Origin of the sequence: Tabrizicola aquatica (assembly GCF_002900975.1) — a bacterium.
GTDB classification, from domain to species: domain Bacteria; phylum Pseudomonadota; class Alphaproteobacteria; order Rhodobacterales; family Rhodobacteraceae; genus Tabrizicola; species Tabrizicola aquatica.
On record NZ_PJON01000006.1, the window covers coordinates 1 to 53750 of the forward strand.

A 53750-nucleotide genomic window follows, 5' to 3' on the forward strand; every position below is an offset into this window, starting at 1 on the left:
TCGACTGGCCCCAGCCGCGGTGGGTGCATTCCAGCGCGTCGCGCATCACCTTGACGTTGCCGGTGCAGTCGAACGAATAATCCGCCCCGCCGATCCTGTCGAAGGGGGTCTTGGTCATCTCGACGATGGCCTGCACGACCGAGGTGCCCTGGGGCAGGTCCTTGGGGTTGAGGAAGTGGGTCATCCCGAACTTCTCGCCCCATTCCTTCTTGTCGGTGTTCAGGTCGACGCCGATGATCATGTCGGCCCCGGCCATCTTCAGGCCCTGGATCACGTTCAGCCCGATCCCGCCCAGGCCAAAGACCACGGCCTTGGCCCCGATCTCGACCTGAGCCGTGTTCAGGACCGCGCCGATGCCGGTGGTGACCCCGCAGCCGATGTAGCAGATCTTGTCGAAAGGCGCATCGTCGCGGACCTTGGCCAGCGCGATCTCCGGCATCACGGTATGCTGCGCGAAGGTCGAGCAGCCCATGTAGTGATAGATCGGCGTGCCATCCAGCATGCTGAACCGGGTGGTCCCGTCCGGCATCAGCCCCTGCCCCTGGGTGGCACGGATCGCGGTGCAAAGGTTGGTCTTGCGGCTAAGGCAGGACGGGCACTCCCGGCACTCCGGCGTGTAAAGCGGGATGACGTGGTCGCCCGGTTTCAGGCTTTTCACCCCCGGCCCGCATCTCACCACGACGCCCGCGCCCTCATGGCCCAGGATCGAGGGGAAGATGCCTTCAGGGTCCGCGCCCGACAGGGTGAATTCGTCGGTGTGGCAGATGCCGGTGGCCTTGATCTCGACCAGGACCTCGCCTTCCCTGGGGTCGTCAAGATTGACCTCCATGACCTGAAGCGGTTGGCCTGCGGCAACGGCAACGGCGGCACGGGTGCGCATAAGGTATTCCTCCCTGAAGATTTTCCGGAACCTGTGCCAATCTCGGGCGTAAAGCAATCAGGGATTCGCCCATGCAACATCCATTCAGGACATCCGTCATGAAACCCCTATCCGCCTTTCTTCTGTCGGCCCCGCTGCTGCTTGCGGCCTGTGTCGAGCCCTTGCCCACGCCGACGCCGACCAGCGATGCCTGTGGCGCCAGCGAGTTGCAGTACCTGGTTGGCCAGCCCGGCGTGGTGCTGGACGGGATGCGCTTCAGCCAGGACGTCCGGGTGATCCAGTACGGCATGGCGGTGACGATGGACTATCGCGCCGACCGGCTGAACTTCTGGCTGGACCGCCGCGACGTGATCGAGCGGGTTGTCTGCGGGTGATCCGTCCGGCCCTGTCACTGGCGGTGGCTTCGCTGCTTGCCGGTTGTACCACCTCGGGCCCGCCGCTTGGCTGCGGCGCGGACGAGTTGCAGGGGCTGGTAGGCCAACCGCTTTCTGCGCTGAAGGCCGCGGTGCCGGAAGGCGGCTACAAGGTGGATTACCCCCTGCCTGACGGCACCGTGACGCTGGAGGATGTTTCGGACCGGTTGCGGGTCAGCGTTGACCGCGCGGAAATCATTCGCAGCGTAGGCTGCGGATAGCAGAAGGCCCCGGTCTGATGACCGGGGCCTATTCCATTTCGCCTGTGGCTTACTTCTGTACGCGATAGGTGGTGTGGCAGTCCTTGCACGACCCGCCGATGGCCCCCATGCCAGCGCCGATCGTCTCGGCCGAGGCGACATCGATGGCCCCCGCCGCATCGCCAAGCGCCTTGGCCTTGACCAGGAAATCGTCCCAGTTGGTCCAGATCTCGGGCTTGGCTTCCGACACCGGGTCGGCCGCGCCCTGTTCGGCAAACGTCGCCTCGACCTTGCCGGCGGCCTCGATCAGGGCGGCCTTGGCACCTTCGGCCTTGGCGGCGTCGAAGGGTTCTTTTCCGCTGGCCATGTTGCCAAGGATGCCGGTGTTCTGGCCGACCAGCTTCATCAGCTCGGACCGGGCGATGGCGTTGGGGTCGGTCGGTTCCGCGTCTTGGGCATAGGCGGCCCCGGCGACAAGAATCGCGCCGACGGCAAGGACTTTGACAAACTGCATTCCACTGGCTCCCGTGCTGGATGGACGCGGTCACTATAGGCGCGACATTCCGTCGCGTAAGCCCGCGTCATCTGCCATCACGCAGTTGTCATCGCAACCTTGGGGAAGACTCGACTCGCCTTGCGGTTCGTGGCAATCAATGGAACGAAAGGAGAACAAATTGCCCGGTCGCCGCATCCTGTCGCTATGGTTCCCCCGGCTGGCCGCCGAACGGGTCGAGCGGTTGCGTCAGGACGTGCTGCCCGTTCCCCTGGCCGTGGTGGAAGAGGTGAGCGGCGCCCAGGTCCTCGCCTCGCTTTCTGCCGGGGCCGAAGGGGCGGGCCTGCGCCTGGGCCAGCCCCTGCGCGATGCGACCGCGATCTGCCCGGCCCTGCTGACCGTGCCTGCTGATCCCCTAGCCGAGGCGCGGTTCCTGGGCGTGTTGCGGCGCTGGGCGGGGCGCTTTTCGCCCTGGATCGCGGATGAACCGCCCGCCAGCCTGCTGATCGACCTGACCGGCACCGCGCATCTTTTCGGCGGGGAAGCGGCGGTGCTGGCCCGCGTGGCCGAGGATTGCGCCGAACTGGGCCTGACCGTGCGCGCCGGCATTGCCGATACCGCCGGGGCGGCCTGGGCGCTGGCGCGCTATGGGCGCAGCACGGTGGCCCCCCTACGCTCGGGCGATGCCATCGACCAGGAGGCGCGGGCCACCCGCTCGCGCGCGGCAAAGCGGCGGGGCTGGGAACGCGGCGGCAGCCTGCCCCGGCCGGTGGCGGCGCGGGGGGCCGATACGGCGATGATCGCGCCCCCCGGTCACCTGATCGAGGCGCTGCGCCCCCTGCCGCTGGCCGCCCTGCGGCTGGAAGCGGACGTTGTCGACCGCCTGATGCGGCTGGGGTTGCGCCAGGTGGGCGACCTGATTGTCCTGCCCCGCGCGGCGCTGGCCCGCCGCTTCGGGATGGAGACGCTGCGCCGCCTGGACCAGGCCCTGGGGATGGAGCCCGAGCCGGTGAACCCCGTCCGCCCGCCGCTGCACTTTGCCGTGCGGCTGACGCTGCCCGACCCGATCGGCCTGCGCGCGGATGTCGAGGCGGCGCTGGACCGGCTGCTGCCACCCTTCTGCGCCAAGCTGCAGGCCAAGGGGCGCGGGGTGCGGCGGCTGGTGTTCCAGGCGCTCCGGGCGGATGGCGGGGTCTCCTCGGTCGAGGTGGGGCTGGCCCGCGCGGCGAACACGCCCGACCGGATCCGGCCGCTTCTGCACCTGAAGCTGGACCGGATCGACGCGGGCTTCGGGATTGACTGCCTGCGGCTTGAGGCGCTGACGACCGAGGCGCAGGCCCCGCTGCAACACCGCAGCCCGCTTGAACATGCCGCGCAGCCCGGCCGGTCAAACCCCCATGCGCTGGACGATCTGGTCGGCCGGCTGGGCGCGCGGCTGGGCGACGGGGCGGTGACGCGGCTGCATCCGGCCGAAAGCCATGTGCCCGCGAAAGGCGCCCAGGTGCTGATGGCAGCCTGGAGCCAGCCGCATGACGGCCCTTGGCCCGCCCCGCGCGCGCCGCGGCCGCTGGTGATGTTCCGCCCCGAACCCGTGGAGGCCCAGGACGGTCCCGACCTGCCCGCCCGCTTTCGCTGGCGCCGGCGCGAGTTTGCGGTGCGGATGGCGGCGGGGCCGGAACGGCTGCAGGCCGAATGGTGGCTGGAGGACCCCGACTGGCGCGAAGGCACCCGCGACTACTGGCGGGTCGAGGCCGAGGGGGGCGACCGGTTGTGGCTGTTCTACGGGCGCGGCGGGGCGGTGACCGAAGGCTGGTACTGCGAGGGCGTCTTTGCCTGACGCCGCGGCCGGGACGCCGGAATTCTGCCGAAGAATTCCGGTCCGGAAATCGTTTCGATTTCCGCTGCGCGGCTTGCCAGCCCATGCCACGCGTGAAACCATCGCCCGATGAAGTCCAGAAGCCGCATTTCGGTGCAGCAGACGCAGCGGCTGTCGCTGACGACGACGCTTGCCGCGTCGATTCGCATCCTGCGCGCCGATGCCGCCGGCCTGTCGCGATACCTGGAAGAACAGGCGGCCGAGAATCCGCAACTGTTGCTCACCCGGCCGCCCCCCGCGGACTGGACACCGCGCTGGCGCTCGGTCCTGACCCCCGGCGCCGAGATGCCCGAGCCTGCGTCGGCCGCGCCCAGCCTGGTCTCGCATGCCCTGGCCCTGGTCGAAGCGCTGCGCCTGTCCCCCCGTGACCTCCGCCTTGCCGAAGCCCTGGTCGAGGCATTGGAGCCATCGGGCTGGCTGGGCACGTCCCTGCCCGCCATTGCCCACCGTGCCGGCGCTTCGCAGCGCGAGGTCGAGGTTGTCCTGCAACGATTGCAGGCCCGGGCCGAGCCGACCGGGCTTTTTGCGCGTGACCTGACCGAATGTCTGCGCCTGCAAGCGCAAGAAGCGGGCGAATTGGATGCCGTCATGGCCACCCTGCTGGACCGGCTGGACCTAGTCGCCAGCGGGGATATCGACCGGCTGGCACGCGAGGCAGGCGTAGACCCGGACAGCATCCGCCAGCATATCGCGCGCCTGCGCCGCTATGATCCGAAGCCCGGCGCCGGGTTCGAGCCGATGGCCGCCCCCCTGCGTGAGCCCGACCTGATCGCGGAAAAGCGGGAAGGCGTCTGGGTCGTGCAGCTGAATCGTTCGGCCCTGCCCACGCTTGCGGTGGCCGAAGGCCGGGCCAAGGGTCGGGCCGAAGCGCGCGCCCTGGTCCGTCTGGTCGAGGGGCGGAACGCCACCCTTCTGACAGTGGCGCAAGAGATCCTTGCCCGGCAACAGGCCGCGCTGGAGAATGGCCCCTCGGCCCTTGTGCCGATGCGGATGGCCGATGTGGCCGAGGCGCTTGACCTGCACGAAAGCACCGTCAGCCGCGTCGTCGCCGGCACCGCTGTCGACACGCCGCGCGGCACCTGGTGGCTGCGGGCGATGTTCACCCAGGCCCCGCGGGAAGGCGGCCCCTCGGCCGGCGCACTCCGCGACCGGCTGGCCCGGCTGGTCGCCGCAGAGGACGCCACCGCCCCCCTGTCGGACGAGGCGCTGGCCCTGGCTCTGGCAGAAGGCGGCGCGCCCATCGCCCGCCGCACGGTCGCCAAGTACCGCACGCTTCTTGGCCTGCCCCCGGCCCATCGTCGTCGCTCCCGCGCCGCGCGGCCGACCCGGCGTGTCGCTTCCGGGGATGACAGGGGCAGCAAGCTGCCGTAGCTGGCAGAGGACGGCGGCGGGGCAAGCGCAACGGGGCAAGGGGCGGAAATGGCGATCTTTCTGGGTGTCGATACCGGAGGCACCTACACCGATGCGGTGATCCTGGACGAGGCTGCGAACCGCGTCCTGGGCAAGGCCAAGGCGCTGACCAGCCGGCATGACCTGGCCATCGGCATCGGCCAGGCCGTCGATGCCGCCATTGCCGCCGCTGGGGTCAAGGCTGCCGACGTGGCGCTGGTCTCGCTGTCGACCACCCTTGCCACCAACGCGCTGGTCGAAGGCCAGGGCGCCCGCGTGGCGCTGGTGTTCATCGGCTTTGACGACAGCGATCTTGCACGCGGCGGGCTGACCGAGGCGCTGAAGGGTGATCCCGTCATCCGCCTGCCCGGCGGTCACACCCATGCCGGGACCGAGGTCACGGCCCTGGACCTGTCGCTCCTGGAGCTTCTGGTCCGTGAACAGGCCGACGAGGTCTCGGGCTTTGCCGTCGCCGCGCAATTCGCTACCCGCAACCCGGCGCATGAGATTGCCGCCCGCGACCTGATCCGCCGCGTCACCGGCCGCCCGGTGACCTGCAGCCACGAACTGTCCGCCAACCTGAACGGCCCCAAGCGCGCGCTGACCGCCGTCCTGAATGCCCGGCTGATCGGCATGATCGACCGCCTGGTCGCCGCCTGCGAGCGGCACCTGACGGCGACGGGCATCGACGCCCCCCTGATGGTCGTGCGCGGCGATGGCGCCCTGATCAGCGCCGCCATGGTGCGCGAGCGCCCGATCGAAACCATCCTCTCCGGCCCCGCCGCCAGCATCGTCGGTGCGCGCTGGCTGACCGGAGAGCCGGACGCTCTGGTCAGCGATATCGGCGGCACGACGACCGACGTCGCCCTTCTGCGCGACGGCCTGCCCGAGATCGACCCCCAGGGTGCCCGCGTCGGCGGCTTCCGCACCATGGTCGAGGCGGTGGCGATGCGCACCTCGGGTCTGGGCGGCGACAGCGAGGTGCATCTGGTCACCGAGGGGCTGAAGGGCGGCCTGCGCCTTGGACCGCGCCGGTTGTTGCCGGTTTCGCTGCTGGCGGTCGATCACGGGCCCATGGTCCATGCCGCGCTGGACCGCTGGCTCTCGTCCGAAGCGGTGGGCGAGATGGATGGTCGCTTTGTCGTGCCGATGACCGGCCAGCGCGGGGGCCTCAACGCCCGCGACCTTGCCGTGCTGGACCGGATCACCGCGCCGATGCCGATGGCCCATGCCCTGACCTCGCGGCTGGAGGTTGCGGCGCTGGAGCGGCTGGTGGCCCGGGGGCTGGTGATGCTGTCGGGCGTCACACCTTCGGACGCCAGCCATGTGCTGGGGCGGCTGGACAGCTGGGACGGCGCGGCCGCCGAAAAGGCGCTGCGCCTGATGGCGCGCCGGCGCACCGGCGCGGGCGAACGCTTTGCGCCCGGGCCGGACCCCCTGGCCCAGGCCATCGTCGATCAGTTGACCCAGCAGACCGTGGATTGCCTTCTGGAAGCCGCCTTCGCCGAGGACCCGGCCTTTACCGCCGACCAGCCCGAGGCCTTGGCCCGCCAGCCCCTGACCAAAGCGGGGCTGAACCAGCATCGCGGCGTGGTCGAGGTCAGCCTGCGCCTTGGCGTGCCGGTGATCGGTCTGGGTGCCTCGGCCCCGTCCTATTACGGTGCGGTGGGCGAACGGCTGGGCTGCAAGATGATCCTGCCCGAACATGCCGGTGTGGCGAACGCCATCGGCGCGGTCGCGGGCCAGGTCAGCCAGCGCGCGACCGGCACCGTCTCCTCTCCCGCCGAAGGGCGCTTCGTGGCGCACCTGGCCGAGGGGGTCGAGGTCTTTACCTCGGCCGACGCCGCGCTTGCGGCGCTGGAGGTGGCGCTGGTGGCCGATGCGTCGGACCGCGCGCGTCAGGCCGGCGCCGTGGACCTGCGCGTCACCGTGGACCGCGATGTCAAAGAGGTCGATATCGAGGGCCGCCGGATGTTCATCGAGGCCCGCCTGACCGCCACCGCCTCGGGCCGCCCGCGCGTCGCCCGTTAGGCCGGGCCGGTCCAGGGCAGGGTGAAGGCCGGGGGCAACTTCGGCGACCACTGTCGGTTGGTCTCGTAAAGATGGCGGAACCCGGCCAGCAGCACCTCGCGCGTGTCCGGGTGCAGACGCGAGATTTCGGCGAACTGGGCCTCCAGCCGCCGCGCCGCCGTCCCACGGGCATCACCGATCCGCAGCGCGTGCAGCAGGGTGAGTGCCAGACAGGGCACATGCCCCGGCTGGCCAGGCGCATTCGCCACCAGGTCCACAACCCGCGACGGAACGCCCGACAGATCGGGATAGGCCAACCGGTCGTCCAGCAGCAGCGCCGCCAGTGCGGTCCGGTGCTGGTCTGCATCCGCTCCGAAATCCGCCCGCGCCACATGGTCCAGTTCGGCCGGCGTCATGCTTCGGACCAGGCCGGTCAGCGCCACCTCCAGATCGCCTGGCGTCGCTGTTACCAGGTCGTCCGCCGTCGGACGGCAGGTCCCGGAAATCTGTCCCAGGACGCGCAGTTCCTCGATCGCGTTCATCAGCGCCGCCCGAACCGCGTTCGGCCGCTGCCGGAACCCGCGCCCCTGCCGGGCCAGATCCCAATCCGCGTCGCTGACCGAGCCGCCAGTGATGACCCCGGTCAAAAGCCGTGCTGCCGCGCCGGCCGGATCGTCCGGCACGACCCGCGTCGCAACCCTGTCTAGATCGGCCAGCACCTGTCTGGTGCGAAACCCGGTAGAGCCTGAAATATGCATACTGATGCATATAGGGCCAAATGGCCGGACCGCACCCCCATAGGCGGCGATTCGCCCTTGACCTCGTCCACTGGCGCCCTTAATCCGCGCCGCAGTGGCTAGGTAGCTCAGTTGGTTAGAGCATGCGACTCATAATCGCAGGGTCGGGGGTTCGAGTCCCCCCCTCGCCACCATTTCCCAAATCTCACGCCAGCGCGTCGCGCAGATGGGCCGCAGTCAGCACCGATTGCTGACGCATGAAATCGGCCAATTCCAGATACATCGACCGATTGCGCAGGGCAAAGACGATGGCCGGCTCCAGCTCGTCCTGCCGCAGAACGATCGGGATCGGCAGGCCGGTCCACTCCACGAAAGACTCGATCTTGTGGCTGTTTGACGGGCTGGTGACGAAAGGGCAACCGGCCAAAGCGGCGGCATAGACGCCGTGGTGTTGCGCGGTCAGATAGATTTCGGCCTGCCGCAGGGTGGCGACGATATCCTCGAACGCATGGCGGCGCAGGGTCAGCTTCTCTCCAGGTTCGTCGTCGAAAAGGTCGGGGATCAGCCCGTGCCGATGCGTACCGCCGACCACCCGGCCAGTCTCCAGCCGCCGCGCCTTGCCCTTGGTCAGAAAGGCCGGATCGGCGGCCGAGTCGAGCAGGGTCAGCGGCTGCCCCCCGAAGCGGCGGGCAAAGGCGGCACTCCGCGGCTCGCGCACGGTCAGCAGGGACAGGTCGGACAGGATGTCGTTGGCGGGCGCGTCGTATTGCTGGAACAGGGCGTTCACCATCAGCACCCGCTTGCCCTGCGCCTTGGCGCGCTGGATCAACTGCAGCAGGAACAGGGCGCGCGGACCTGAATGGTGGATGGTCCCCTCGCCGTTGACCAGCACAGCTTCAGCAGCCGCGAAGGCAACCTTGTCCACGTCACGCGTGCCGGTGATGTGGCGCCCGGTGATTTGCAATCCCGCCCCGGCGATCGCCGCACTCAGCGACCGCATCACCGCCTTGCAGCCGGCGTGGGGGACGTCGCTGGTGTCATTGGCAAGAAACAGGGTCACGCTGGGTCCGGGTCAATCGACAGGGTCGGGGCAGGCTAGACGGCCCTGCCGGGGCGGCGCAAGGCCGATCCCGGGTGCGGCGGTTGCGTTTGCATCGCCCTTTGGCCATATAGTCAGCGCCGGAAGATGGAGCGCGCGCGATGAACTACCTCGAATTCGAGAAGCCCCTGGCCGAGATCGAGGGCAAGGCCGAGGAGTTGCGGGCGCTGGCCAAGACCGGCGGCGGCATGGACCTGACCAAAGAGGCCGAGGCGCTGGACCGCAAGGCCGAGACCGCGCTGCGTGACCTCTACAAGACGCTGACCGCCTGGCAAAAGTGCCAGGTCGCCCGGCATCCCGACAGGCCACATTGCAAGGACTATATCGACGGGTTGTTCACAGAATTCACCTCGCTGGCCGGGGACCGGGCCTTTGCCGATGACCAGGCGGTCATGGGGGGGATCGCGCGCTTCCAGGACCAGCCGGTGGTGATCATCGGCCACGAGAAGGGCAACGATACCAAGTCGCGGATCGAGCGTAACTTCGGCATGGCGCGGCCCGAGGGCTATCGCAAGGCGATCCGGCTGATGGACCTCGCGGACCGCTTCCGCCTGCCCGTGATCACGCTGGTCGATACCCCCGGCGCCTATCCGGGCAAGGGGGCCGAGGAACGCGGGCAGGCCGAGGCGATTGCCCGGTCGACCGAGAAATGCCTGGCCATCGGTGTGCCACTGATCAGCGTCGTGATCGGCGAAGGTGGGTCGGGCGGGGCGGTGGCCTTTGCGACGGCGAACCGGGTGGCGATGCTGGAGCATTCGGTCTACTCGGTCATCTCGCCGGAAGGCTGCGCCTCGATCCTGTGGAAGGACGCCGAGAAGATGCGCGAGGCCGCCGAGGCCCTGCGGCTGACGGCGCAGGATCTGCAAAAGCTGGGGATCATCGACCGGATCGTGAAGGAACCGATGGGCGGCGCGCAGCGGGCCCCCAAGGAAGCGATCGACGCGGTCGGCAAGGCCATCGAAGCGATGCTGAAAGACCTGTCCGGCAAGAAGCCCGAGGCGCTGGTCAAGGATCGGCGGCAGAAGTTCCTGGAGATGGGGTCCAAGGGGCTGGCGGCGTGAATCCCTGGATCATCGTCCTGATCGCCGGCCTGATGGAGACCGGCTGGGCGCTGGGTCTGAAATACTCGGAAGGGTTCACGCGGCTCTGGCCCTCGGTCGTGACGGTGGTGCTGGCCCTGGGGTCGTTCTGGCTGCTGTCGCTGGCGATGAAAACCCTGCCGGTCGGGACGGCCTATGCGGTCTGGGTCGGCATCGGCGCGGTGGGGACGGCGGTGGCGGCGGTGTTCCTGTTCCAGGAGCCTGTGAACCTGATGCGGGTCACCGGGGTGCTGCTGATCCTGGCCGGGATCGTGGCGCTGAAGTTCGCGTGATCCGGGCCGCGGTCCTGCTGGCGTTGCTGGCGGCCCCGGCCGCGGGCGGCACGCTGGAGGGGCGGCTGGTGACTTTCACGGTGGAAACCTGGGACGACCCCGCCGCGCCCTATCTGGCGGCGCGGGGGCGGACGGTGACGGTGGGCCAGGGCGTCGAGTTTGGGCTGGAGCCGGAGGGTCTGACCGGCGGGCTGGATGTGGTGCCGGTGACGGTCGAGATCGGGCCGACCCGGATTGAGCTGAGCTATCCGCGCGGGGCGGGGCGGTTCTATGAGGCCACCTTCAATGGCTATGTCCTGCGGTTCGAAACGGACTGCGCGCTGTTTCAGGGGGTGGCCATCGACCGGGCGGCGACGACGATGCAGGTGACCGAGGTGCGGGCCGAGGCGGGGGCGCTGTTCATCAACGTCTCGGGGCTGGACTATGGGCCGGAGGCGCGGCTGGCGCTGGACCTTGAGGTCGCGGACTGCCCGATGAGCTGATCTGTCCACGGTGGACAAAAGCTGGATCTGTTTTTAAATCAATCACTTGATCGCGGGCGTTAGGGATCTGGAAAGGTTTGGCCGAGGCCCTTTCAGGATGCCTCCTCGTGCGCCTTCGGCTTCTCGTCGGGGGGCTGCCGCAGGGCGTGGTGAGGTCCGGGACAGGCTTTGCCACGGTCTCTGCCAGACCGCCTGTCACCGCGGCCCCGGTGATCGCGCAGGATCTTGACGACTGTGGGTAGGCTTCTGCGACGGGTCGCCCGGCGTGCCATGGGATCAGTCGGCAGGGGCGATGCCAGTCGATCCTGGCAAGGCGGATCAGGACTTTCCAGGGTTTCTTGCCGACCCGGTCGAACCGACTTCGGGGGTATTTGTCCGCTGCGCGTCAGGCAATGCCGGTCGGCTGCAGGGATGTGACCGCGTTGTCGCTCGGCGAGCGGCCCGCTCCTTTCCGTTCCGCCGTCGTCAGGATGCAGGAGCGGGTGCGGTCAAGCCAGGCGCGATGATGTGGTGAGATACGATCGCGGCCCCTGCCGGGTGGCTGTCGTGGTTGTGGCGGTCGTCGGCGGTGCTGATCCAGTCCGAAGGTTGCACCCTTTGCTGGCCCCGGAGGGTTTCACACCCTCCGGACCTCCCGTGGGATATTTGTGCAAATGTGAAAGGGCTGCCGGGTCAAGACCTGGGCCGCTTCGGCCTGGGCGCGGGCAGGTCAGTGGCGATTGCCTTGAGGGCCAGGACGACCCGAGCGGGATCATCCAGCGCCTCGGCCACCAGTAGGTGCGGCTTGGCGCCGGGATAGGGCTGGCCGGTGGGGCAGCCGGGAAGGGCCGCCTGCGCGCCGGGCGTGGGTTTCAAGAACAACTGGTCGTCGCAGACCAGCGCCACGACCTTGCCGTCGAGATAAAGCGCGTATTCGCCGAACATCTTGCGGGCTGAAAGCGGCAGCGGGGCCAAGGCATCAAGCAGGTGCGCGATGCTTTCGGCCCGGGTTGCCATCAGCCGTTGAACCCGGCCTCGGCCATCAGGCGGTTGGAGTGGGTTTCGACCTCTTCCTCAAGCCGGGCCATGAAATGCGGCACTTTCAGGCCGGGGGCGATGGGGTCCAGAAACTCGACCACCGCGAGCCCCGGCTTTCGCAGGACGCCGCGCTTGGGCCAGAACACGCCCACGTTGGTTGCCACTGGCACGCAGGGCTGGGCGAGTTGCTCATAAAGAAGGCCGGTCCCGACCTTGTAGGGCCTGGACGCGCCGGGGGCGACGCGGGTGCCTTGCGGATAGATGATAAGCTGGCCGGGTTCGGCGGTGCCCTTGGCCACGTCTGCCTTCATCTTGGCAATCGCCGCGCCGCGTTTGCCGCGATTGACCGGGACGCAGCCGATCTTCAGCGCGTATTGGCCAAGGAAGGGGGTATAGATCAGCTCTCGCTTCATGATGAACTTGCCGGCGGGGACCGCGTTGAAGATCAGGATGATGTCGAGAAAGCTTTGATGCTTGGCGGCGATCACCGCCTCGCCCGTGGGGGCAAGCCCGCGCACCTCGCAGCGGGTGCCGCAGAGGAGGCGCAGGGTGAAGATCACCCAGCGGCAATAGGTCTTGCAGGCGGTGCGGGCGCCCTGGCGGGAGAAGAGCGCCCAGGGGGCGAAGGCCACCGCGATCACCGCCATCGCGAGATACATCTGGATGATGAACACCAGGCTGAGAAGCCAGCGGATCGGGGTCATGTCAGCTCTCGCAGTTTCTGGAAGGCGGCGCGGCGGGTGGCAAGGAAGGCGACGAGGGCGGCGAGGGGCGGCAGGGCCAAGGGCCAAAGCCAGGCGGTGCCGGTGAAGCCAAGGCCGGTCAGGAACCCGCCGGCGGCATCGGCGGCAGGCAGGGCGGCGACCCCGGCCATGCCGGCGGCGGCGCCGACCAGCGCGCCGCCAAGGGTGCGCAGGGTGAAGCGGCGGACGAAGGCGCGGGCGATGTAGCTGTCCTTGGCGCCAACGAGCCGCAGGACGCGGATTTCCTGGGAATTGGTTGCCAGCGCCGCGCGGGCGGCCAGCGTGATCATCGCCGCCATGGCAGCGCCGATCAGCGCGATGGAGAGGACGCCCAAGAGGCGGATGCGGCCCGCAGCCTCGGCCAGGGGGCGGCGCCAGCGGGTGTGATCGTCGAGGACGGCGCCGGGGGCCTCGGCCGCAAGGCGCTGGCGCAGGCCCTGGGAATCGTAGCCCGGCTCGGCCTCGACCACCTCGATCAGGCGGGGGATCGGCAGGGCCTCGACCGGCAGGCCGGGGCCGAACCAGGGTTCCAGAAGCGCGCGGGTCTCGGCGTCGTCGATCAGGCGGAAGCTGGCGATGCCGGGGGTGGTGGCCAAGGTGGCGAGGATCGCGTCGGTCTGAAGCTGCACCTGCTCGACCGGGGCGGAGAGGCGGATGGTGGCGGTCTTGGCGAGCGCGTCGGACCAGCGGTCGGCCAGGCGGCCGGAGGCAAGCGAGAGCGCCAGGGCAAAGACGCAGAGGAAGGTCATCGCGCCGGCGGTGAAGGTCGTGAGCCAGGCGGTCGGACCAGAGGGCGGGACGACCTGCAGCGCGCGGGTGGCGGGGCTGGCGGGCTTGGCCTTGGGGAACCTCACAGATCGGCCCCCGCAAGCTGGACGCGATGCTTGGCGATGCGCAGGACGCGGGCCTGGATCTGCGCCTTGGCCTGGCGGATCAGGTTCAGGTCGTGGGTGGCGACAAGGATGGTCTTGCCCATCTTGTTCAACTCGACCAGCAGGGTGAGGATGCGCAAGGACATCTCCCAGTCGACGTTGCCGGTGGGTTCGTCCGCCAGGATCACGTCGGGGTCGACGATGACGGCACGGGCCAGGGCGGCGCGCTGGCGTTCGCCGCCGGACAGTTGCAGCGGGTAGGCGTCGGCCAAGTGGTCAAGGCCGACCCAGCCGAGGAGGTCGTCCATGTCCTGCGGGTCGCTTTCGCGGTCGGAGACGGTGAAGGGCAGCGCCATGTTGGCGGCAAGTGTGAGATGGTCCAGGAACTTGCAGTCCTGATGCACGATGCCGATTCGGCGCCGGGTTCGGGCCACGTCATCGCGCGACAGGCTGGTGACGTCGCGGTCGAACAGGGTGACGCGGCCGTTGGTGGGCTGAAGCTCGGCATAGGCGAGTTTCAGGAAGGTGGATTTGCCCGCGCCCGAGGGACCGGTCAGAAAGTGGAAAGACCCGGGCGCAAGCCGCAGCGAGACGTCGGACAGAAGGTCTCCGCCGCCATAGCTGTAGGCCACGTTTTCGAAGGCAATCACGTCGGGTTCCCTTGCTGTGTCGGGCGGCGGACAAAGCGCCCGGTGCGGCTGGACTGCGCTTTCCATCGCACAGGCCGGAAGGATTGTAAAAGGGCGCGCGACAAAGCCTTGGAACAACAGGAATTAACGGTTACAAATCCGTGAGCGGAAGCCGGAAACAAGGCTTGAGGGAACGAAAATGCGGCTGGTTTGTCCGAACTGCGAAGCGAAATACGAGGTTCCGGACGATGCGATCCCGGACAGCGGCCGCGATGTTCAGTGTGCGAATTGCGGCCATGCCTGGTTCCAGATGCGCGCGCGTCCGGCGGCGGCGGTGGCCGAGCCTGCGGCCGCGCCGGCCCCTGTTGCGGCAGAGCCCGAGCCCGTTGTCGAGCCCGAGCCCGTCGTAGAACCAGTCGCGCAGACGGCCCCGGAACCCGAAGTGACCGCCGCAGCCGAGCCGGAACCCGAGTTGCCGCCGCTGGAGGAGACGCCAGCGCCAGAGCCGGTCGAAGTTCCCGACCAGGCGCCCGAGGAAATCCCCACCGCGCCTGCGGTCGAAGAGCCGGACCCGGTTGAAGAGCCCGCGCCGGTCGAAGAGTCTGCCTCGGCCTCCGAGCCTGAGCCCGAGGCGGGGACAAGCTACAAGGTGGACGAATCCGTCCTGGCGATCCTGCGCGAGGAGGCCGAGCGCGAGGCCCGCGTGCGTCGGGCCGAGGCGGGGTTCCCCGAAACCCAGCCCGACCTGGGTGTCGATACGGTGGCGCGGGTCGCGGCCGTGCCTGCGGCGGCGGCTGTGGCGGTCGTTGCTGAGGAAGCAGCGGTCGACGACTCGCGACCCTCGGCCCGGCGGGATCTTTTGCCGGATGTCGAAGAGATCAATTCCTCGCTCCGGCCCTCGGATCACCCGCAGGACGGCGACGAGCCCGACACCGGGATGCCACCGCCGGCAGCAGAAGGCCGGGGCGGTTTCCGCAGCGGCTTCCTTGTGGTGATGACCATCGCGATGATCGGGTCGGGGCTTTACATCGCCTCGCCGACGCTGGCGCGGCTGGTCCCGGCACTGGAAGGGCCGCTGGACAGCTATGTCGCGCTGATCAACGGCCTGCGGCTGCAACTGGACGGCGTGATGCAGCAGGCCACGGTGGCCCTGAACGGCGGCTGAGCCACGGCAATTCGGCTTGCCCCGGACGGGGCGGGCCTTTATCCCTTGCGGCCAAGCCTAGCCCCGTGAGGAACCGCCATGACCAATGCCCGTTTCGACAAGTCGAAGCTTCCCAGCCGCCATGTGACCGAGGGCCCCGCCCGCGCGCCGCATCGCAGCTATTTCTACGCGATGGGCATCACGGAAGAGGAAATTCACCAACCCTGGGTGGGCGTGGCGACCTGCTGGAACGAAGCGGCCCCCTGCAACATCGCGCTGAACCGTCAGGCGCAGGTCGTGAAGCAGGGTGTCAAGAAAGGCGGCGGCACCCCGCGCGAGTTCACGACGATCACTGTCACGGACGGGATCGCCATGGGGCATGAGGGGATGCGCTCCTCGCTTGCCAGCCGCGATGCGATTGCCGACACGGTGGAACTGACGATGCGCGGGCATTGCTACGATGCCATCGTCGGCCTTGCGGGCTGCGACAAGTCGCTGCCGGGGATGATGATGTCGATGGTGCGGCTGAACGTGCCGTCGGTCTTCATCTATGGCGGATCGATCCTGCCGGGCCGCTACAAGGGGCAGGACATCACCGTGCAGGACATGTTCGAGGCTGTGGGCAAGCACCAGGCCGGGAACCTGTCGGATGCCGAGCTTGAGATCATGGAGCGGGTGGCCTGCCCGTCGTCGGGTGCCTGCGGCGCGCAGTACACGGCGAACACGATGGCTTGCGTGTCCGAGGCGATTGGCCTGGCGCTGCTGAACTCGTCCAGCGCCCCGGCACCGTATGAGAGCCGCGACCAGTTCTGCGAGGCTTCGGGTGTGGCCGTGATGAACCTGATCGAGAAGAACATCCGCGCGCGGGACATCGTCACGCGGAAGTCGCTGGAAAACGCCGCCCGCGTCGTGGGCTGCACCGGGGGCAGCACCAATGCGGCGCTGCACCTGCCGGCCATCGCGCATGAGGCGGGGATCGACTTCGACCTGTTCGACGTGGCGGCCTGCATGAAGGACACGCCCTATTTCGTCGACCTGCGTCCGGGCGGGAAGTACGTCGCCAAGGACCTGCACGAGGTGGGCGGCGTTGCCGTGGTGATGAAGGAACTGGCCAAGGCCGGCCTGTTGCACCTGGACTGCATCACTGCGTCCGGCAAGACTCTGGGCGAAAGCCTGGACGAGATCCGGGGCGAGGCGGACGGCCGGGTGATCTATCACATCAACAGCCCCATCACCAAGACCGGGGGCGTGGTGTCGCTGCGCGGCAACCTTGCGCCCGATGGTGCCATCGTGAAGGTCGCCGGCATGACCGAGGCCGAGCAGGTTTTCACCGGCCCGGCCCGCGTCTTCGAATGCGAGGAAGAGGCGTTCGAGGCGGTGAAGAAGCGCGAATACAAGGAAGGCGAGGTCATCGTCATCCGCAACGAAGGCCCGGCCGGTGGCCCCGGGATGCGCGAAATGCTGTCGACCACGGCGGCCTTGTCCGGTCAGGGCATGGGCAAAAAGGTGGCGCTGATCACCGATGGCCGTTTCTCGGGCGCGACGCGGGGCTTCTGCGTCGGTCACGTCGGGCCGGAAGCGGCGCATGGCGGGCCGATTGCGCTTTTGCAGAACGGCGACGTGATCACTCTGAACGCGGTGACGGGCGAGCTGTCGGTGGCGCTGTCGGACGAAGAATTGGCCAAGCGCAAGGCCGAGTGGAAAGGGCCGCGCAAGACGGCCTATACCAGCGGCGCGGTCCACAAGTTCGCCAAGCTGTGCGGTGGGGCGCGTTGGGGGGCCGTGACCCATCCGGGGGCCAAGGGCGAAAGCCACGTCTACATGGACCAGTAAGGCATCATGGCCGGGCGGCTGGCGCAGGCAATCGACCGCTGGTGCCTGCGCCGGGTGCAAGGGCGCTGGACGCAGGCCAGCGCCGATGCCCCGGACCTTGACCCGTTCGAGTTGCGCGCCCTGCGCGGCGAGGCGCGCCTGATGCGGCGGCAGATCGACCGGGTGATCCACGCCGCGGATGCGCGCCTGTCCCTGCCGCTGTTGCAGGGCGAGCCGCCCCGGATGGCGCTGGGCACCGACTGGGTCTGGCGTCCGGATGCCTGGCATGGCTCGCTGCCGCAACCGGGCCTGGTGGCTGCGGATCGGGCGACGCAGATCAGCGATGACTTGGCGCTGTATCACGACTGCCCGCTGTCCGAAATCGCGCTGCGCCAGGTGCAGGGCGGGGCCGACGCGCTGCGCGCGCCCTACGCCCTGGCGGTTGAGGTGTTCGGTTTTCGCGGCAGTTTCCTGTCGCTGTCGGCCAGTTTCCCGGAAGCTGCGGTCGGTGATCTGGGGCTGCGCCATCTGGTGCGGCTGGACGCGGTGATCGAGGCCGACCGGCCGCTGAAGGCCTATGCCCGGCTGAACATCAAGCATGGCGACGCGGTGGCGCAGATGATCAGCGACCTGCCGGACGGGCCTGAGAAATGGGCGGAGTTCGACCTGGCTTACGGCCAGATCGGTGCGGGGCGGATCGAGCGGGTCTGGCTGGACCTGATCTTCAACGATGCGGCCCAGACCCGCATCCTTCTGCGCGACGTGGTGGTCAGCCGCCGCCCGCGCGCCGAGTTGTGAGGACGCGATGGCCAGACCGATGCTAAGCCAGACCCGGATAGCCCGTGGCGTTTGGGAGGGCGTGCTGACCGGTGGCGGCGCGGCCCCGGCGGTCGAGGCGCTGCATGACGGCCAGCCCCTGCCGGGGGTCGAGGTCGCGGCGCTGCCGGGCGAGCAGGGCCATGCGGTGCGGGTGCCGCTGCCGGGCCATATCCTGTCGGAAGGGGTGCAAGTGGTGCTGCTGCGGCTGGGGGATGAGGTGCTGACGCAGATCACCCTGGTCGCGGGCCTGCCCCCGGATGAGGACCTGCGCGCCGAGGTCAGCCTGCTGCGGGCCGAGCTGGAGCTGTTGAAGCGGGCGTTCCGGCGCCACTGTGCCGAGACGGCGGGCTAGGGACGCAAAAGTTTTCGAAAACTTTTGCAAATTCCTTCGAAGGAATTTGGGTCCATCAACCCCAGGTCGGGTGGAACTTGCCGGCGGGGGAAAGGGTGAAGATCTCGCATCCCGTGGCGGTGACGCCGACCGAATGTTCGAACTGAGCGGACAGCGACCGGTCGCGGGTCACGGCGGTCCAGTCGTCGGCCAGGACCTTGGTCTCGGGCCGGCCCAGGTTCACCATCGGCTCGATGGTGAAGAACATGCCTTCCTCCAGCACCGGACCGGACCCCGGGCGGCCATAGTGCAGCACGTTCGGCGGGGCGTGGAACACGCGGCCCAACCCGTGGCCGCAAAAGTCGCGGACGACCGACATGCGCTGCGCCTCGACATAGGACTGGATCGCGTGGCCGATGTCGCCGAAGGTGTTGCCCGGCTTGACTGCAGCGATGCCGCGCATCAGGCCCTCATGCGTGACCTCGATCAGCCGTTCGGCCTTGCGCGGCAGTTGGCCGGCCACATACATCCGGCTGGTGTCGCCGAACCAGCCGTCCACGATCACCGTCACGTCCACGTTCAGGATATCACCGTCCAAGAGCACCTTGGACCCCGGAATCCCGTGGCAGACGACATGGTTCACGCTGATGCAGGATGCGTGCTTGTAGCCCTTGTAGCCGATGGTGGCCGAGATGACGCCGCGACGCTTGATCTCTTCGGTGATGAAGTCGTCGATCGCCGCCGTGGTCGTGCCGGGCACCACCAGGGGGGCGACGGCGTCCAGGATTTCGGCGGCGACGCGGCCAGCGGCGCGCATGCCGGCAAAATCCGCATCCTCATAGATGCGGATGCCGTCTTTGGTGATGCGGGCGCGGTGTTCGTCCAAGGCAGGTCTCCTTGGCCCTTACATAAGAGCCTTGCGTGGAATTGGCCAGAGGTGGGGTTTGAAAGCAAGGTCGCGGGGACTATACCCGAGGGCAACAAGGGAGACTGCGATGACCAACCCAACTGCGGCCATGCTGGTGATCGGCGACGAGATCCTGTCCGGCCGCACCCGTGATTCGAACATGCACTACCTGGCGGGCGAGTTGACCCGTATCGGCATTACCCTGCGCGAGGTGCGGGTGGTGGCCGATATCCACGCCGAGATCGTCGCGGCCGTGCGTGCGTTGTCGGGGCGCTATACCCATGTCTTTACCAGCGGCGGGATCGGGCCGACGCATGACGACATCACGGCGGATGCAGTGGCCGAGGCGATGGGGGCCAGCATCGGGCATCGCGCGGATGCGATGGCGCTGTTGCAGGCCCATTATGACCGGGCCGGACTGCCCTTCAACGAGGCGCGGCAGCGGATGGCGCGCATCCCCGAGGGGGCGGCTCTGATCGACAACCCGGTCTCGACCGCGCCCGGCTTTACCATTGGCAATGTGCATGTGATGGCCGGCGTGCCGAACATCTTTCAGGCGATGGTCGCCAGCGTCCTGCCCAAGCTGACCGGGGGCGCTCCGCTTCTGTCGCAAACGCTGCGGGTCAACCGGGGCGAGGGCGAGATCGCCGGTCCGTTCGGCGCGCTGGCGGCCGAGTTTCCCGACCTGTCGATGGGGTCTTACCCCTTTATCCAGAACGGGGCGCATGGCACCAATCTGGTGATCCGGGGCACCGATCCGGGGCTTCTGGATCAGGCGATGGTCAAGTTGACCAGGCTGTTCGCATGACGCCCGAGGTGTTGGCCCGTGTGATGGAGGCGACCTGGCCCCCGGCGCGGGTCTGGCGGCAGGGGGCATTCCTGTGCCGTGACGGGGCCGGGGGCGGCAAGCGCGTCTCGGCCGCCAGTTGCGCGGGCGACTGGGCCGAGGCCGACCTGGAGGCGCTAGACCATGACCTGGTGGTGATCCGGCCGGGCGAGGCGGCGCTGGATCAGGCGCTGGAGGCGCGGGGCTGGCGGCTGGTCGATCCCGTGGTGGCCTATGCCGCGCCGGTGGCCGCGCTGACGGGCGATCTGCCGCCGTTGTCGGCCTTTGCCCATTGGCCGCCGCTGGAGATTGCCCGTGCGATCTGGGCCGAGGGCGGGATCGGCCCGGCGCGCGTCAACGTGATGGCGCGCACGGCAGGGCCGCGGGCCGCGATCCTGGCCCGGCATGAGGACCGGCCGGCGGGTGCGGCCTTTGTTGCCCTGGATGGCGACCATGCGATGGTCCATGCGGTCGAGGTCCGGGAAAGCGTTCGCCGCTTGGGAATCGGTGCCACATTGCTGCGCGCGGCGGCGAATTGGGCGGCGTCCGAAGGGGCCAGCCACCTGTCGCTGGTGGTGACAGAGCGAAACACCGCCGCCCGTGCGCTCTACTCTCGCCTTGGGATGCAGGTTGTGGGACAGTATCACTACCGGATGAAGTGATCGCGGAAAGCGGCGCGGGCAGTGCAGAACGTCTTGAAGGCTGTTGTTCCCCTGGTCTGGGCGGTCCTGCCGTCGCTGGCCCATGGTCTGACGCTTGACCTTCCGGCCCCGGTGCTGGGCGAGGAAAGCCGCAGCGAAACCCCAGGAAGCTATGCCCTGCCGCTGGAGGGCTTCGATGGTGCGACGGTGCCGGCCAAGACGGTCGAGGGCGCGCTGGAGCAGCGCGTGTTCCAGCTGGAGGCGCCGGACCTGACGACGCTGGCGGTAATGGACCCGCTGCGCAGCCAGATCGCCGCGGCCGGATTTCAAGTGCTGCTGGACTGCGAGACGGAAGGGTGCGGCGGCTTTGACTTTCGCTTTGGCACCGATGTGATGCCCGAACCGGACATGCATGTCGATCTGGGCGATTTCCGCTTTCTGTCGGCCGAGAAGGGCGAGGAGGCGATTTCCGTCCTGGTCAGCCGCTCGGCCACGACGGGATATGTGCAGATCACCCGGGTCAGCCCCGCTGCGCTGCCGGCGGCCCCGGTTGGCGAGACTGTCGATCTGGAGGTTGAGGTCGTGCGCGGCCTGCCGGCCCCGGTTGCCGGTGGCATCGGCGCGGCGCTGGACGACGGCGGGTCGGTGGTGCTGGAGGATCTGGTCTTTGCCAGCGGATCGGCTGCACTGGCCGAGGGCGATTATGCCTCGCTTGCTGCGCTGGCGGCTTGGCTGGAGGCGAACCCGGACGGGACATTGGCGCTGGTCGGGCATACCGATGCGTCGGGCAGTCTGGCGGCGAATATCGCACTGTCGGAGCGCCGGGCCGAAGCGGTGGCCCAGGCGTTGGTCGAGGTGCATGGCGTCGAAGCCGGGCGCATCGCGGCGGAAGGCGTGGGATTCCTCGCGCCCCGGGCGACGAACCAGACCGACGAGGGACGGCAGAAAAACAGACGGGTCGAGGCAGTGGTGACCTCGACCCGTTAAGGACCGCGCGGATCGGTGAGGGGACCCCCCGCCACGGTCACCAGTTGTCGGGACCCTTTTCCAGATAGCGCTTGGCCAGGAAGTCGATGAAGGCGCGGACCTTGGGCTGGGTAAAGCGGCCCGGCGGGTAGACGGCGTAGATGCCCAGGGTTTCCACCGGCAGACCGGGGATCGCCTCTTCGACCTGGCCCTGGCGCATGGCGTCGGCGTAAAGGAAGCTGGGCAGGTAGGCGATGCCCAGGCCCGAAATCGCCGCGTTGAGCAGGCTTTGTCCGTCATTCACCGTCAGCCAGCCGACCGAGCGGACCTGCCGCTTTTCGCCCGAGGGCGCGGTGATCTTCCAGACGTTGCCGTTGGCCTGGTTGGAATAGTGCAGCAGCTTGTGGTCGTTCAGATCGTCGATCTTCTGCGGCCGGCCGTATTTCTGGAAATAGGACGGCGCGCCGATCATGCGTTTGGTGGTTTCGGTCAGCTTGCGGGCGCGGAGACTGGAATCCTCAAGGTCGCCGACGCGGATCGCCATGTCGAAGCCTTCGCTGATCAACTCGACATAGCGGTTGTTCAGGACCATGTTCACGGTGATGTCGGGATATTCCAGCAGGAAATCCCCCAGGATCGGCGACAAGAGGTTGACGCCGAAATCCGTGGCCACGCTGACCCGCAACAGGCCCGAGGGCGCGGATTGCATGGAGGTCACAAGGGCATCCGCCTCGCCCGCATCGTTCAGGACGCGGCGGGCGCGGTCATAGTAGGCCAGGCCGATTTCCGTGGGGCTGACGCGGCGGGTGGTGCGGTTCAGGAGACGCGCGCCCAGCCGGGCCTCAAGCGCGGAGACATGCTTCGAGACGGCAGATTTCGAGATGCCCATCTTCTTGGCTGCATCAGTGAATCCGCCCTGGTCCACCACGGTGGCAAAGGCCTCCATCTCGGTCAGTCGATCCATTTCGTCCTCTTCGGGAACCGCACGCCTTTTCATCACTGTGTCGGGGGGAAATCGGGCAGGATGGCGGCAATGACGCGACCTATCCGGGGTATTGTGGGGGATCGTTCATGGCAACGAAACGGCCAGGCTGGGCGAAGGCTTGCCTGTAGCCGTCTGGGGGATCGGCGGCGGAAGGATCAGAGGGATCAGCTCGGCGGGAAAATGTTCTGCATGACGGCCGCATGACGCGGATCGGCGCCGCGATTTCGGCGCTGCACCCAAGAGGGGTGGAGTATCGTTCTGACTTCCCCCAGCTTCCGGTCGTGGGCGGCGTGACCGCCTGCTGCTTTCATGGACCAAAAAAGGAGACCCCCATGACCCGTTTCGCCCTGTTCCTTGCGTCGCTTGCCTTGGCCACGGCCGCCGTCGCCCAAACGGCAACGCTGCCCGATGTCCCTGACACCGACGAGAACGGCACCTGGTCCCTGGTCGAACTGCAGGCGGTCTGGCCGGAACTGACCGAGGAAGGCTTTGCCGGCATCGACCTGAACGTGGACGGTCAGGTTGATGCGACCGAGTTGCAGACGGCGGTCGACAATGGCGTGATCACGCTGCCGGCGGCCGAGACCGAAGCCTCGGGCGGCTAACTACAGTGTTGCAGCCAGGCGCGCGGCCTGATCGATCGCGCGCTTGGCGTCCAGCTCGGCCGCGACGTCCGCCCCGCCGATGCGGTGGTGGCGGATCCCCAGCCGGTCGAGCTGGTCCGACAACCCGCGCTCGGGCAGTTGCCCGGCGCATAGGACGACGGCATCGACTGGCAGAAGTTGCGGTGCTTCGTCCGCGCGGCTGAGCCAAAGCCCTTCGGCCGTGATGCGGTCATAGGTGACGCCACCCTGCATCCGCACCCCTTTCATCGCCAGGCTGGCCCGGTGAATCCAGCCGGTGGTCTTGCCCAGATGGCGGCCGGGCTTTTCCGCCTTGCGCTGCAACAGATGCACCTCCCGCGCGGGGGGATGCGGCTGGGGGCCTTGCGGCGCAAGGCCGCCCCGGTCGGCCCAGGGCGTCGTGACCCCCCATTCCTGCCGCCACAGAGCCGTGTCCAGCGTCGGGCTGGTGCCCTGGTGGACCAGCGTTTCGGCCACGTCAAAGCCGATGCCGCCCGCCCCCACCACAGCAACCCGCTGGCCGGTTTCGGCGCCTTGCAACACGTCGATATAGGACAGCACCCGCGCCCCCGGTTCGACCGGGATGCCCGGATCGCGCGGGGTGACGCCGGTGGCGATGACCACCTCGTCAAAGCCTTGGAGGTCTTGGGGGCTCGCCTCATGTCCAAGGCGCAGGGTGATGCCGGGGGCGGCAAGCATGCTGGTGAACCATGTGACAAGCCCGTGGAATTCTTCCTTGCCCGGCACCTGTTTCGCCAGGTTCAGCTGGCCGCCGACCTGCGGGGCCTTGTCGAAGAGAGTGACCTGATGGCCACGCCCTGCGGCGACGATGGCGGTCATCATGCCGGCCGGTCCCGCGCCCACGACGGCGATGCGTTTCGCGGTGGCAGCTTGGGGGTAGGTCAGCTCCGTCTCATGGCAGGCACGCGGGTTCACGAGGCAGGACGTCAGCTTGCCCGAGAAAGTATGGTCCAGGCAGGCCTGATTGCAGGCGATGCAGGGCGCGATTTCCGCCGCGCGGCCGGCGGCGGCCTTGGCGATGAAGGCTTCATCCGCCAGCCAGGGCCGGGCCATGGACACCATGTCGGCCACGCCTTGGGCCAGCAGCCCCTCGGCCACCTCGGGCGTGTTGATCCGGTTCGAGGTGATGACCGGGATCGTCACCTCGGGCCGCAGGCGCGCGGTAAGGTCGGCAAAGGCGGCGCGGGGGACCGAAGTGGCGATGGTGGGCACGCGGGCCTCGTGCCAGCCGATGCCGGTGTTCAGGACCGAGGCCCCGGCGGTTTCGATGGCTTTCGCCAGGGTCACGACCTCGTCCCAGGTGGAGCCGTTGGGGATCAGGTCGATCAGCGAGATGCGGTAGACCAGGATCGCGGCGGGCCCCATCGCGGCACGGGTGCGGGCGACGACATCTACCGGCAGGCGCATCCGTTTGGCGTAAGCGCCGCCCCAGCCGTCGGTGCGGCGGTTCGTGTGGGTGACGAGGAACTGGTTCAGGAAATAGCCCTCGGACCCCATCACCTCGACCCCGTCATAGCCGGCCTCAAGCGCGCGGGCGGCGGCGGTGGCGATGTCGGCGATCTGCTTTTCGATCCCGAACTCGTCCAGTTCCTTGGGCGGGAAGGGCGAGATCGGGGATTTGACCGGCGAGGGGGCGACGCAGTCGGGGGAATAGGCGTAGCGGCCGGCATGCAGGATCTGCATGACGATATGGCCGCCCTCGGCATGGACAGCGTCGGTGACGCGGCGGTGGTTGGCGATGTCCTTGTCACTGAAGAGGCCGGCCGCGCCGGGAAAGACCCCGCCTTCGCGGTTCGGGGCCATGCCGCCGGTGACGATCAGGCCCGCCCCGCCGCGTGCCCGCGCTGCGTAGAAGGCCGCGACGCGGGACCAGTCGCCGGTCTCCTCCAGCCCGGTGTGCATGGAGCCCATGAGGCTGCGATTGCGCAAGGTGCGGCTGCCCAGCGTGATCGGGGCGAGGAGATGGGGATAGCTGGTCATGTGGCCCTCATTTGCCGTGTAGAATGGCGAGTGGCGCCCGGCCTGTCACCCGCAACGCGGCGTCACCGGCGGTTTTCGAATGGAGCGGCTGGCGCCGCGAGGCTTTTCTCTTTGCTTCGCGCGAAGAGCGCGAAGCAAAGGCTGATGGGGGCGCTGCCCCCAAACCCCCGGGATATTTGGGGACAGAAAATGTCAGAGGTCGAGGAGGTTGGGCAGCTCGGCCATGCTGCGGAACAGCGGGAGGCCGAGGGCGGCAAGCTGGCGGGCCGGGGGCGTGTCGGGGCCGTGGCCGATGTAGCCAAGGCAGGGGATGCCGGCGGCCAGCGCGGCCTGGGCGCCCGAGGCGCTGTCCTCGATCACCACGCAGGCGGAAGGGTTGGCCCCGCAGGCGGCTGCGGCGGCGAGATAGACATCGGGGGCGGGTTTCGGGCGGCCCAGCGTCTGGCCGGACAGGATGGTGCGGAACCGGGGGATCAGCCCGTGCTGGCCCAGGCTGATGCGCATCTTCTGCAGCGGCCCGTTCGAGCCGACGGCATAGGGGATGCCTGCCTGGTCCAGCCGGTCGAAGACCGTCAGGATGCCGGGGATCAGCGGGGTGCCTTGGTCGAGGGTCGCGTAGAGGCGGGCGTAGAAATCGGCGACCCAGCCTTCGGGGAGGCTGGCCCCGGCGGCGCGGGCGCGGGTGGCGACGGTCTCGATCGTGCCGCCGACGAAATCGGTCTCAAGCTGGGTCGGGGTGAGGATGAGACCATGGGCGGCGAAATCGGCGCGCAGCATGTCCAGCGTGACGGCCTCGCTGTCGACGATCACCCCGTCGCAGTCGAAGAGGACGGCCTTGGGCCGGGTCATGCGGGGCTTTCCAGAAGGGTCACGGTGGTGTCGCCATAGCGGCGTTGGTCGATCTGGGTGAAGCCCGCGGGCGGCGTGGGGGCGGTGCCTTCCTCCCAGACGATCATTGCGCCGGGGGCGAGCCAGCCCTGGGTCAGGGCCGAGGTCAGGGCGGCTTCGCCCAGGGCCTTGCCATAGGGCGGGTCGAGGAAAACCAGGGTGAAGGGCGCGCCATGGTTCGGCGGCAGGCGGGTGGCGTTCTGGCGCAGGATGCGGGTCTGGCCTTCCGCCCCGAGCTTGGCGATGTTCGCTTTCAGGAGGGCAAAGGCCTTGGTGCCGTCATCGACGAAGGCGGCCTCGACCGCGCCACGGCTGAGGGCCTCCAGCCCCAGGGCGCCGGTCCCGGCGAAAAGGTCCAGGACGCGGGCGCCGGTCACCGGGTTGCCGTGGGCGTTGATGAGAAGGTTGAAGATCGCCTCGCGCACCCGGTCCGAGGTCGGGCGCAGATGGGCGGCGGCGTCGCCTTCGCCAAGCTCGGCCAGTTTCAACCCGCGACGGCTGCCGCCGATGATCCTCACTTGAGGAGCGCCTTCAGGTCTGGCGCCTCGGTCACCACCTGGGGCGCGGGGGATTTGCCGGATTCGATCAGGCGCTTGCCGACCATATAGGCGCGGCTATCGTTCATCGCGTCCACGGCCAGAAGCGTGTCGCCCCGGTAGTACCAGAAGCTGGTGCCGCCTTGCGTCCGCGTGATGATGCGGTCGTAGCCGGTGTTCAGGCCGGCGATCTGGAGTTTCAGGTCGAACTGGTCGGACCAGAACCAGGGCTTGGCGTGATAGGGTTCGTTCGCCCCCAGCATGTTCGCGGCCACGGTCTCGGCCATGTCGATGGCGTTGCCGACCGATTCCAGCCGCAGCCGGCCTTCCCCCTGCGGGAAGGATGCGCAATCCCCTGCGGCCCAGATCGACGGGTCGGAGGTGCGGCCAAGCGCATCGGTGGCGATGCCGTTGTCGATGGCAAGGCCCGCCTGTTCGGCGAGATGGGTGTTCGGCGTGATGCCCACGCCCACAATCACGAAATCGGCTGGCAGCACGCGGCCATCTTTCAGGATCGCGCCGGTCACGCGGTCGTCGCCCTCCAGCCGGTCGAGACCGGTTGCTTCCAGGACGGTGACGCCATGCGACTGGTGCAGGGCGCGGACATGGGCCGAGGTTTCGGGCGCGGCGACCCGTTGCAGGATGCGGGGGGCCATTTCCAGGACGGTGACGTGCAGGCCCAGCTTTGCGGCGACGGCGGCCGCCTCCAGCCCGATATAGCCGCCGCCGACGATAATGACGCGGCGGCCGGGCTGGAACTCGGCCCGCATCGCATCGACATCGGCCAGCGTGCGCACGGTGTAGACGCCTTCCAGCGACCCGCCGAGGGCCGGGGGCAGGCGTCGGGGGCTGGAGCCGGTGGTCAGCGCAAGCTGGTCATACTCCACCACCTCGCCACCCACGGTCACGGTCTTGGTGGTGGGGTCAAGGTCGGTCACCGCCTGGCCCAGGCGCAGGTCGACGCCATTTTCGGCCCAGAATTCGGGTGCGCGCAGCCAGAGGCGGTCCTCGTCCATCTCGCCCAGAAGATAGGCCTTGGACAGGGGCGGGCGCTGATAGGGCGGCGCGGGCTCGTCCCCCAGCATCACGATCTGGCCCTGGTGTCCCAATGCCCGCAGCCTGGCGGCCAGCGCCGCCCCTGCCTGTCCCGCCCCGACGATCACCACCCGCATCGCGCATCCCTCTGGCAAGTCCCGTGCGCGACCCTATAACCCATCGGGTAACCGGCGCAACGCAAGCGCCTGACGAGGAATGAGGGAAAATGACGATCGAGATCGGGGCGAAACTGCCGGAGGCGACGCTGCTGCACATGGGCGACGCGGGGGCCGAAACGGTGAACCTGTCGGACAAGCTGAAGGGCCGCAAGGTCGTGATCTTCGGGCTGCCAGGGGCCTATACCGGCACCTGCTCGACCGCGCATGTGCCCAGCTTCATCCGCACCGCCGGCAAGTTCGCCGACAAGGGCGTGGACGAGATCATCTGCGTCAGCGTCAACGATCCCTTCGTGATGAAGGCCTGGGGCGAGGCGACCGGCGCCACCGCCGCCGGGATCACCATGCTGGCCGATGCGGATGCCAGCTTTTCCAAGGCCGTGGGCCAGACCTTCGACGTGCCGCACCTGGGCTTTTTCGCGCGGTCCAAGCGGTATTCGCTGCTGGCCGAGGACGGGGTGGTGACCCAGTTCAACCCAGAGGTCGGGCCGGGCTGCGAGATCTCGGCCGGCGAGCATCTTCTGTCGCAGCTCTGACTCACCCCCTCGTCGTTCGACTTCGTCTCCTCCTCGGCTGGGCGCCAGCGAGGAGTGACGAAGTCACCGACGAGCGGTGCGTCAGGCCTTGCGCGCCCGGATCTCGCACAGCGACATGACCGGCTCGCCGTGGTTGCGTTGCACCTCGGCGCTGCCGGCCAGCTTGTCCATCGCCTGTGCCAGGTCCACGTCCAGGCGGCTGAGGCCGTGGCAGTCATGCGTGGTCAGCGTCACGTCGACCACGTTGTAGACGTTCTTCCATTCCGGGTGGTGGTTCAGCTTTTCGGCCACCAGGGCCGCCCGGGACATGAACCCCCAGGCTTCCGAGAAGTTGCGGAACTTCAGCACCTTTCGGATGGCGTCACGGTCAGGCACTGCGGTCCAGCCGGTTTCGCCCAAGGGGGGCAAAAGCGTCTTGCGGTCCTCGGGGGGCAGTAGGGGGGTCATGCGGGCCTCGCTGGGATAAGGGCGTTGTCCTTGGCATCTGCGGCCAGCCGGGCCGGGCGGTCCTTCAGGCGCGCCCAGTAGGCCGCCAGCACGTCATTGGCCGGGATCGTGCCGAACTGCATCCCCCAGCCGACCTGGCTGCCGACATAGACATCGGCCGCCGAGAAGCGCCCGTCGGCAATATAGTCGTTGGCCGCCAGATGCGCGGTCAGCGCCTGCACCACGTCGCCCAGATCGCCATACCCCGCCCGGCGCTTGTCTTGCGGTCCCTGCGTCAGCCAGCCGAACGAGGCGTTGACCACCGCCTGTTCCAACGGTCCCGCCGCAAAGAACATCCAGCGGAAATAGGCCGCATGGTCCTCGGCCATCAGGCCGGCCTTTGGGAAGGTCAGCGCCAGATAGGTGCAGATCGCCGCATTCTCGGTCACCACCTTGCCGTCATGCACCAGGGCCGGAACCTTGCCCATCGGGTTGATCGCCAGATACTCGGGCGCTTTCATGCCAGTGCCATAGTCCAGGACCACGGTGTCATAGGGCTGGCCGGTTTCCTCCAGCATCCAGCGCGCGATCCTGCCGCGTGACTGCGGGTTGGTGTAAAGCCTGAGCATCCGAGACTCACCTTTGCCTTTCATACTGGCCGAAGTATCCCACGGGGGGTCCGGGGGTGTGAAACCCCCGGTCTACGGTTCGGCCAAGGTGCGCCGGAACGGGCCATAGGCGGTCAGCACCTCGATCTCCTCGCCCACGGCGCGGCGTTCCGCTTGCAGGTAACGGTCAACTGCCGTGCGGAAACCGGGTTCCGCCAGCCAGTGGATCGAGTGTGTCTCGACCGGCAGGTATCCGCGCGCCAGCTTGTGCTCGCCCTGCGCCCCGGCCTCCACCCGCTGCAACCCGTTCGCAATGGCCCAGTCGATGGCCTGATAATAGCACAGTTCGAAGTGCAGGCAGGGGTGATCCTCGATACAGCCCCAGTATCGGCCGTACAGCGTTTCCCGGCCGATGAAGTTCAGCGCCCCGGCGACCGGCCGGTCGCCGTTGAAGGCCAGGACCAGCAGCATGTCGTCGCGCATCGTCTCGTGGAACCGGGTAAAGGCCTTGCGGGTCAGATAGGGCGTGCCCCATTTGCGGCTGCCGGTGTCCTGGTAGAAGGCCCAGAACGCATCCCAATGCTTCGGTTCGATCTGGTCCCCGGTCAGCGCCCGGATCGTTAGGCCCGAGGCGTGGGCGGTCTCGCGTTCCTTGCGGATCATCTTGCGCTTGCGGCTGGCCAGATCCGCCAGGAAGTCGTCAAACCCGGCATAGCCTCGATTTTCCCAATGGAATTGCTGGGTGACGCGGTGCAGCGTGCCCTGCACGCCGGCCAGGGCCTCGGCTTCTTCGGCCGTGCAGAAAGTTGCGTGCAGCGAGGACAGCTTGTTCTGCGCGGTGACGCCGATGGCCGCCTGCCACAGCGTTTCCCGATGCTCCTCTGCCCCCAGGAAGCGCCGTCCGGTGGCCGGGGTGAAGGGGACCGCGATCTGAAGTTTCGGATAGTAGCGGCCCCCCGCCCGCTCCAACGCGTCGGCCCAGCTATGGTCAAAGATGTACTCGCCCTGGCTGTGGCCCTTCACATATAGCGGCGTGGCGGCCAGAAGCCGGCCCTCGTCGCGCAAGGTCAGCGGGCGCGCCTGCCAGCCGGTGCCCGCGCCGGTCGAGCCAGAGCTTTCCAGCGCCGCCAGAAAGCGGTGCGTGGTGAATGGATCTAGGGGCCGCCCGGCAGCCTGTTCAGGCGCGGCCACGGCGTCCCAGTCGGCCGCGTCGATTTCGGACAGGCTGTCGTGCAGGGTCAGGTCGGCCATTCGCGCCCCTTTGCAATCGGGAAGGAAGGTGGCGGGCGCGGCGGGAAGGTCAAGCCGGAAGCGCGGCCGGATAGCCCTCGAACGTCACATTGTCGGCGATCTGGCGGGCGGTGGCCTCGGCCTCGGGCGAGCGGATGGTCCAGCACAGGATGCGCGCGCCCTGGGCTTTCAACTCGGCCACGCGGGGGCGCGGCAGGTCGCGGCCTTCGTGGCTGATGAAGCTGGCGCCGGTGGAGTCGAAATCCGGGATCGTGCGCAGGCGGTCGCAAGTGGCTGCCGGAAGCGGCGCCCAGTCGTCCGGGGCGTAGGCCGAGGTGGTGATCCCCCGCGGCAGGTGCGGCGCAAGGCGGGCCATGTGCGCGACCGAGTCCGGATTGAAGGACATGACCGCGACGTCGCCGGTGTAGCCCTGCAGGGCCTCGGCCGTCGCCGCCTCAAGCCGGCCATCGGTCGGACCCATGCTCAGGGTCTGGTCCTTGATCTCAATCAGCAGGGGCACGCGGCCGCTGATCAGGTCCAGCACCTGCGGCAAGGTCGGGATCGTATCGGTGGAGTCTTTCAGACGGATGCCCCCCAGCTCCGCCGCCGCGCGGGCGTTCACCGGGCCGGTCGCGTCGGTCAGGCGGTCCAGGTCCTCATCATGAAAGACCATCGCCACACCGTCGGCGGACAGCTGGAGGTCGATCTCGATCGCATAGCCGGCCGCCACTGCCGCCTTGATCGCCGCGGGGGAGTTTTCGATCCGGCCTTGCGCCCGGTCATGCAGGGCGCGGTGGGCGATGGGCAGGCGCAGGAAGCTGGCGGGCAGGGGGACGCGGGTCATTTCAGGGCGAAGATCGCTTCGATTTCCACCGCCACCCCCAGGGGCAGCGAGGCGGCCGAGACGGCGGAACGGGCGTGGCGGCCGGCATCGCCCAGGACTGCGACCAGGAAGTCCGAGGCGCCGTTGATCACCTTGGGCTGGTCCACGAAATCGGGGGTGGAGTTCACGAAGCCCACCAGCTTGACCGCGCGGTCAAGCCGGTCCCAGTCGCCGCCGACAGCTTTCTTCAACTGGGCCAGCAGCGAGATCGCGCAGCGGCGCGCGGCCTCGGCGCCCTGTTCGACGGCAAGATCCTCGCCCAGGCGGCCCTTGATCAGGCCGTGTTCGTCCTGGCTGATCTGGCCCGAGATGTGGACCAGGTTGCCGACCTGCACGAAGGGGACGTAGTTCGCGGCCGGGGCGGGCGCGTCGGGGAGGGTCACGCCAAGCTGGGCGAGGCGGGTTTCGATCGGGTGCATGGGGCCTCCGGGGGATGGGTTGGGGGTGAGGGTAGCTTGGCCGGCAGTTGCGGGGGGCCTCCGGGGGATGGGTTGGGGGTGAGGGTAGCTTGGCCGGCAGTTGCGGGCAAGAGGGCGTGGCCAGCGTGGACAGATGCGCGGCGCCTGGTTTTTCAAGGGCTTGGCTGATGGCGTTTGGGAGTGGTTAACCAAGGCGGGCCGGCACAGGGTCGGGCGAGGGTGCGCGGATGGGGTTCATGGGCCGGCGGGTAAGGCAATCGCTGCGCCGCTCGCTAACGGGGCGACGGGCGCCGCGACCGGTCGCGGCATGCGTCGGCGGGTGGAAGGCGAAGGTCCGGCATTGATGCGCGCGGGTGGGGCCTGGACCACGATTTCCGACCGGAAATCGGTTCGAATTCCGTACGGAATTCGGCGGTGGTTCGGGGGGAGAGGTCGGGCCAGAAACAGCAGCGCCCCGTGATCCGAACCTTACGGCTGGGCCACGGGGCGTGCATCCTCCCATTCGCCGCGCGGGGCCTCCCTTCCCCTGGTGCGCGGCTCAGGTATTCTTTGCTATCTGCCCGGATACCGGGCTTACGCGAGGGAACGCTGACCGTTTCCCAAGCGGTTTGTCAACGATTCATGCAGCTCCGGTGATGATTTCGGACTGGCGCACGATGACTTCGGCCTGGCGCATCGAGGCGATGTCCACCAGCCGCCCCTTGTAGGTCGCAGCGCCCTGACCAGCGGCCTTCGCTGCCTCCATCGCGGCCAGGATCTCACGCGCTTCGGTCACGGCAGCGTCGGAGGGGGTGAACACCTCGTTCGCCAGGGCCACCTGCTTGGGGTGGATCGCCCATTTGCCGACCATCCCCAGCGTCGCCGAGCGGCGGGCCTGGGCGCGGAAGCCCTCATCATCCGAGAAGTCGCCGAAAGGCCCGTCCACCGGCAGCACGCCATGGGTCCGGCAGGCGGCAACGATGGCGGCCTGCGCCCAGTGCCAAGGGTCGGACCAGTATTTCTGCCCCTCGCGGTGCATGTAGTAGTTTTCCTGCGTCCCGCCGATCCCGGTGGTCTGCATCCCCATGCTTGCGGCGAAGTCGGCGGCACCCAGGCTCATCGCTTGCAGGCGGGGGCTGGAGGCGGCGATCTCCTCGACATGGGCGATGCCGGCGGCAGTCTCGATGATCACCTCCAGGCTGATGCGCTTCTGGCGGCCGGCGGCGGCTTCGCACGCGGTGACAAGGGCATCGACGGCGTAGACATCGGCCGCGCAGCCGACCTTGGGGATCATGATCTGGTCAAGGCGCGGGCCGGCCTGTTCCAAGAGGTCCACCACGTCGCGGTACCAGAAGGGGGTATCAAGGCCGTTGATGCGGACCGACAGGGTCTTGCGGCCCCAGTCGATGTCCGAGATCGCCTTGATGATGTTCGCCCGCGCCTGCGGCTTGTCGGCTGGGGCGACCGAATCTTCGAGGTCGAGGTTGATCACATCGGCTGCACTGGCCGCCATCTTGGCAAAGAGTTCCTGCCGCGAGCCGGGGCCGAAAAGCTGGCAGCGGTTCGGACGGGCGGGGGCGGGGGGTTGGAGGCGGAAGCTCATCCTGGGATTCCTGCGGGCAAGGATATTACGCTTGGTTCTATTCCACGGTTATAATGTTGCGCGCCGCAGTGCAATATCCGTTTTGCATATGCAGCAAGACTTGCGCCTTCCGCTGCACGGTCGCGCCCGCTACTGTCGTCGCATGATTACTGCCCAGGCCGAGACCTTCCCGCTTCGCAATCCCTTCACCATCTCGCGCGGAACCAAGACCGAAGCGAGGGTGGTGACCTGCACCGTGACCCGAAACGGCCATCGCGGCTGGGGCGAGGGGCTGCCCTATCCGCGCTATGGCCAGACGGTGGATGACGCCATCTCAGCGATCCTGTCGCTGCCGGATGGGATCACGCGGGCGGCGCTGCAAGGGGCGATGGCACCCGGAGCGGCGCGGAATGCGGTGGATTGCGCGCTGTGGGATCTGGAGGCGAAGGCCGCTGGTCGGCCGGTCTGGCAACTGGCGGGGCTTGCGCCGCCGAAGCCGGTGGAGATTGCGTTCACCCTGTCGCTTGACACGCCCGAGGCGATGCGGGCGGCGGCGGCACGGCAGGCGCACCGGGCGGTGCTGAAGGTCAAGCTTGGCACCCCTGCCGACATGCCGCGGATCGAGGCGGTGCGGCAGGGGGCGCCGAAGGTTCGGCTGATCGTCGATGCGAACGAGGGCTGGACGCCCGAGGTCTATACCGACCTTGCGCCGCATCTGATCCGGCTGGGCGTGGAGATGGTGGAGCAACCCCTGCCGCAGGGTGCTGACGACATGCTGGCCGAGATCGCGCGGCCCTTGCCGGTCTGCGCGGATGAAAGTGCGCATGACGCGGCATCGCTGCCGGGGCTTCTGGGCAAGTATGACGTGGTGAACCTGAAGCTGGACAAGACCGGCGGGCTGACCGAGGCGCTGCGGGCCAGAGATGAGGCGCGGCGGCTGGGGCTGAGGGTGATGGTCGGCTGCATGATCTCGACCTCGCTGTCGATGGCTCCGGCGATCCTGGTCGCGCAGGGGGCCGACTGGTCGGACCTTGACGGCCCTGCCGACATGGCGCAGGACCGCGCGCATCCGGTTGTCTACGACGACCGCCACATCCACCCGGCCACGCCGCTGCTTTGGGGATAAGCATGACCCGCACCGTCTTTGTGAATGGAGAGTATCTGCCCGAGGGCGAGGCCAAGGTCTCGATCTTCGACCGGGGGTTCCTGATGGCCGACGGGGTCTATGAGGTGACCAGCGTCCTGGATGGCAAGCTGATCGACTTTGACGGGCATATCCGCCGGTTGGAGCGGTCGCTGAAAGAGCTGGAGATGGGGTGTCCGCTGTCGGCCGAGGAGCTGCTGGCGATGCATCGCGAGCTGGTGGCCCGCAACGGGATCGACCAGGGGATGATCTATCTGCAGGTCACGCGGGGCAATCCGGGGGATCGCAGTTTCATGTTCCCGCCGGCGGACCTGCCGGGAACCGTGGTGGCCTTTACGCAGAACATCCCGAACCTGGCGGATGCGCCGGCGGCGAAAACCGGGTTCAAGGTGATCACGATCCCGGACCTGCGGTGGAGCCGGGTGGACATCAAGACGGTGCAGCTTTTGTATCCCTCGATGGGAAAGATGGCGGCGAAGAAGGCCGGGGTGGACGACAGCTGGTTCACCGATGAGGCGGGGATGGTGACCGAGGGGACGTCGAACAACGCTTACATCGTGAAGGGGAACAAGATCATCACCCGGGCGCTGGGCAACGATATCCTGCACGGGATCACCCGGGCGGCGGTGCTGCGGTTCGCGGCGGAAGCGCAGTTCGAGGTCGAGGAGCGGGCCTTCACGGCGGCCGAGGCGCAGGGGGCGGATGAGGCGTTCAGCACCGCCGCGTCGATCTTTGTCATGCCGGTGGTCGAGGTGGATGGCAAGCCGGTGGGGTCGGGCAAGCCGGGCCCGGTGGCGACGCGGCTGCGCGAGATCTATCTGGACGAGATGCGGAAGGCGGCGATCTGATGGCGCTGAAGGTCGGCTCGGCGGCACTGGTCGCGGCGGCGCGGGCGCGGATCGAGGAGATCCCGGCGGCCGAGGCGGTGGCGCTGCTGGGTCAGCCAGAGGTGGTGTTCGTCGACCTGCGCGACGTGCGCGAACGCGAGCGGTCGGGGTTCATCCCAGGCAGCTTCCACTGCCCGCGCGGGATGCTGGAGTTCTGGGTGGACCCCGACAGCCCCTATTTCAAGCCGGTCTTTGGCGAGGCGAAGCGGTTCGTGTTCCACTGTGCCTCGGGCTGGCGGTCGGCGCTGGCGGTGGCGACCTTGCAGGACATGGGCTTTGCCGCCGCGCATATCCCGGAGGGCTTTACCGGCTGGGTCGCGGCTGGCGGGGCGGTCGAGACGAAGGGTTGAGGCCCGGCCTTTCGGCCGGGTCGTGCGGCCTGCCGGGCGCGCGGCCCCGGGGATTTAGGCTGACGCCGGCCGAAAGTTTCTGCTGCCAACGGTCCGTATGGTCGTGCCGCTGCGTTCGGTCCATCGGACGATAGGCGCGTGAGGCTGAGGTCAGCCCGCCACCGCGAACATCGGGCCGCCGCGCCAGCGGGGGTAGCCGTAGCCGTGGACCTTTACCAAGTCGATGTCGGAGGGTTTGAGGGCGATGCCTTCGGCGAGGATGGCCTTGCCTTCCGCGGCCATGGCGCCGGTCAGGCGGGCGGCTATCGACTCGGCTGTCAGGACGGGGCCGGTGGTGATGTGGTCGGCGAGGAGGGCGGCCGTTGTCTCGGACGGCTGCGGTGTCCGGTCGCCGGGGGCGTAGTCGTACCAGCCGCCGGCAGTCTTCTGGCCCTTGCGCCCGGCGCGGACGAGGATGTCGCCCAGGGTTTCCGGCACGTCCTGTCCCGCCGCCCGCGCGCCTTCGCGCTGGAGGTAGGCGATATCCAGGCCGCCAAGATCCTGCGCCTCGAACGGGCCCATGGCAAAGCCATGGGCGCGCATGGCGGCGTCGATGGCTGCGATCGGGGTGCCCTGGCGGACCAGGGTTTCCGCCTCGGCCCGGTAGCGTTTCAGGATGCGGTTGCCGATGAAGCCGTCGCAGATCCCGGCCTGGACGGGAATCTTGTTCAGGGCGCGCGCGAGGGCAAAGCCGGTGGCGAGGGTTTCATTTGAGGTCGTGGGGGTCGGCACGATTTCCAGCAGTTTCATCACGTTGGCCGGGCTGAAGAAGTGCAGGCCGATGAAGCGGTCGGGGTGGGGCAGGCCCTGAGCAATCAGGCGGGGGTCGAGGTAGGAGGTGTTGGTGGCAAGGATCGCGTCGGGGCGGCAGGTCTGGCCCAGTTGGGTGAACACGGCACGCTTGACGCTCAGGTCCTCGAACACGGCTTCGATCACCAGGTCGGTATCAGCGAGAAGCGCGTAGTCGCTGCCGGCGGTGACGCCATCCATGCGGGCTTGCGCCTGCGCCTCGGTCAGCTTGCCGCGTTTGACCGCGCCGTCGAAGATGTTGCGAAGGTTGGCAAGGCCGCGCTGGACGGCTTCGTCGTCGCGTTCGATGAGGATGACGGGGAGGCCCGCGTCGCGCAGGGCGGCGGCAATGCCTGCGCCCATCGTGCCGCCGCCGATTACGGCGGCGGAGCGGATGTCCTTCGGCTTGGCGTTTAGATGCGCGGGTTTTGGCGCGGCGCGTTCGGCAAAGAAGATGTGGCGCAGGGCGGCGGCCTGGTCCGAGGCGCGCAGGTCAAGGAAGGTGGCGCGTTCATGGGCCATCGCATCGGCAAAGGGCTTTTCGGCGGCCACGCGCAGGCAGTCCAGCGCGCGGAGGGGGGCGATTTCGCCCTTGGCGCGCTTGGTGATGGCCTTCTTCTGTTCGTCCCACCAGGCCGGATCGGGCGAGGTGACGGGGCGGGTCGAGATGGGCTGCGGCAGGGGTTGGGTCAGGACGGTGCGGGCAAAGGCCACGGCTTCGGCGCGCAGGTCGCCGGTGACGAGGGCGTCGATCAGACCCAGCGACAGGGCCTTCGCGGCCTTGACCGGGCGGCCGGTGGTGACCAGATCGACGGCCGCTTCCACACCCGCAAGGCGCGGGGTGCGGACGGTGCCAGAGGCGCCCGGCACGATGCCGAGGGAGACTTCGGGCAGGCCGACGGAGGCGGTGTCCAAGGCCACGCGGAAGCGGCAGCCCATCGCGACCTCGAATCCGCCACCAAGGGCGGAGCCGTGGATGGCGGCGGTCCAGGGCTTTGCGGCCTGTTCCAGCCGGTCCACCAGGTCGGGCAGGTGCGGGGGCATCGGGGGCTTGCCGAACTCGGTCACGTCGGCCCCGGCGATGAAGGTGCGGCCGGCGCAGATCAGGACCACGGCGCGGATCGTGTCGTCTGCGTCCAGCGTGCCGACCGCGTCCCACAGGCCCTGACGCAGGGCCTGGCCAAGCGCGTTCACCGGCGGGTTGTCCACGGTGACAATGGCAATGTCGCCGTCGCGGTCGATGCTGATCATCTTATATCCCCAGATAGGCTTCGCGGATGCGCGGGTCGGCGATCAGTTCGGCGGCCGGGCCGTTCATGGTGATGCGGCCGGTTTCCATCACATAGCCCCGGTCGGCGATCTTCAGCGCGCCATAGGCGTTCTGTTCGACCAGAAGCACGGTCACGTCCAGCGCCTTCAGCCCCTTCACGACGTCGAAGATCTGCGCGACGATGATCGGCGCAAGACCCATCGAGGGTTCATCGAGCAGAAGGCAGGACGGCCGCCCCATCAGTGCCCGGGCCATCGCCAGCATCTGCTGCTGGCCGCCCGAAAGGCCGCCCGCCGCAAGGTTGCGCTTTTCCTTCAGGATCGGGAACATCTGGAACGCGTCCTGCATGTCCTTTTCGACCCGGTCGTCGGCGAAGAGATAGGCCCCGAGGCGCAGGTTTTCCTCGACCGTCAGGTTGGTGAAGATCTGCCGGCCTTCGGGCGACTGCGACAGGCCGCGGCCGACACGGCGCCAGGCGGGGACGCCCGAGAGGTTGTCGCCGCGGAAGGTGATCGTCCCGCCCGCCGCCGGATGGACGCCGGAAAGGCAGCGCAGCAGCGTGGTTTTGCCTGCCCCGTTCGCGCCGATCACGGTCACGATCTCGCCCGAGTTCACCGCAAGGTCGATGCCGTGCAGCACTTCGATCCGCCCGTAGCGGGCGCGCAGACCTTCAACCAGCAGCATTTTCGGCCCCCAGATAGGCAGCGATGACGGCAGGGTTCTGGCTGACCGAGGCGGGGTCGCCCTCGGCGATCTTCTCGCCGTGGTCCAGAACGACGATGTGGTTGGAGATCCGCATCACCATCTTCATGTCATGCTCCACCAGCAGGATGGCGACGCCCGAGCCGGCGATTTCCGCGATCAGGTGGTCGATCTCTTCGGTTTCCACCGCGTTGCATCCTGCGGCGGGTTCGTCGAGGAGCAGGACCTTGGGCTTCAGGGCCATCGCGCGGGCAATCTCCAGCCGCTTGAGCGAGCCGTAGGAGAGGCTGCCAGCCTCACGTTCCGCCGCGCGTTCGAGGCCGACACGTTTGAGGAGGTCACGCGCCCCGGCCTCGGCTTCCTTGGCGCGGCGGCGGGACGAGGGGAGGTTCAGCAGGTCCGCCAGCACAGAGCCGCTTTCCTGCAGGTGGTAGCCCGCAATGGTGTTTTCCAGCACGGTCATCGACTGGAACACCTGAAGGTTCTGGAAGGTCCGGCACATGCCGCGCCGGGCAAGAAGGTGCGGGGACATGGCGGTCACGTCCTCGCCGTTCAGCAGCACCTTGCCCGACCCCGGCTGGTAGACGCCCGAGATCATGTTGAAGAGCGTGGTCTTGCCCGCCCCGTTCGGCCCGATGACCGAGACGATCTCGCCCGGTTTGACCCCGAAGGAGACGTCGTTCACGGCCTTGAGGCCGCCGAAGCTGATGCCCAGCCCCTCGATCGACAGAAGGTTCATTCGCCACTCCCCCGGATCTTGCGCAGGATCGACGGGACGACGCCTTCGCGCAGGAAGATCATCACCAGGACCATGACCAGGCCCAGCACCAGTTGCTCGTATTCGGCAAAGACCGTCAGCACTTGCGGCAGAAGCGTCAGAACCGCCGCGCCGAAGATCGCCCCGGCGACCGAGCCGACGCCGCCAAGGACGGCCATCGTCACCATCTCGACCGAGTGCATGAAGCCTGCGACGTCGGGGGTGATGAACTTGTTCTGCAGCGCCAGAAGCGAGCCGGAGACCGAGGCGTAGACGGCCGAGATCACGAAGGCCTGCAGTTTCAGCTTGGCCACGTCCATGCCGACGGTGCGGGCCGCGACCTCGGACCCGTGCAGGGCGCGCAGGGCCCGGCCGGTGGCGCTGTCGCGCAGGTTCAGGGCCAGCCAGGCGCCCAGGATCAGGACGATACCGCAGAAGAAGTACCAGAACTGGCCGTTCGACAGGTCCAGCCCCGCGTCCTTCAGCACGGCGCGCAGGCCAAGCTCGGGAACCTCGATCCCGTCCGGGCCGCGCGTGAGTTCGCGTTCGTTGTTCAGCACCATCGAGATCAGGATGCCCATGCCCAGCGAGGCGACGGCAAGGTAGTAGCCTTTCAGCCGCAGGATCGGGCGGCCGACGAGCCATGCCAGGACAGCGGAAACCGCAGCGCCCAGCAGGACGGCCAGCGCGGGATGGATGCCCCAGTGAACGGGGGCCAGCGCGCAGGCATAGGCGCCGATCCCGGCGAAACCGGCGTGGCCGAGGCTGATCTGCCCGGCCCAGCCGGTCAGGATCACGATCCCGGTAACAGCCAGCGCGTTGACGAAGATCAGCGCGCCGACGCGATAGTAGAAGCCCGAGGGGAAGAAGACCGGCGCAAGCGCGATCAGGACGACCAGGGCCAGAAGCGTTGCGGATTTGGGGGTCAGTCGCATGGTCACACCCGATCCGTCGATTTGCGGCCAAAGAGGCCCTGCGGCAGGAAGAAGAGGACGGCCAGGATCACGATGAACGCGGCCGCGTCCTTGTACTGCGAGCTGATGTAGCCGGCCGTCAGCCCCTCCAGCACGCCCAGCAGGAAGCCACCCACCAGTGCGCCCTTGGGGTTGCCCATCCCGCCCAGCATGGCGGCGGCGAAACCCTTCAGCGCGAAGGCGAGGCCCACGTCGTAGGAGGTCATGGTGATCGGGGTCACCAGCACCCCCGCCAGAGCGCCGATCCCGGCGGACATGGCGAAGGACAGGGTCATCACGAAGGGCGTGTTGATCCCGACAAGCTGTGCGGCCAGCCGGTTGTTCGAGGTCGCCAGCACCGCGCGGCCCAGAAGGGTGCGGGTGAAGAACAGCCACAGCCCGACGAACACTGCGACGGACCCCGCGATCACCCACAGGCTTTGCGGCAGGATCGTTGCGCCCAGGATGCGGATCGGGTCATCGCCGGAAAAGGCGGGGAAGGTGTGGATCTGCTTGCCGAACACCAGTTGCGCCGCACCCCGGATGAAGATCGAGGCGCCGATGGTGATGATGACCAGCGACACCACGGGCGCGCCTCGGGCTGGCTCGATGGCCAGCTTGTTCATCGCCACCCCCAGCGCGGCGGTCGCCAGCACGGCGGCCAGCGCGGCCAAGGGCAAGGGCGCGCCTGCGGTATAGGCCATGACGGTGATCATCCCGCCCAGCATGACGAATTCGCCCTGGGCAAAGTTCACCACGTCCGAGGCGTTGTAGATGATGGTGAAACCCAGGGCGACCAGCGCATAGACCGCGCCGACCGTCACCCCGGACAAAAGGAATTGCAGAAGTTCCGACATGCGTCCCGCCCCCGATGGCCCGAAATGGGTTGCCGCGCCCCTAGGTCAGGGGCGCGGCGGGTAGATCACTGGACCAGCGTCCACTTGCCGCCCTGGATCTCCAGCATGCGGAAGGCGGACAGGTCGAGGCCGAGGTGGTCTTCGGGCGTGAAGGTGTAGATGCCGGTGGTGCCAGCCAGGCCCGACGTCGCCTCGATGGCGTCGCGGATCGCGGCGGGTTCGGCCGAACCGGCGCGGGTGATGGCGTCGGTCATGATCAGGAAAGCGTCATGGGCATAGCCGCCGAAAGTGCCGACCGGGGTGCCGGTCTTTTCCTCGAACATCGCCTTGTAGGCATCGACCACGGGCTTCTGCGGATCGTCGGCGGCCAGGAGGTCGGCCACCAGAAGTGCTGTACCCGGCAGGCGCACGCCTTCGGATGCGTCGGCGCCGGCCAGTTCGATGAACCCGTCCGAGGCGACGCCATGCGACTGGTAGAACGGCAGGTCGATGGCCAGCTGCTTGACGTTGCGGGTCACGATCGACGGACCCTGGCCGAAGCCGGGGTTCAGGATTGCCTGCACGCCTTCGGTGCCCTTGATCTTGGTCAGCTGCGCGGTCATGTCCGCGTCCTTGGGATCATAGGTCTCGTCCGCAATGATCTCGATGGCGTAGTCGGGGGCGACTTCCTTGCACTGCGCCTGCATCGACGCGCCGAAGCCGTCGGTGCCCGAGATCATGCCGATCTTGGAGATGCCGTTCTTCTGCATGTCCTCGAAGATCTTCTGGCAGGCCATGCGGTCGGTGTGCGGGGTCTTGAAGGTGAAGGGCTTCACCGGCTGGATGATGTCGATGGCCCCGGCCAGCGAGATGAAGGGAATCTCGGCATCCTCGGTCACGGCCAGGATCGACATGGTGGTGCCGGTGGTGGTGCCGCCGATGATGGCGACGACTTCGTCATCCTCGACCAGGCGGGTCGCGAAGGTGCGGGCCTTGTTCGGGTCGCCGTTGTCGTCATAGGCGACCAGGACGACTTCCTCGCCGTTGAGGCCGCCCTTGGCGTTCAGGTCCTCGACCAGCATTTCAAGGGTCTTGAGTTCGGGGTCGCCCAGGAAGGCGGCGGGGCCGGTGGCCGAGATCGACGCGCCGATCTTGATTTCGGCCATTGCAGGCAGCGCCAGGGCGACGAGGGCGGTGGTGGTCAGAAAGGTCTTCATTGTGTCTCCTCCCAGAGAGTTCGTGTTGAAGTCAGGCCGCCAGTCGGCGTGACATCACCCGGCGGAAGCGGGTGGCGACGAAGGCGGTGTCGGTCAGGCTCGCGTTGCCGGCGGGATTGGCGCCGGTGACGTGGAAGTCGCTGAAGGCCGCGGACTGGTTGACGAAGATGTTGCCGGTCAGGTTGATCGACAGGTTTACCCCGGCCTCGGCGAAGGCGGCTTTGGCGCGGGCGATGCGGGCTTCGTCGGTGTCGTAGAGGGCAGCCGTGATCGCGCCCTTCTCGGCAGCGAGCGTTGCGGCCTGAGTGATGGCAGCGTCGGCGTCGCGGGTGGCGATCAGGAAGGCGACTGGGCCGAAGCATTCCTCGGTCGCGGTGGCGTCGGTGTCGGACACGGCCAGAAGTAGTGGGCCGGGTTCGCCTTTCGACGCCCCGGCGCGCAGGACGCGGCCCTTGGCGGCAGTCGCCTCGGCCCGGGCTTGCGTCGCCGGGTTGGCGATGGCCCCGCAAATGCCTGCGGCGCGGGCGGGGTCGGACAGGAGGGTGTCGATGGCGGCGACCAGCGCGGAGGCAATCTCGTCGAAGGACTTGTGGCCCTTGTCGGTCTCGATCCCGCCTGCAGGGATGTACAGGTTCTGCGGCGAGGTACACATCTGGCCAGAATACAGCGCCAGCGCGAAGGCGAGGTTCGCGCACATGCCGTCAAGGTCGCTGGTGGCGGCGATGACGACGCTATTGACGCCGGTTTCCTCGGTGAAAAGCTGGGCCTGACGGGCGTTGTCGCGGAGCCACCCGCCGAAGGACGAGGAGCCGGTGTAGTCGATCAACCGGATTTCGGCCCGGGTGGCGAGGGTCTTGGTGATCTCGGCCCCCGGTTCGTCGACTGCGAGGAGGACGGCATCGGCGGGTAGGCCCGCTTCCGTCAGCACCTCACGCAGCACGCGCACGGTCAGGGCCAGCGGCAGGATAGCGCGGGGGTGCGGCTTTACGATCACCGGGTTGCCGGTGGCGAGACTGGCGAAGAGGCCGGGGTAGGAGTTCCAGGTCGGGAAGGTGTTGCAGCCGATGGTCAGCGCGATCCCGGCGGGGCGGAGGGTCCAGGACTTCTCCATCACGATCGGCGCGGCCTTGCCCTGCGGCTTTTCCCAGCGGGCATGCGCTGCGAAGCGGGTCATCTCGGCATAGGCGGCGGCGACGGCCTCAAGCCCCCGATCCTGGGCGTGGGGGCCGCCCGCCTGGAAGGCCATGGCGAAGGCCTGGCCGGTGGTGTGCATGGTGGCGTTGCCGATCAGGAAGCTTTGCCGGTTCAGGCGGGCGAGGGCTTCGATGCAGACGCCGACGCGGGTTTCCACCGAGGCGGCGGCAAGGGCGGGTGCGGCGGCTGTTGCGGCGGCGATCAGCTGATCGGGGGTCGCGGCGGGGTAGTGGATGGCAAGCGTCGGGCCGAAGGGCGAGACCTCGGCCCCGGCGCGGGTCGCGCCCGGATGGCCGGGCAGGGCGAAGTCCTCTCCCATCAGCGCGGCGAATGCGGCTTCACCGTCAGACTTGGCGGTTTCGCCATAGATCTTGCCGCTGGGCACCTCGGGGTGGGGCGTCCAGTATTCGCGGCTTGCAAGGGCCGCGACGGCCGCCTCAAGCGTCGGCCGGTGAAGGTCGAAGAAATCCGCCATGCTGTCCTCCTGCCGGGGGCTCTCCTCCCCGACGGGTTTATCATTGACCGGCCGGTCGGTTTATGCAAGACCTTTTTCAAGACGTCCGGGACAGCGGACGGGGGAGATATCATGGCCACATCCGAAACCGTCCTTGCCAGTCTGGAAGCGGGCGTCTTGCGCCTGACGCTGAACCGGCCGGACAAGCTGAATTCTTTCAACGAAGAGATGCACCTGGCCCTGCGTGCGCAGATCCAGCGCGCGCATGACGACGAGGCGGTGCGCGCCGTCCTGCTGACCGGCGCGGGGCGCGGCTTCTGCGCCGGGCAGGATCTGGGCGACCGCGATCCGCGCAAAGGTGGGCCTGCGCCTGATTTGGGCCGCACGCTGGAGACCTTCTACAACCCGACGCTGCGGTTGATTCGCCAGCTTGAGAAGCCGGTCATCTGCGCGGTGAACGGCGTGGCGGCAGGCGCGGGGGCGAACATCGCCTTCGCTTGCGATATCGTCTTCGCAGCGAAATCGGCCAAGTTCATCCAGGCCTTCGCCAAGATCGGCCTGATCCCCGACGCGGGCGGCAGCTGGTCCTTGGCCCGCATCCTGGGCGAACCCCGTGCCAAGGCGCTGGCCCTGACGGCCGAGCCCTTGCCCGCCGAAAAGGCTGCCGACTGGGGGCTGATCTGGAAGGCCGTGGACGACGCGGACCTGATCGCCGAGGCGACGAAGCTGGCCTCCTCGCTGGCGGCCGGGCCGACGCTGGGGCTGGGCCTGACCAAGCGGCTGATCCAGGCTGCCGCCACCAACAGTCTGGACGAACAACTCGACATGGAGCGCGACCTGCAACAGCAGGCGGGCCGCAGCGCCGACTATGCCGAGGGGGTTACCGCCTTCCTTGAAAAGCGCCCCGCAAGGTTCACTGGCAAATGAAACCTGTATCCGAAATGACCCCGCAGGAGCTTGCCGAAGCGTCGGCCCAGGCATTGTGGAACGACGATTCGGCCAGCCAGCGCCTGGGGATGGTGATGGACCACCTGGCTCCGGGAGAGGCCACGCTGTCGATGCAAGTGACCGAGGCCATGTCGAACGGCCACGGCACCTGCCACGGCGGCTATATCTTCACGCTGGCCGACAGCGCCTTTGCCTTTGCCTGCAACGGCTACAACCAGCGGACCGTCGGGCAGCAGGCCTCGATCACCTACCTCGCACCGGGCCGCGTTGGCGACCGGCTGACCGCCGCTTGTCGCGAAGTGTCACGGCAGGGGCGATCCGGCGTCTATGACGTGCGCGTCACCAATCAGGACGGGGTGCATATCGCGGAATTCCGCGGCCATTCGCGCACCGTCAAGGGCACCCATCTTCCGGTCGACGGCTGACCGGCTTAAGCATTCCCCAGGGAGGAACCCATGGAAGACCTTACCCCCCGCAAGCAGGACCTTGACCCGATCGAAATCGCCTCGCGCGATGAAATCGAGGCGTTGCAGTTCCACCGCATGAAGCGGTCGCTGAAGCACGCCTATGAAAACTCGCCCTTCTACCGCAACCGGTTCATCGAGGCGGATGTCCACCCGGAGGAGCTGAAGTCCCTGAAGGACATCGCCAAGTTCCCCTTCACCTACAAGCAAGACCTGCGCGAGACCTACCCCTTCGGCATGTTCGCCGTACCACGGAACAAGCTGGTCAGGGTGCATGGGTCCTCTGGCACCACGGGCAAGCCGACCGTGGTGGGGTATACGGCGAATGACATCGACGTCTGGGCGAACCTGATCGCGCGGTCGATCCGCGCAGCGGGTGGCCGTCCGGGCGACATGCTGCACAACGCCTATGGCTATGGGTTGTTCACCGGCGGCCTTGGCGCGCATTACGGGGCGGAGCGGCTGGGCTGCACTGTGGTTCCCATTTCCGGGGGGCAGACGGAACGGCAGGTGACGCTGATCACCGACTTCCAGCCGCAGATCATCATGGTGACGCCCAGCTACATGCTGTCGATCCTGGACGAGTTCCGCCGTCAGGGCCTGGACCCGCGCCAGTCCTCGCTGAAGGTCGGCATCTTCGGGGCCGAGCCCTGGACCAACGCGATGCGTGAGGAAATCGAGCAGGCCTTCGACATGCACGCCGTCGACATCTATGGGCTGTCGGAAATCATGGGCCCCGGCGTCGCGCAGGAATGCGTCGAGACGAAGGATGGGTTGCACATCTGGGAAGATCACTTCTACCCCGAGATCATCGACCCGGTGACGGGCGAGGTCCTGCCCGATGGCCAGATGGGGGAGTTGGTCTTTACCACGCTGACCAAGGAAGGCCTGCCGATGGTGCGCTATCGCACCCGCGACCTGACCCGCCTTCTGCCGGGCACCGCGCGGTCAATGCGCCGGATCGAGAAGATCACCGGCCGCAGCGACGACATGATCATCCTGCGCGGCGTCAACGTCTTTCCGACCCAGATCGAAGAGCAGATCCTGAAGTGCAAGGGCCTGGCCCCGCACTTCCAGATCGAACTTGCGCGCGAGGGCCGGATGGACAACATGACCGTCCATGTCGAATGCGCGGTGGACCAGGTGGATGCAGACGCCCGGGCCAAGTCGGCCAAGGAACTCGCGCATCACATCAAGGCGGTCGTCGGCGTGTCGACGCGCATCAATGTGACCGATCCGAATGCAATTGCCCGTTCGGAAGGCAAGGCCAAACGCGTCGTGGACAATCGCCCCAAAGGCTGACCGTCCGGTCAGTGACACAAACATGTGCTTGCTTTAGAAGGGGCAGCGATGCCCCTTTTTCATCGGCAGCGTCAGGAAGAACATCATGGCTCGGACACGGGCAGCGGATTTCGAAGAAAAGCAGCGCGTGATTCTGGATCACGCGGCACAGGTCTTTGCGGACCAGGGGATGGAGAAAGCCTCCATGTCCCAGATCGCAACCGTGGCGCAGGTGTCGAAGGCGCTGCTTTATCACTATTACCCCAGCAAGGACGCGCTGATCTTTGCGATCATCATCACGCATCTGGAAGGGCTGGATGCCGCCATTGAGGAGGCCGACGACCCAAACCTGCCGCCCGAGAAGCGGCTGCGCAAGCTGGTCGGTGTGGTTCTGGAGAACTACCGGGGCGCGGACAACCAGCACAAGGTGCAGTTGAACGCCACGGCGGCGCTGTCGGATGAGCAGAAGGCCGAGATTACCGCGCTGGAACGCGGGATCGTGCGGCGGTTTTCCGCGGTGCTGGACCTGGTGAATCCAGGGCTGAACACCAAGGAGCGGCCGCTCTTGATGCCGGTTACCATGTCCCTTTTCGGCATGATGAACTGGGTCTACATGTGGTTCCGCGACGGCGGTCGCATCAGCCGCGAGGATTATGCCGATGTGGCGACGACGCTGATCCTGGAAGGGATCAAGGCCGTCCGTTAAGGCCCGCAAGCACCTTCGGGTCGTAGGCCGGGGCTTCGGCGCGGCGGTGGTCGGGCTCGGGGGCGGTCAGGGGCGTCGCGGGTTGCAGCTTCTGGGGCGCTTCCAACGCAAGCTTTTGGTAGATCGCGGTGCCTTGCGATTTCCAGGCGATTTCGTCGTCCGAGAGTTCCCGCAGCACCTTGGCCGGGCTGCCAACGGCCAGGCTGCGCGGCGGGATCTGCGCGCCCGCCTTCACGAAGGCCAGCGCCGCGATGATGGAGTCCGCGCCCACCACCGCCTCGTCCATCACCACGGCGTTCATGCCGACCATCGCGTTGCGACCGATCCGGCAGCCGTGCAGGATCGCGCCGTGGCCGATGTGGCCCGCTTCCTCGATCACCACGTCCTTGCCGGGAAAGGCATGGACGACGCAGGTTTCCTGCAGATTGCTGCCGGTTTCCATCACGATCCGCCCGAAGTCCCCGCGCAGGACGGCGCCGGGGCCGACATAGCAGGCGGGGCCGATGATCACGTCGCCGATCACCACGGCCTCGGGGTGGACGAAGGCCGTGTGGTCGATCACCGGGACGATGCCGTCCCAGGAGTAGATGCGGGCCATTACTCGGCGGCCTGGGCGATGGAAGGCCAGACCTTGGCCACCATGGTCAGCACGTCATATTGCGCGACGACGGCCCCGGTCTGCTTGGTCACCTGGCAATCCCAGCGCACCTCGCCATGTTCGGCACTGGCGCGGGGGTTGATCTCTTTGCAGGTCAGGCGGACTTGCAGCGTGTCGCCGAAGTAGACCGGCGTCAGGAAGCGCATGTTGTCGACGCCGTAGTTCGCCAGCACCGGGCCGGGGGCAGGATCGACGAAGAGGCCAGCGGCGAAAGAGGCGATCAGGTAGCCATGCGCCACGCGGTCGTCGAAGAACGGGTTGGCCTTGGCGGCCGCGCTGTCCATGTGGGCATAGAAGGTGTCGCCGGTGAAGTGGGCGAAATGCTCCACATCCTCCTGCGTGACTTGCCGGGCGGCTGTGACCAGCTGGTCGCCGATGCGCAGGTCCGCCAGCGACTTGCGGAACGGGTGGACGCCGTGTTGCACCTCGGCCCCTTCGATCCAGCGGCCGGTGACCGCTGACAGAAGCCGCGGGCTGCCCTGAACGGCGGTGCGCTGCATGTAGTGCTTCACGCCGCGCATCCCGCCCATTTCCTCGCCGCCACCAGCCCGGCCCGGCCCGCCGTGGACCAGCGGGGCCAGGGGCGAGCCATGCCCGGTCGACGATTTCGCTGTTGCCCGGTTGCCGATCAGCACCCGCCCGTGATGCGGCGCAAGGCCCAGCACGGCAGCCTCGGTCACCTTCGGATCGTCGGTAAAGACCGAGGACACCAGGGACCCCTTGCCCTTGGCCGCCAGCGCGACGGCTTCCTCGATATCGTCATAGGGCATGACGGTAGATACCGGCCCGAAAGCCTCGACATCATGCACGGCACCTGCCGCGAAGGGCTTGTCGCAGTACATGAGGACGGGGTTCAGGAAGGCCCCGGCCTTTGCATCGCCCGAGGTGACACGGACCGCATCCGGGTTCCCCGCCACGATTTCGGCATCCGCCTGCAACTCACGAATCCGCGCCCGGACCTCTTCGCGCTGGTCATGGCTGGCCAGCGGACCCATCCGCGTGCCCTCATCCCCCGGCAGGCCCAGAGGCGTTTTGTCCAGCCGGTCGCCAAGTGCTGCGATGACCGCCTGTGCATGGGCGCGCGGGACGAAAACGCGGCGGATGGCGGTGCATTTCTGCCCGGCCTTCGCCGTCATCTCGCGGGCGACTTCCTTGACGAAGAGGTCGAATTCGGCGGTCCCCGGCCCGGCATCGGGACCGAGGATCGAGGCGTTCAGGCTGTCCGCCTCCATCGTGAAGCGGGTGGAGTTTTCGATCACCGCCTTGTGCGACTTCAGCTTCCGCCCCGTCCAGGCCGAGCCGGTGAAGGTCACCGCGTCCTGGCCCGTGACATGGTCCAGAAGGTCGCCCACGGAACCGGAGATCAGTTGCAGCGCACCGTCGGGCAGAAGGCCGGTCTCGACGATCCGGCGCACCACCAGTTCGGTCAGGTAGGCGGTCTGGCTGGCCGGTTTGACGATGCACGGCACGCCCGCGATCAGGGTCGGCGCGATCTTTTCCAGCATCCCCCAGACCGGGAAGTTGAAGGCGTTGATGTGGACCGCCACGCCTTGCAGGGGCGAAAAGATGTGCTGCGCGACAAAGCTGCCGTCCTTCGACAGCACCTCGACCTCGCCATCTGTCAGGACGCGGGTGTTCGGCAGTTCCCGCCGCGCCTTGGAGGCGAAGGTCAGCATGGTGCCGATCCCGCCTTCGATGTCGATCCAGCCGTCGGCGCGGGTGGCGCCGGTGTGCAGGCTTTCGGTGTAGAATTCTTCCTTCAGCTCCATCAGCTTCAGGCCAAGCGCCTTCAGCATCCCGGCGCGGTCATGGAAGGACATGGCGCGCAGTTTCGGCCCCGCGACCTCGCGCCCGTAAGCAAGTGCCCCGGCGAAATCGATGCCGGTGGAGTCGATGGTGGCCACGACCTCTCCGGTCGCGGCGTCGCAGAGGGGTTGGCCGTCGCGGGAGCCGGGGGTCCAGCGGCCGGAGACAAAGCTTTCCAACCGGCGCGGGGGGCGGGCCGATGCGGTCATGGGGTTCATCCTTTGTCTAGGCGGGGGGCGGGGCCCCCCGGCAGGTCAGTTCAGGCCGATGGGGCCGAGGGTTTCGGCGACCAGCGCATCCCAGCGGGCGTGCAGGGTCTCGTTCGTGGCGTGGCGCAGGCCGAACTTGGCCTGGGTGTCGTAGCGGGCCGAGTTGGCGACGCCGAAGGTCGCGGCCACGCGCGGGCGCCAGTAGGCGATGGCGGCTTTCGCCTGTGCCTTGCCCTCATCGGTGGCGACAAGCTGGTCCAGCCCCTCGACCCCCAGGGCCGCATGGCGTGCCTCACGCGGGGCGATCTCGCGGAAGACCTCGGCCAGCGGCGCGTAAGAGACGCGGGTCAGTTCGGTCATCTGGACGCCCGTAGCGAGGCCCATCAGGACGTTCATCACCACCGCATCAGCCCAACCGGTGATCGGGTAGTGGAACACGGACAGCCGCATGTCGCCGCCTGTCCGGGTCGAGCCGAAATCGGCGTCCCGTGCCACGCGGGCGGCCCAGTCGTGCTGGCGCTGATACCGTGCGGTGTCGGTGCCAAAGTCGGCCATCACGGCAAGCACCCGCTCGGCATGGTCGGCCTTTTCCAGCGTGATCCGGCTGGCGGCGATCCGTTCCTTGATCCCCGGCGCAAAGTTGATCGATCCGGCGAACCCGGCCGAGGCCGCCAGTTCGCTGTCCACGAAGGACCCCATCAGCCGGAGCAACTCGCCCCGATAGCGCGCGGGCACGTTGCCGGGAGAGGTCAGGACACCGCCCTGGGCGAGGTAGTCCTCGATGTTCATCGTTTCGGTCATGCTGGCCTCACTCATCGTATGTCACCACGACCTTGTCGGTCAGCGGGAAGCTTTGGCAGGACAGGACGTAACCGGCCCGCACCTCGTAATCCTCAAGCGCGTGGTTGGTGTGCATCTCGACTTCGCCCTCCAGCACCTTGCAGCGGCAGGTCGAACAGACGCCGGCCTTGCAGGAATAGGGCGCGTCCAGCGCGTTCTCGATGGCGGCGTCCAGGATGCTTTGGCCCGCGCGCGGCATGGCGAAGCTGCGGGTGGTGCCGTCCAGCGTCACCGTCGCGGCGGTGGAGTTGCCAGCCGTCAGGTCGGCCTTCGACACCGGCTTGGCCTTGGCACGGCCCGGCTGTCCACTGGCGAACAACTCGAACTTGATCTGGGCGTCGGTCAGGCCGTGGTCGCGCAAGCTGGCGGCGATGGCCAGCATCATCGGTTCCGGTCCGCAGATGAAGGCGGTATCGACGGACTTGGGGTCGATCCAGCCGGTGAAGAGGGCCTTCATCTTGTCGGCATCGACACGACCGGTGAAAAGGTCGATATCCTGCGCCTCGGTCTCCAGCACATGGATCACAGAGAAGCGGCCAAGGTAGGTATTTTTCAGATCCTCAAGATCCTCGCGGAACATGATCGAATTGATCGCCCGGTTGGCATAGACCAGCGTGAAGCGCGAATTGGGTTCATCGGCCAGCACGGTCTTGATGATCGACAGGACCGGGGTGATCCCCGACCCACCGGCGAAGCCCAGGTAGTGCTTTTCGGCGCTGGCATCTACGGGCGTAAAGAACTTGCCCATCGGGGGCATCGCCTCGATCTCGTCGCCCGGCGCAAGGTTCTCGTTCGCCCAGGTGCTAAACGCACCGCCATCGACCCGTTTGATCCCGACCTGCAGCACGCCCTCATGCTTGCCGGCACAGATCGAGTAGGACCGGCGCAGCTCCTCGCCATCAAAGGCGCGGCGGAAGGTCAGGTATTGGCCTTGGGTGAAGTCAAAGAGTGCGCGGTCCTCGTCGCGCGGGGCAAGGGTCACAACCACGGCGTCGCGGGTTTCGCGGCGGACCTCGGTGACCTTCAGCGGATGAAAGCGAGACATCATGTCCTCCCGTTCGGGCGCATCGTCAGATGCATTTGAAGTAGTCGAAGGGTTCCAGGCAGTCGGTGCAGCGGTAACTGGCCTTGCAGGGGGTCGAGCCGAACTGGCTGACCTTCTCGGTCTTGGTCGACCCGCAGCGCGGGCAGGCGATCACCAGGTTCGAGGTTCCGGCCAGCCGGGCCACGCGGCCCGCCAGCCGCCCGTCGGCGGCAGTGCCGTCGATGGGCGGAGCGATGCCGTAGGCGCGCAGCTTTTCGCGGCCTTCGGCGGTGATCCAGTCCGTGGTCCAGGGCGGCGAAAGCTGGCGTTCAAGGCGCAGCTTTTCGATCCCCTTGGCCCGCAGCGCGGCCTCGATATCCAGGTTGATCACGCTGGTCGCGGGGCAGCCGGAATAGGTGGGCGTGACCGTGACGACCAGAGTGTCATCCTGCCAGGCCACGTCCCGGATGATGCCCAGATCGGTCAGGCTGATCACCGGGATTTCCGGGTCCGGCACCTGGGCCAGCCAGTGCCGCACCATCTGGATATCGGGACGCACCGCGCTGCTCATGGCTTTACCAGGTGCCGCCGGGATAGGCGCGCTGCAGGAACTGCATGTCGGCCAGGATGAAGCCCAGGGCCTCGGTGTGCCGACCTTGCTTGCCGCCCTTGTGCTGGAAGGTACCGTCGGGCAGGACCAGCGTCGCCTCGGCCAATACTTCCGAGATGGTGCGATCCCATGCAGCTTTCAGGCTTTCCGGTGCGGGGGCGATCCCGGCGTCAGCCATCGCCTGATCGACTGCGTCGCCCAGGAAAAGCTCACCCGTGTAGGGCCATAGAACGTTCAGCGACTTCTGCATCCGGGCGCGGCTTTCGTCGGTCCCGTCGCCGAGACGGATCACCAGATCGGCCGAGCGTTCCAGGTGGTAGGCCACTTCCTTCGCCGCCTTCGCCGCGATTTCGGCCACGCGCTTGTCCGAGGACGCTTGCAGCGCGCGCAGCATTTCCATGTGCCAGACATCGAACAGGAACTGGCGCATCAGCGTCTGGCCAAAGTCGCCGTTCGGACGTTCGACCAGCAACACGTTGCGGAACTGGGCCGCGTCGCGCAGGTAGGCGAGGTTGTCGGCGGTGCGGCCCTTGCCCTCGACCTCACCGGCCAGGCCCAGCCACAGCTGGGTCTGCCCGATCAGGTCCAGCGCGGTGTTGGCCAGCGCGATGTCCTCTTCCAGCACGGGGGAATGCCCGCACCATTCCGATACGCGGTGGCCGAGGATGAGGCAATTGTCGCCCATCCGGCAAAGCCAATCGACGAAGGCATCCGCAGGGGCCGCGCCCTTGGCGGCAATCGTGCGGATGCCGGGCGCGCGCGCCAGGTCCGCATCGGCGGTCATCACATCGGTCAGCGACGGCATCACATATGCCCCACTTCAGCGGGGATGTCGAAGAAGGTCGGGTGGCGGTAGACCTTGGAGTTCGAAGGCTCGAACAGCGGGCCCTTGTCAGACGGGGCCGAGGCGGTGATCTCGTTCGACTTCACGACCCAGATCGACACGCCCTCATTGCGGCGGGTGTAGACGTCGCGGGCGTTGCAGATCGCCATTTCGGCGTCGGACGCGTGCAGGCTGCCGACATGGCGGTGGTTCAGGCCATGTTG

General features: G+C 67.7%; 58 protein-coding genes and 1 tRNA gene (1 of these 59 running past the window's edge). 25 read left to right on the forward strand and 34 right to left on the reverse strand.

All coding sequences use genetic code 11. The annotated features are described in order from the left end of the window. Positions 1-880: alcohol dehydrogenase catalytic domain-containing protein (locus CXR42_RS17735; protein ID WP_103258936.1), on the reverse strand; the 880-nt coding region annotated here is incomplete at its 3' end. A 98-nt stretch (positions 881-978) separates the two neighbouring features. Between CXR42_RS17735 and CXR42_RS17740 the strand changes: the two genes are divergently transcribed. Both CXR42_RS17740 and CXR42_RS17745 read left to right on the forward strand, forming a co-directional pair. Then, complete coding sequence (locus tag CXR42_RS17740) at positions 979-1254, forward strand: I78 family peptidase inhibitor (protein ID WP_103258937.1); 276 nt, start codon at positions 979-981, stop codon at positions 1252-1254. After that, complete coding sequence (locus tag CXR42_RS17745) at positions 1251-1514, forward strand: hypothetical protein (protein WP_103258938.1); 264 nt, start codon at positions 1251-1253, stop codon at positions 1512-1514. Before CXR42_RS17740 ends, CXR42_RS17745 begins: the two co-directional genes overlap by 4 nt. A 49-nt stretch (positions 1515-1563) precedes the next feature. On the opposite strand, the gene CXR42_RS17750 is transcribed toward CXR42_RS17745, so the two are convergent. Beyond that, positions 1564-2007, reverse strand: a complete 444-nt coding sequence (locus tag CXR42_RS17750; protein ID WP_103258939.1) for a c-type cytochrome — start codon at positions 2005-2007, stop codon at positions 1564-1566. A gap of 160 nt (positions 2008-2167) precedes the next feature. On the opposite strand from CXR42_RS17750, the gene CXR42_RS17755 reads away from it, so the two are divergent. The 3 genes from CXR42_RS17755 (at position 2168) to CXR42_RS17765 (ending at position 7282) form a co-directional block, all read left to right on the forward strand. Then, a complete protein-coding gene (locus tag CXR42_RS17755; RefSeq protein WP_103259116.1) occupies positions 2168-3823 on the forward strand; it encodes a DUF6504 family protein in 1656 nt (551 codons plus the stop codon). Positions 3824-3931: 108 nt separating this feature from the next. Next, positions 3932-5233, forward strand: a complete 1302-nt coding sequence (rpoN, locus tag CXR42_RS17760) for an RNA polymerase factor sigma-54 (protein WP_103258940.1) — start codon at positions 3932-3934, stop codon at positions 5231-5233. A 48-nt stretch (positions 5234-5281) separates the two neighbouring features. After that, complete coding sequence (locus CXR42_RS17765; RefSeq protein WP_103258941.1) at positions 5282-7282, forward strand: hydantoinase/oxoprolinase N-terminal domain-containing protein; 2001 nt, start codon at positions 5282-5284, stop codon at positions 7280-7282. Here CXR42_RS17765 and CXR42_RS17770 read toward each other — a convergent pair. Further along, positions 7279-7980 (reverse strand): hypothetical protein, encoded by a 702-nt coding sequence (locus CXR42_RS17770; protein WP_103258942.1) that lies wholly within the window; start codon positions 7978-7980, stop codon positions 7279-7281. The two genes, CXR42_RS17765 and CXR42_RS17770, sit on opposite strands and share 4 nt — an antisense overlap. 135 nt (positions 7981-8115) lie before the next feature. On the opposite strand from CXR42_RS17770, the gene CXR42_RS17775 reads away from it, so the two are divergent. Then, a tRNA-Met gene (locus CXR42_RS17775) sits at positions 8116-8192 on the forward strand. Positions 8193-8203: 11 nt separating this feature from the next. Here the strand turns inward: CXR42_RS17775 and CXR42_RS17780 are convergent. Further along, positions 8204-9058, reverse strand: coding sequence for a polysaccharide pyruvyl transferase family protein (locus CXR42_RS17780; protein WP_103258943.1), 855 nt, complete (start codon positions 9056-9058; stop codon positions 8204-8206). Between the two features lie 140 nt (positions 9059-9198). Between CXR42_RS17780 and CXR42_RS17785 the strand changes: the two genes are divergently transcribed. From CXR42_RS17785 to CXR42_RS17795, 3 genes are read left to right on the forward strand one after another with little or no spacing between them, the layout of a single operon-like run. Further along, positions 9199-10158: an acetyl-CoA carboxylase carboxyltransferase subunit alpha gene (locus CXR42_RS17785; RefSeq protein ID WP_103258944.1), complete on the forward strand. Its 960-nt coding sequence runs from the start codon at positions 9199-9201 to the stop codon at positions 10156-10158. Then, entirely contained in the window at positions 10155-10469 is a 315-nt protein-coding gene (locus tag CXR42_RS17790; RefSeq protein WP_103258945.1) for a DMT family transporter, read from the forward strand. The genes CXR42_RS17785 and CXR42_RS17790 overlap by 4 nt, the downstream gene beginning before the upstream one ends. Next, entirely contained in the window at positions 10466-10951 is a 486-nt protein-coding gene (locus tag CXR42_RS17795) for a hypothetical protein (protein WP_103258946.1), read from the forward strand. Before CXR42_RS17790 ends, CXR42_RS17795 begins: the two co-directional genes overlap by 4 nt. A 672-nt stretch (positions 10952-11623) precedes the next feature. On the opposite strand, the gene CXR42_RS17800 is transcribed toward CXR42_RS17795, so the two are convergent. Genes CXR42_RS17800 through CXR42_RS17815 form a run of 4 tightly spaced genes read right to left on the reverse strand, consistent with a single transcriptional unit; the run spans position 11624 to position 14233 of the window. After that, complete coding sequence (locus tag CXR42_RS17800; protein WP_103258947.1) at positions 11624-11947, reverse strand: TfoX/Sxy family protein; 324 nt, start codon at positions 11945-11947, stop codon at positions 11624-11626. Next, a complete protein-coding gene (locus tag CXR42_RS17805) occupies positions 11947-12672 on the reverse strand; it encodes a lysophospholipid acyltransferase family protein (RefSeq protein WP_103258948.1) in 726 nt (241 codons plus the stop codon). Before CXR42_RS17805 ends, CXR42_RS17800 begins: the two co-directional genes overlap by 1 nt. Next, a complete protein-coding gene (locus tag CXR42_RS17810; RefSeq protein WP_103258949.1) occupies positions 12669-13565 on the reverse strand; it encodes a cell division protein FtsX in 897 nt (298 codons plus the stop codon). The genes CXR42_RS17805 and CXR42_RS17810 overlap by 4 nt, the downstream gene beginning before the upstream one ends. Next, on the reverse strand, positions 13562-14233 hold the full coding sequence (locus tag CXR42_RS17815; RefSeq protein WP_103259117.1) for a cell division ATP-binding protein FtsE: 672 nt from the start codon (positions 14231-14233) through the stop codon (positions 13562-13564). Before CXR42_RS17815 ends, CXR42_RS17810 begins: the two co-directional genes overlap by 4 nt. 178 nt (positions 14234-14411) lie before the next feature. Between CXR42_RS17815 and CXR42_RS17820 the strand changes: the two genes are divergently transcribed. The 4 genes from CXR42_RS17820 to CXR42_RS17835 all read left to right on the forward strand — a co-directional run bounded on the left by CXR42_RS17820 (position 14412) and on the right by CXR42_RS17835 (position 18339). Then, positions 14412-15377 (forward strand): zinc-ribbon domain-containing protein, encoded by a 966-nt coding sequence (locus CXR42_RS17820; RefSeq protein ID WP_103258950.1) that lies wholly within the window; start codon positions 14412-14414, stop codon positions 15375-15377. 78 nt (positions 15378-15455) lie between these two features. Beyond that, positions 15456-17189 carry a dihydroxy-acid dehydratase gene (gene ilvD, locus CXR42_RS17825; protein ID WP_103258951.1) on the forward strand — a complete coding sequence of 578 codons (1734 nt, stop codon included), beginning with the start codon at positions 15456-15458 and terminating at the stop codon, positions 17187-17189. A 6-nt stretch (positions 17190-17195) separates the two neighbouring features. Beyond that, a complete protein-coding gene (locus tag CXR42_RS17830) occupies positions 17196-17966 on the forward strand; it encodes a DUF6478 family protein (RefSeq protein ID WP_103258952.1) in 771 nt (256 codons plus the stop codon). A 7-nt stretch (positions 17967-17973) separates the two neighbouring features. Continuing rightward, positions 17974-18339, forward strand: coding sequence for a hypothetical protein (locus tag CXR42_RS17835; protein ID WP_146038107.1), 366 nt, complete (start codon positions 17974-17976; stop codon positions 18337-18339). A gap of 55 nt (positions 18340-18394) precedes the next feature. Here the strand turns inward: CXR42_RS17835 and map are convergent, their stop codons facing one another. Then, a complete protein-coding gene (gene map / locus CXR42_RS17840; RefSeq protein ID WP_103258954.1) occupies positions 18395-19204 on the reverse strand; it encodes a type I methionyl aminopeptidase in 810 nt (269 codons plus the stop codon). A 109-nt stretch (positions 19205-19313) separates the two neighbouring features. On the opposite strand from map, the gene CXR42_RS17845 reads away from it, so the two are divergent. From CXR42_RS17845 to CXR42_RS17855, 3 genes are read left to right on the forward strand one after another with little or no spacing between them, the layout of a single operon-like run. Beyond that, entirely contained in the window at positions 19314-20033 is a 720-nt protein-coding gene (locus tag CXR42_RS17845) for a competence/damage-inducible protein A (protein WP_103258955.1), read from the forward strand. Continuing rightward, positions 20030-20713 (forward strand): GNAT family N-acetyltransferase, encoded by a 684-nt coding sequence (locus tag CXR42_RS17850; RefSeq protein ID WP_103258956.1) that lies wholly within the window; start codon positions 20030-20032, stop codon positions 20711-20713. Before CXR42_RS17845 ends, CXR42_RS17850 begins: the two co-directional genes overlap by 4 nt. A gap of 21 nt (positions 20714-20734) precedes the next feature. Continuing rightward, complete coding sequence (locus CXR42_RS17855; protein ID WP_103258957.1) at positions 20735-21679, forward strand: OmpA family protein; 945 nt, start codon at positions 20735-20737, stop codon at positions 21677-21679. Positions 21680-21716: 37 nt separating this feature from the next. Here the strand turns inward: CXR42_RS17855 and CXR42_RS17860 are convergent, their stop codons facing one another. Continuing rightward, positions 21717-22622 (reverse strand): LysR family transcriptional regulator, encoded by a 906-nt coding sequence (locus CXR42_RS17860; protein WP_103259118.1) that lies wholly within the window; start codon positions 22620-22622, stop codon positions 21717-21719. 353 nt (positions 22623-22975) lie between these two features. Between CXR42_RS17860 and CXR42_RS17865 the strand changes: the two genes are divergently transcribed. Beyond that, positions 22976-23248 carry an EF-hand domain-containing protein gene (locus tag CXR42_RS17865; protein WP_146038109.1) on the forward strand — a complete coding sequence of 91 codons (273 nt, stop codon included), beginning with the start codon at positions 22976-22978 and terminating at the stop codon, positions 23246-23248. Here the strand turns inward: CXR42_RS17865 and CXR42_RS17870 are convergent, their stop codons facing one another. The 4 genes from CXR42_RS17870 to CXR42_RS17885 form a co-directional block, all read right to left on the reverse strand. Further along, positions 23249-25267 carry an oxidoreductase gene (locus tag CXR42_RS17870; RefSeq protein WP_103258959.1) on the reverse strand — a complete coding sequence of 673 codons (2019 nt, stop codon included), beginning with the start codon at positions 25265-25267 and terminating at the stop codon, positions 23249-23251. It abuts the gene before it with no gap. A gap of 192 nt (positions 25268-25459) precedes the next feature. Further along, on the reverse strand, positions 25460-26116 hold the full coding sequence (locus tag CXR42_RS17875) for an HAD family hydrolase (protein ID WP_103258960.1): 657 nt from the start codon (positions 26114-26116) through the stop codon (positions 25460-25462). Further along, positions 26113-26673 (reverse strand): 16S rRNA (guanine(966)-N(2))-methyltransferase RsmD, encoded by a 561-nt coding sequence (rsmD, locus tag CXR42_RS17880; protein ID WP_103258961.1) that lies wholly within the window; start codon positions 26671-26673, stop codon positions 26113-26115. Before rsmD ends, CXR42_RS17875 begins: the two co-directional genes overlap by 4 nt. Then, the gene (locus CXR42_RS17885) at positions 26670-27863 is read right to left on the reverse strand and encodes an NAD(P)/FAD-dependent oxidoreductase (protein ID WP_103258962.1); all 1194 of its coding nucleotides are present in this window, start codon (positions 27861-27863) and stop codon (positions 26670-26672) included. The genes rsmD and CXR42_RS17885 overlap by 4 nt, the downstream gene beginning before the upstream one ends. Positions 27864-27952: 89 nt before the next feature. On the opposite strand from CXR42_RS17885, the gene CXR42_RS17890 reads away from it, so the two are divergent. After that, entirely contained in the window at positions 27953-28438 is a 486-nt protein-coding gene (locus CXR42_RS17890; RefSeq protein WP_103258963.1) for a peroxiredoxin, read from the forward strand. Between the two features lie 81 nt (positions 28439-28519). Here CXR42_RS17890 and CXR42_RS17895 read toward each other — a convergent pair whose 3' ends face one another. The 6 genes from CXR42_RS17895 to CXR42_RS17920 all read right to left on the reverse strand — a co-directional run bounded on the left by CXR42_RS17895 (position 28520) and on the right by CXR42_RS17920 (position 33586). Further along, the gene (locus CXR42_RS17895) at positions 28520-28885 is read right to left on the reverse strand and encodes a 4a-hydroxytetrahydrobiopterin dehydratase (RefSeq protein ID WP_103258964.1); all 366 of its coding nucleotides are present in this window, start codon (positions 28883-28885) and stop codon (positions 28520-28522) included. After that, on the reverse strand, positions 28882-29493 hold the full coding sequence (locus CXR42_RS17900; RefSeq protein WP_245875486.1) for a glutathione S-transferase family protein: 612 nt from the start codon (positions 29491-29493) through the stop codon (positions 28882-28884). The genes CXR42_RS17895 and CXR42_RS17900 overlap by 4 nt, the downstream gene beginning before the upstream one ends. Before the next feature lie 72 nt (positions 29494-29565). After that, on the reverse strand, positions 29566-30723 hold the full coding sequence (locus CXR42_RS17905; protein ID WP_103258966.1) for a GNAT family N-acetyltransferase: 1158 nt from the start codon (positions 30721-30723) through the stop codon (positions 29566-29568). Between the two features lie 49 nt (positions 30724-30772). Then, positions 30773-31546: a glycerophosphodiester phosphodiesterase family protein gene (locus CXR42_RS17910; protein ID WP_103258967.1), complete on the reverse strand. Its 774-nt coding sequence runs from the start codon at positions 31544-31546 to the stop codon at positions 30773-30775. Further along, positions 31543-32004 carry a RidA family protein gene (locus CXR42_RS17915; RefSeq protein WP_103258968.1) on the reverse strand — a complete coding sequence of 154 codons (462 nt, stop codon included), beginning with the start codon at positions 32002-32004 and terminating at the stop codon, positions 31543-31545. Before CXR42_RS17915 ends, CXR42_RS17910 begins: the two co-directional genes overlap by 4 nt. 619 nt (positions 32005-32623) lie before the next feature. Next, positions 32624-33586, reverse strand: a complete 963-nt coding sequence (locus CXR42_RS17920) for an L-malyl-CoA/beta-methylmalyl-CoA lyase (protein ID WP_103258969.1) — start codon at positions 33584-33586, stop codon at positions 32624-32626. A gap of 142 nt (positions 33587-33728) precedes the next feature. Here CXR42_RS17920 and dgcA point away from each other — a divergent pair, with 142 nt between their 5' ends. The 3 genes from dgcA to CXR42_RS17935 are packed head-to-tail and all read left to right on the forward strand — an operon-like array spanning position 33729 to position 35946. After that, positions 33729-34691 carry an N-acetyl-D-Glu racemase DgcA gene (gene dgcA, locus CXR42_RS17925; protein ID WP_103258970.1) on the forward strand — a complete coding sequence of 321 codons (963 nt, stop codon included), beginning with the start codon at positions 33729-33731 and terminating at the stop codon, positions 34689-34691. 2 nt (positions 34692-34693) lie between these two features. Further along, positions 34694-35557 carry a D-amino-acid transaminase gene (locus tag CXR42_RS17930; RefSeq protein ID WP_103258971.1) on the forward strand — a complete coding sequence of 288 codons (864 nt, stop codon included), beginning with the start codon at positions 34694-34696 and terminating at the stop codon, positions 35555-35557. Further along, positions 35557-35946, forward strand: a complete 390-nt coding sequence (locus CXR42_RS17935) for a rhodanese-like domain-containing protein (RefSeq protein WP_103258972.1) — start codon at positions 35557-35559, stop codon at positions 35944-35946. Before CXR42_RS17930 ends, CXR42_RS17935 begins: the two co-directional genes overlap by 1 nt. A gap of 150 nt (positions 35947-36096) precedes the next feature. Here the strand turns inward: CXR42_RS17935 and CXR42_RS17940 are convergent, their stop codons facing one another. The 7 genes from CXR42_RS17940 to paaN form a co-directional block, all read right to left on the reverse strand. After that, positions 36097-38025 carry a 3-hydroxyacyl-CoA dehydrogenase NAD-binding domain-containing protein gene (locus CXR42_RS17940; protein ID WP_103258973.1) on the reverse strand — a complete coding sequence of 643 codons (1929 nt, stop codon included), beginning with the start codon at positions 38023-38025 and terminating at the stop codon, positions 36097-36099. Between the two features lies 1 nt (position 38026). Further along, positions 38027-38728 carry an ABC transporter ATP-binding protein gene (locus CXR42_RS17945; RefSeq protein WP_103258974.1) on the reverse strand — a complete coding sequence of 234 codons (702 nt, stop codon included), beginning with the start codon at positions 38726-38728 and terminating at the stop codon, positions 38027-38029. Then, a complete protein-coding gene (locus CXR42_RS17950) occupies positions 38715-39485 on the reverse strand; it encodes an ABC transporter ATP-binding protein (protein WP_103258975.1) in 771 nt (256 codons plus the stop codon). The genes CXR42_RS17945 and CXR42_RS17950 overlap by 14 nt, the downstream gene beginning before the upstream one ends. Then, positions 39482-40438 carry a branched-chain amino acid ABC transporter permease gene (locus CXR42_RS17955; protein ID WP_103258976.1) on the reverse strand — a complete coding sequence of 319 codons (957 nt, stop codon included), beginning with the start codon at positions 40436-40438 and terminating at the stop codon, positions 39482-39484. Before CXR42_RS17955 ends, CXR42_RS17950 begins: the two co-directional genes overlap by 4 nt. A gap of 2 nt (positions 40439-40440) precedes the next feature. Continuing rightward, on the reverse strand, positions 40441-41313 hold the full coding sequence (locus CXR42_RS17960) for a branched-chain amino acid ABC transporter permease (protein ID WP_103258977.1): 873 nt from the start codon (positions 41311-41313) through the stop codon (positions 40441-40443). Between the two features lie 65 nt (positions 41314-41378). Continuing rightward, positions 41379-42509, reverse strand: coding sequence for an ABC transporter substrate-binding protein (locus CXR42_RS17965; protein ID WP_103258978.1), 1131 nt, complete (start codon positions 42507-42509; stop codon positions 41379-41381). A 31-nt stretch (positions 42510-42540) separates the two neighbouring features. After that, complete coding sequence (gene paaN / locus CXR42_RS17970) at positions 42541-44178, reverse strand: phenylacetic acid degradation protein PaaN (RefSeq protein WP_103258979.1); 1638 nt, start codon at positions 44176-44178, stop codon at positions 42541-42543. A gap of 111 nt (positions 44179-44289) precedes the next feature. Here paaN and paaG point away from each other — a divergent pair, with 111 nt between their 5' ends. From paaG to CXR42_RS17990, 4 genes are all read left to right on the forward strand, one after another. Continuing rightward, positions 44290-45084 carry a 2-(1,2-epoxy-1,2-dihydrophenyl)acetyl-CoA isomerase PaaG gene (paaG, locus tag CXR42_RS17975; protein WP_103258980.1) on the forward strand — a complete coding sequence of 265 codons (795 nt, stop codon included), beginning with the start codon at positions 44290-44292 and terminating at the stop codon, positions 45082-45084. A gap of 14 nt (positions 45085-45098) precedes the next feature. Continuing rightward, a complete protein-coding gene (paaI, locus tag CXR42_RS17980) occupies positions 45099-45530 on the forward strand; it encodes a hydroxyphenylacetyl-CoA thioesterase PaaI (RefSeq protein ID WP_219727967.1) in 432 nt (143 codons plus the stop codon). 30 nt (positions 45531-45560) lie between these two features. Continuing rightward, complete coding sequence (paaK, locus tag CXR42_RS17985; RefSeq protein WP_103258982.1) at positions 45561-46871, forward strand: phenylacetate--CoA ligase PaaK; 1311 nt, start codon at positions 45561-45563, stop codon at positions 46869-46871. Positions 46872-46956: 85 nt separating this feature from the next. After that, on the forward strand, positions 46957-47556 hold the full coding sequence (locus tag CXR42_RS17990) for a TetR/AcrR family transcriptional regulator (RefSeq protein WP_103258983.1): 600 nt from the start codon (positions 46957-46959) through the stop codon (positions 47554-47556). Here the strand turns inward: CXR42_RS17990 and CXR42_RS17995 are convergent. The 7 genes in view from CXR42_RS17995 to paaB are tightly spaced (at most 45 nt apart) and all read right to left on the reverse strand, a layout consistent with a single transcriptional unit that may run on beyond the window. Next, on the reverse strand, positions 47540-48154 hold the full coding sequence (locus CXR42_RS17995; RefSeq protein WP_103258984.1) for an acyltransferase: 615 nt from the start codon (positions 48152-48154) through the stop codon (positions 47540-47542). The two genes, CXR42_RS17990 and CXR42_RS17995, sit on opposite strands and share 17 nt — an antisense overlap. Further along, entirely contained in the window at positions 48154-50229 is a 2076-nt protein-coding gene (paaZ, locus tag CXR42_RS18000; RefSeq protein ID WP_103259119.1) for a phenylacetic acid degradation bifunctional protein PaaZ, read from the reverse strand. The genes CXR42_RS17995 and paaZ overlap by 1 nt, the downstream gene beginning before the upstream one ends. A gap of 45 nt (positions 50230-50274) precedes the next feature. Then, positions 50275-51030: a Phenylacetic acid catabolic protein gene (locus tag CXR42_RS18005; RefSeq protein ID WP_103259121.1), complete on the reverse strand. Its 756-nt coding sequence runs from the start codon at positions 51028-51030 to the stop codon at positions 50275-50277. Between the two features lie 7 nt (positions 51031-51037). After that, positions 51038-52114 carry a 1,2-phenylacetyl-CoA epoxidase subunit PaaE gene (gene paaE / locus CXR42_RS18010; protein WP_103259120.1) on the reverse strand — a complete coding sequence of 359 codons (1077 nt, stop codon included), beginning with the start codon at positions 52112-52114 and terminating at the stop codon, positions 51038-51040. Positions 52115-52139: 25 nt separating this feature from the next. After that, positions 52140-52664: a 1,2-phenylacetyl-CoA epoxidase subunit PaaD gene (paaD, locus tag CXR42_RS18015; protein ID WP_103258985.1), complete on the reverse strand. Its 525-nt coding sequence runs from the start codon at positions 52662-52664 to the stop codon at positions 52140-52142. Between the two features lie 4 nt (positions 52665-52668). Further along, a complete protein-coding gene (paaC, locus tag CXR42_RS18020; protein WP_103258986.1) occupies positions 52669-53508 on the reverse strand; it encodes a 1,2-phenylacetyl-CoA epoxidase subunit PaaC in 840 nt (279 codons plus the stop codon). Further along, a protein-coding gene (paaB, locus tag CXR42_RS18025) for a 1,2-phenylacetyl-CoA epoxidase subunit PaaB (protein WP_103258987.1) crosses the window boundary here: on the reverse strand, positions 53508-53750 show its 3' portion. It continues 42 nt past the right edge of the window; only the last 243 of its 285 coding nucleotides appear in the window; the start codon falls outside the window, past its right edge — the gene reads right to left on this strand; it ends in the stop codon at positions 53508-53510. The genes paaC and paaB overlap by 1 nt, the downstream gene beginning before the upstream one ends.

Excerpts from the sequence above, each read along its gene's own strand:
- CXR42_RS17950 (WP_103258975.1), bottom strand. The coding sequence starts at position 39,485 with ATGAACCTTCTGTCGATCGAGGGGCTGGGCATCAGCTTCGGCGGCCTC.
- CXR42_RS17915 (WP_103258968.1), bottom strand. The coding sequence starts at position 32,004 with ATGCACCCGATCGAAACCCGCCTCGCCCAGCTTGGCGTGACCCTCCCC.
- dgcA (WP_103258970.1), top strand. The coding sequence starts at position 33,729 with ATGATTACTGCCCAGGCCGAGACCTTCCCGCTTCGCAATCCCTTCACC.
- CXR42_RS17895 (WP_103258964.1), bottom strand. The coding sequence starts at position 28,885 with ATGACCCCCCTACTGCCCCCCGAGGACCGCAAGACGCTTTTGCCCCCC.
- paaC (WP_103258986.1), bottom strand. The coding sequence starts at position 53,508 with ATGCCGTCGCTGACCGATGTGATGACCGCCGATGCGGACCTGGCGCGC.
- CXR42_RS17995 (WP_103258984.1), bottom strand. The coding sequence starts at position 48,154 with ATGGCCCGCATCTACTCCTGGGACGGCATCGTCCCGGTGATCGACCAC.
- CXR42_RS17960 (WP_103258977.1), bottom strand. The coding sequence starts at position 41,313 with ATGTCGGAACTTCTGCAATTCCTTTTGTCCGGGGTGACGGTCGGCGCG.
- CXR42_RS17945 (WP_103258974.1), bottom strand. The coding sequence starts at position 38,728 with ATGCTGCTGGTTGAAGGTCTGCGCGCCCGCTACGGGCGGATCGAAGTG.
- CXR42_RS17835 (WP_146038107.1), top strand. The coding sequence starts at position 17,974 with ATGGCCAGACCGATGCTAAGCCAGACCCGGATAGCCCGTGGCGTTTGG.
- CXR42_RS17875 (WP_103258960.1), bottom strand. The coding sequence starts at position 26,116 with ATGACCCGGCCCAAGGCCGTCCTCTTCGACTGCGACGGGGTGATCGTC.
- CXR42_RS17850 (WP_103258956.1), top strand. The coding sequence starts at position 20,030 with ATGACGCCCGAGGTGTTGGCCCGTGTGATGGAGGCGACCTGGCCCCCG.
- CXR42_RS17935 (WP_103258972.1), top strand. The coding sequence starts at position 35,557 with ATGGCGCTGAAGGTCGGCTCGGCGGCACTGGTCGCGGCGGCGCGGGCG.
- ilvD (WP_103258951.1), top strand. The coding sequence starts at position 15,456 with ATGACCAATGCCCGTTTCGACAAGTCGAAGCTTCCCAGCCGCCATGTG.
- CXR42_RS17920 (WP_103258969.1), bottom strand. The coding sequence starts at position 33,586 with ATGAGCTTCCGCCTCCAACCCCCCGCCCCCGCCCGTCCGAACCGCTGC.
- CXR42_RS17750 (WP_103258939.1), bottom strand. The coding sequence starts at position 2,007 with ATGCAGTTTGTCAAAGTCCTTGCCGTCGGCGCGATTCTTGTCGCCGGG.
- CXR42_RS17805 (WP_103258948.1), bottom strand. The coding sequence starts at position 12,672 with ATGACCCCGATCCGCTGGCTTCTCAGCCTGGTGTTCATCATCCAGATG.
- CXR42_RS17955 (WP_103258976.1), bottom strand. The coding sequence starts at position 40,438 with ATGCGACTGACCCCCAAATCCGCAACGCTTCTGGCCCTGGTCGTCCTG.
- CXR42_RS17740 (WP_103258937.1), top strand. The coding sequence starts at position 979 with ATGAAACCCCTATCCGCCTTTCTTCTGTCGGCCCCGCTGCTGCTTGCG.
- CXR42_RS17870 (WP_103258959.1), bottom strand. The coding sequence starts at position 25,267 with ATGACCAGCTATCCCCATCTCCTCGCCCCGATCACGCTGGGCAGCCGC.
- CXR42_RS17845 (WP_103258955.1), top strand. The coding sequence starts at position 19,314 with ATGACCAACCCAACTGCGGCCATGCTGGTGATCGGCGACGAGATCCTG.
- CXR42_RS17800 (WP_103258947.1), bottom strand. The coding sequence starts at position 11,947 with ATGGCAACCCGGGCCGAAAGCATCGCGCACCTGCTTGATGCCTTGGCC.
- CXR42_RS17865 (WP_146038109.1), top strand. The coding sequence starts at position 22,976 with ATGACCCGTTTCGCCCTGTTCCTTGCGTCGCTTGCCTTGGCCACGGCC.
- paaG (WP_103258980.1), top strand. The coding sequence starts at position 44,290 with ATGGCCACATCCGAAACCGTCCTTGCCAGTCTGGAAGCGGGCGTCTTG.
- CXR42_RS17890 (WP_103258963.1), top strand. The coding sequence starts at position 27,953 with ATGACGATCGAGATCGGGGCGAAACTGCCGGAGGCGACGCTGCTGCAC.
- CXR42_RS17765 (WP_103258941.1), top strand. The coding sequence starts at position 5,282 with ATGGCGATCTTTCTGGGTGTCGATACCGGAGGCACCTACACCGATGCG.
- CXR42_RS17930 (WP_103258971.1), top strand. The coding sequence starts at position 34,694 with ATGACCCGCACCGTCTTTGTGAATGGAGAGTATCTGCCCGAGGGCGAG.
- paaK (WP_103258982.1), top strand. The coding sequence starts at position 45,561 with ATGGAAGACCTTACCCCCCGCAAGCAGGACCTTGACCCGATCGAAATC.
- paaZ (WP_103259119.1), bottom strand. The coding sequence starts at position 50,229 with ATGACCGCATCGGCCCGCCCCCCGCGCCGGTTGGAAAGCTTTGTCTCC.
- CXR42_RS17905 (WP_103258966.1), bottom strand. The coding sequence starts at position 30,723 with ATGGCCGACCTGACCCTGCACGACAGCCTGTCCGAAATCGACGCGGCC.
- paaI (WP_219727967.1), top strand. The coding sequence starts at position 45,099 with ATGACCCCGCAGGAGCTTGCCGAAGCGTCGGCCCAGGCATTGTGGAAC.
- CXR42_RS17860 (WP_103259118.1), bottom strand. The coding sequence starts at position 22,622 with ATGGATCGACTGACCGAGATGGAGGCCTTTGCCACCGTGGTGGACCAG.
- CXR42_RS17830 (WP_103258952.1), top strand. The coding sequence starts at position 17,196 with ATGGCCGGGCGGCTGGCGCAGGCAATCGACCGCTGGTGCCTGCGCCGG.
- CXR42_RS17820 (WP_103258950.1), top strand. The coding sequence starts at position 14,412 with ATGCGGCTGGTTTGTCCGAACTGCGAAGCGAAATACGAGGTTCCGGAC.
- paaN (WP_103258979.1), bottom strand. The coding sequence starts at position 44,178 with ATGGCGGATTTCTTCGACCTTCACCGGCCGACGCTTGAGGCGGCCGTC.
- CXR42_RS17785 (WP_103258944.1), top strand. The coding sequence starts at position 9,199 with ATGAACTACCTCGAATTCGAGAAGCCCCTGGCCGAGATCGAGGGCAAG.
- CXR42_RS17990 (WP_103258983.1), top strand. The coding sequence starts at position 46,957 with ATGGCTCGGACACGGGCAGCGGATTTCGAAGAAAAGCAGCGCGTGATT.
- CXR42_RS17965 (WP_103258978.1), bottom strand. The coding sequence starts at position 42,509 with ATGAAGACCTTTCTGACCACCACCGCCCTCGTCGCCCTGGCGCTGCCT.
- paaD (WP_103258985.1), bottom strand. The coding sequence starts at position 52,664 with ATGAGCAGCGCGGTGCGTCCCGATATCCAGATGGTGCGGCACTGGCTG.
- CXR42_RS17940 (WP_103258973.1), bottom strand. The coding sequence starts at position 38,025 with ATGATCAGCATCGACCGCGACGGCGACATTGCCATTGTCACCGTGGAC.
- CXR42_RS18005 (WP_103259121.1), bottom strand. The coding sequence starts at position 51,030 with ATGACCGAAACGATGAACATCGAGGACTACCTCGCCCAGGGCGGTGTC.
- rpoN (WP_103258940.1), top strand. The coding sequence starts at position 3,932 with ATGAAGTCCAGAAGCCGCATTTCGGTGCAGCAGACGCAGCGGCTGTCG.
- CXR42_RS17900 (WP_245875486.1), bottom strand. The coding sequence starts at position 29,493 with ATGCTCAGGCTTTACACCAACCCGCAGTCACGCGGCAGGATCGCGCGC.
- paaE (WP_103259120.1), bottom strand. The coding sequence starts at position 52,114 with ATGTCTCGCTTTCATCCGCTGAAGGTCACCGAGGTCCGCCGCGAAACC.
- CXR42_RS17910 (WP_103258967.1), bottom strand. The coding sequence starts at position 31,546 with ATGACCCGCGTCCCCCTGCCCGCCAGCTTCCTGCGCCTGCCCATCGCC.
- CXR42_RS17885 (WP_103258962.1), bottom strand. The coding sequence starts at position 27,863 with ATGCGGGTGGTGATCGTCGGGGCGGGACAGGCAGGGGCGGCGCTGGCC.